Below are 57,671 nucleotides of genomic sequence, written 5' to 3'. Positions count from 1 at the left end.
GACGCTCTAACGCATCATCTTTAATTTTTTGTAATTCCTCTACATGTGCAGTTGGATTATCAGCAATATATTTGTCTGCATCCGCTTTATCTTTGAAATAAATATATCCCCAATTCATCGGAGATTTTAGGTCCGTTTTGACGATCGTTGCATCATCAACCTTTACCCAATCTTTCGTGATATAATCACGTACAAATTTTTCGTTCTTTTCATTATTTGCAACCTCGGCATTTACTAAACAGCCTATGTCATCATAAAAGGCAATTGTTCCATCCTCTTTTATTGCTTGAGTAGAGAATTCCCCCATATCTTCGTCCTTCAAATACACTTTCATATTACACATTTCACACATTGTACCTTCTTTTGGTTCTTGTAAACGTGGATCCACTAAAGAAGCGACTTGTGTAGTTTTATCCTTTGCTTCTGCTTCACTTGTTGTAACATCTTCTTGCTTAGACTCTTCTTTCTTAACTTGATCTTTTTCTGTACCACACGCCGCGAGTAAAAGTAATGTTGCAAGTGCAGGTAACCATATTTTTTTCACAATTGCTTCCCCCAATATTTCGTTTTTTCTGTTTCTATTACATACTTTACAGGTAAATTGTGAAATAAGTTAAAAATCGCTGTGAAGTATTGGAAAAATTACCTTGAATATTCATTGAACATCTTGACTTCAAATATTTTGAATAAAAAATATATACTTTCTATTTTTTATAACGCTATTCGGCAAAACAAGGGGTTGATTTCCGTTCCGGCTGGGCGCTTTCCTGGGGGCGTCCGATGAGCCGCTGATCCCCAAGAGTCGCCCAGCCTCCACTCCAATCAACCGCTTCACCAAGCATGTATCTTCTAGCATGCCATTCTAATTTAAACCGAACCTCGCAATGTATCTGTGCGAAAGCATAGCGACAGAAACAAATGATTTCTTGGTCTACAGAAAAGTGAGTAGCCTGGAACAATTCAAGGTCCTTCACAGTTCTTAAGATTTTATTGACACCATTTGGGTTTTCAACACAAAAAACTCCCTACATCCTGAATGGAGTAGAGAGTTTGAGTATGTTATATAGACGAGCGGTAACTATTGAGAAGCTTCTTTTGCTTGCTGACAAGACTTAGCTTAACGGCAGTTTCATTTAATTCACTGCGTATTTGTAAATTGTACGCACTGTCCACATAACTAGCCGTTATTTTATTAGGACGTTGCTGCTGAATTTGTCTAGTCTTACTAATATGCTTTTTATCTTTATTCTTTTGCAGACTATTTTTAAACTGTTGTTTCGGGTTTTGTCCGAAATTATGACTTAAATCCCCAGCATGTAAATACTGTTGTTCGTTGCGAAATATACTACTAGTCGTCGAACTTACTCTAGAAGTCCTCATATATAATTACCCTCCTTTACTTTTTATCAACTTTGTAGGTATATATATCGACATTATATGCTCGAACTTAATAATACAGAACCAAATTAATCAATTATGCCTTGGCATAATTGCGTCCGGAATCGGCTTTGCGCTTGCACAAAGCACTCCATTTCGATTCCGTGACATCCGCCGGAGGCTTTAACTTCTTTCAGCATATGTTGGGACACCCATTGAAAAGTGACTTAAACTCTCATTCATATCAACACCTATAAAGGTTGGAGGCTTTTGCTGAAAGAAGTTAAAAAAGAGAGAAAAGAGCTATAAGAAAAAGTGTTTCTCACTATTTCTTATAACTCTTTTCCCAAATATTTATATATTAATAACCAAAAATTAGAAATTAAAACGTATTCCATTATATAGGTTGATTGGAGTGGAGGCTGGGCGACTCCTTGGGGATTAGCAATAAAGGAACGAAGGCTAAAAGCATCACGTCCTGTGATAACGCCTTCGTGACCAACATCGTGTTGGCCCGAGACCCTGGAGCGAGCAACGCGAGTGAAGCGGCTCATCGGACGTCCCCAGGAAGCTCTGCTCTGCGCGAAAGCGAAGCGTCAGCGGCAAAGCGCCCAGCCGGAACGGAAATCAACCCCACGCTATGTTGATAGCTATAAATTACTTCCAAAAATCATCAAATATAGTAATTGGCATATGGCGTTTGTGTTGTGAACGTAAATAATGCCCTTCCAATGTTTTACGAGCATCTTCAGGGATTTCCTTCCCCTCCAAATAATCATCAATTTGGTCATACGTTAAACCAAGAGCTACTTCATCTGGTAATGAAGGACGATCTTCCTCTAAATCTGCAGTTGGTACCTTTAAATATAAGTGCTCCGGGCAATCAAGCGTAGCTAGTAACTGCTTACCCTGACGCTTGTTGAGACGGAAAATTGGCATTAAATCCGCACCACCATCCCCAAATTTTGTGTAAAAACCTGTAATTGCCTCCGCAGCATGATCGGTACCTAACACAACAGCATTATTCATAGCAGCAATAGAATACTGCACCTTCATTCGCTCACGTGCCTTTTCGTTCCCTTTAGCGAAATCGCTTAGTTCAATACCCGCATTCGTTAATGTTCTAACACTTGCATCGACTGCATCTTTAATGTTGACCGTATAAGTCTTCGTAGGTTTTATATAGTCAAGCGCATCCTGACAATCCTTTTCATCCGCTTGCACACCATATGGTAAACGAACAGCCCAAAATGAGTACTTCGCTTCTCCCACCTCGGCATTTAATTCATCGACTGCAAGCTGCGTTAATTTTCCAGTTAACGTGGAGTCTTGACCACCTGATACCCCAAGAACAAATCCCTTTACAAAGCTATAGCGACGCGCATAGTCCTTTAAAAAATTAATGGATTTGCGAATCTCTTCCTGCGCATCAATAGTAGGTAACACACGTAATTTCTTAATGATTTCTTGCTGTAATGTCATTTCGTCCTTCACTCCTTACACTTTACAATCGATTGACCATTTCACTTACTTCTTCAATATTACGCATTTTATTATTCCAGCATTTTTGGCTTAAATCGACTGGGTATTCCTCAGGATTCATGGCACGTTTATATTCATCCCATAACAACTCTAAATTATTAGCTGCATAATCGCGCATTTCTTCCAAAGTAGGATTTTGATAATGTATTGCACCATTTTTAATCACATGTTGATGTAAATTCTTAGCTTCAAAGTTCGTTACAAATTTTGATACGAATGTATGAACAGGGTGGAACATTTTAATTCTTTCCTCTGATTGAGGACTTTCATCTTGCATAGTGATGTAATCTCCCTCTGCCTTGCCATTCTTTCGATCAATAATGCGATATACATGTTTAAGACCTGGCGTCGTTACCTTTTCAGCATTCGCAGAAATTTTAATCGTATCTTCTAATTGCCCATCGTTATTTTCAATAGCGACCATTTTATACACAGCCCCTAAAGCTGGTTGGTCATATGCAGTAATGAGCTTTGTACCAATTCCCCACACATCAACTTTTGCACCTTGAGCCTTTAAGTTTAAGATCGTGTATTCATCTAAGTCATTTGATACGATAATTTTAGCGTTTTGGAATCCTGCCTCATCTAACATACGACGTGCTTCTTTTGACAAGAAAGCTATATCCCCACTGTCTAGTCGAATTCCAATAAAATTAATTTTGTCTCCAAGTTCTTTAGCCACTTGGATCGCTGTTGGTACACCCGATTTTAACGTATTGTAAGTATCTACAAGGAATACGCAATCACGATGACGTTTTGCATAGGAGTGAAATGCATCATAATCATTTTTATAGGCTTGTACAAGTGCATGTGCATGTGTACCCGATACTGGAATATTAAAGAGTTTACCTGCTCGCACATTACTAGTTGAAGCAAAACCACCAATAAACGCCGCACGCGTTCCCCAAATTGCTGCGTCCATCTCCTGAGCGCGTCGTGTACCGAACTCCATCGCTACTTCATTTTTTATAATTTGTTTAATACGACTAGCCTTTGTTGCAATTAAGGTTTGGTAATTCACAATGTTAAGTAATGCAGTTTCAATTAGTTGCGCTTCCACTAAAGGTGCTTCAATGCGGATAATTGGTTCATTAGCGAAAACAGTTTCTCCTTCCACCATAGAGTACATATCCCCTGTAAAGCGGATATTTTTTAAATATTCGATAAAATCCTCTTTATAACCAACCTCTTCACGCAAATATGTTATGTCCGAATCAGTAAAACGAAAATCACGTAAATATTCAAGAATTCTCTCTAATCCCGCAAAAATTGCATAACCATTGCCAAAAGGTAATTTTCTAAAATATAGTTCGAAAACCGCTTTTTTATTATGTATACCATCAGCCCAATAAGATTCTGCCATATTGATTTGGTACAAATCAGTGTGTAGCGCTAAGCTATCATCTGCATAGTTTGATCTCACAAGAAACCCCTTCTTCCGGTTTGATAATTAGTCCTAGTATACACTATATATCCAAATTCTTGCGTATTACATCCTCCAACTATAATGTTAGGTTTCCTTACATTAATAATCAGAAAATTTAGAAACATTCACATTTTAGACACACTTTTTAATACCGCTTTCATTCCCCTTTTAAAAACATTTTCAGCAAACTATTACGAAAGTCGAAATATTACATGTAACAAAACATAACATGAATATTCAAATAATTATTGCGCCATTTTTCATAGCGCCTTAACATGTAAATTAAATTTATTCAAGGAGCTGATATTGATGAAAAAAATAGAAGCAATCATCCGTCCTGAAGTTTTCGGAGCGGTCAGGGACGAACTTGCACAGGAAGGAATTGCAGGGCTCAGTGTTTCAGAAATTGCTGGCTGCGGTCGTCAATTAGGGCGTACAGGATTATTTCGTGGAAATACTTACGAAATTGAGTTTTTGCCAAAGTTGAAATTAGAAATGATTGTTGATGATGAAAAAGTAGATCCCATTGTTGAAGTTTTATTACGTAAGGCAGCAACCGGTAAGGTCGGGGATGGTAAAATCTTCATTTATCCAATAGAACAAGCAATTCGTATCCGTACAAAAGAAGTCGGATCAATTGCAGTAGAATAAGGGGGCGATATATATAGATGAAATAACATTATCTATAAATTTAGTTTGGATGATGCTCGGTACAATTTTAGTATTCTTTATGCATGCAGGATTTGCGATGGTTGAAGCGGGCTTTACACGCTCAAAAAACGCAGTCAATATTATTATGAAAAACTTCCTAACGATATCACTTGGTGGCATTGTCTATTTTCTCTGTGGTTACGCTATTATGTTTGGTGATTCAGTTGGCGGTATCTTCGGTACAAGTGGCTTTGCCTTAAATGGTGTAGATGATCTTTCCTTCTTTATTTTCCAAACGATGTTTGCAGCAACGGGAGCAACGATTTTATCTGGAGCAGTAGCAGAACGTACTAATATTTTTGCTTATATTGGTGTCATTATTCTCATGTCGTCACTTGTTTATCCTGTTGTTGGTCACTGGGTTTGGAGTGGTCATGGATGGTTAACAAATCTCGGTTTTATCGACTTCGCTGGATCTACCGTTGTACATTTAACAGGTGCAGTGGCGGCATTTGTAGCTGCGGTAATGGTCGGTCCACGTCTCGGTAAATATGAAAATGGTCGTGTTAACATTATTACAGGACATAGTATTCCATTAGGAGCTTTAGGCGTATTTTTACTTTGGTTTGGCTGGTTTGGCTTCAATGGTGCCTCCACATTAGCTGCTGATCCTAAACTTGTTCCGAGCGTAATAGCAAATACATTTTTCGCTGCTGCTGCTGGAGTTGTGGTTACTGCCCTTTATACGAAATTTCGATATGGTCATATCGATGGCTCACTCACATTAAACGGTGCTTTAGCAGGACTTGTGAGTATTACCGCTGGTACAGCTAATGTTAGTATTTTTGGTTCACTCATTATCGGATTAATGGCTGCTCCATTATTGGTCGAGAGCGTTCGCTTCATTGAATGGAAGTTAAAAGTCGATGATCCTGTTGGTGCAATCGCTGTCCATGGTATCTGTGGTATTTGGGGTACTCTAGCAGTTGGCTTGTTTGATATTGGTGGTCAAGGATTATTTTATGGAGGAGGTTTCGGCCAATTAGGAGTGCAAGCCATTGGGATTTTTGCTACCCTCGCTTGGGTTAGCGTTTCAGTAGCAGCTGGTTTACTTATTATAAAAGCATTTGTGCCATTACGAGTTTCTGCCGAAGAAGAAGTCACTGGCCTAGATGTCATTGAACACGGTGCTCCTGCTTATGAGTTTCAGGATATTTTCAAAGGCTCTGCAGTGCGGGGAGAAACATTTGCTCATCGTTTAACTCATTTCGGTAAAGCAAATAACAATGTCCAAGAAGACCATGTATAGTATTTAATGAACTTCATCTTCTTAAATACTAAAAAACAAGAATCTGCAATCTCTTCGGCAAACTGTTTCCCAAAAGATTATGCAGATTCTTGTTTTATGCTCTCTCTAGCTCCAATAAAAATTCTTTCATAGCTAGTCCACTACGAAAACCTGTTAGCTTGCCATCTTTTCCAATTACACGATGACAAGGAATAATTGCTAATACCGGGTTGGCACCAATTGCACTGCCTACAGCTCTTACTGCTTTCGGATTTCCGATACGGTGTGCAATATCTGAGTACGTTGTCGTTGTACCATATGGTAGCTCCTTCAAAGCATCCCAAACCGCTAGTTGAAATGGTGTCCCCTTGACATGTACTGGTACATCAAATTCAATGAGCTCTTTATTAAAATAAGCCGTTAATTGCTTAGCATATGGCTGTAACTTTTCTTTATTCTCTTCAAAGCGGTAGCCTTTAAATGGTTTTTTTGCCCAAACTTCTACCTCTTCAAATGGTGCATTCGGAGTTGCTATATATACAAGACCTTCATCTGAAGCAACGATATACATATTACCTTGTGCATATGTTAATGTATCTACATATAATACATCCATTCTCTAACCCCCTTAACTTAATTATTATCCACTGCCTGTAAATAACTTTAGAATCCCTTTGTTTCATGCTACAGTTATTTTACCTATTAGTATAAAGGAGTTTTAACTTTATGAATACTTCATATGAGCCTGCCATTCACTTTCAACAGGTCACCTTTTCATCGAATGACAAGATGATAATAAAATCGATTACTGGTTCATTCCCAAAAGGAAAAATCACTACATTAGTCGGCCCTTCAGGTGCCGGCAAAACAACCCTACTTAAATTGTGCAATGGACTATCATCTCCTACAGATGGTCAAATATTAATTGATAATCAAGACATTTCTACTTACGAGCCGACCGCTTTAAGAAGGTATGTGAGTATGGCTCTTCAAGCAGCCCCAATGATAGAAGGAACCGTATTTGACAATCTTGCACTCCCTCGTTCGTTGCAAGGAGAAAAGCTTACAGAGCAAGAAGCTATCCAATATTTACGAGACGTTGGACTCGATCAAAGCTTTTTACAACGCCCTACGAATAAATTATCAGGTGGACAACGACAAAAAGTCTCTATTGCAAGAACACTTATTAATCAGTCCTCCATTTTATTGCTAGATGAAATCACATCTGCACTAGACCGTCAATCCGTGCAAGAAATTGAGACACTTATTGCTACAATCCATAAAAAGTTTAATGTCACAATCATTTGGATCACTCATAATTTACAGCAAGCGCTGACAATCGGACACTATACTTGGGTCATGATGGACGGAGAACTAATTGAAACAGGAAAAAGTTCCTTACTTAACGCACCTAAAAATCCACGTGTCGCTGAATTTGTACAGGGGGTGAATGTATGACGTATACTTCGCTTTCCTTAACGTTAATTTTTGTTTTAATTCCTCTTCTACTGTCAAAAACCTTAAAGCTAGGACTTGAAAAGGATACACTCATAGCTACTATTCGTTCTATTGTTCAACTACTTGCCGTAGGTTACATTTTAAAATTTGTCTTTGATGCTCAAAGCTATATTTATATTTTCCTTATGGTTACTTTAATGGTTATAGTAGCAACATTAAATGCTCGTAAAAAAGGGAAAGGTATTAAAGGTATTACATGGAAAATAGCACTAACTCTTATTGTAGTAGAATTTGTTACGCAAGGAGTATTGCTAGGTTTTGATATTGTACCTGCAACAGCGCAGTATATTATTCCAATTAGCGGCATGATGATTGGTAATTCAATGGTATTATCGGTTCTATTTTTAAATCGTTTTACATCGGAAATTGCAAGTCATCAGAACGAAATTGAGTTAATTTTGTCGTTAGGCGGCACACCAAAACAGGCAATTCATCAACAGCTAATGAATGCGATAAAAGCCAGTATGATTCCTACAATTGAAAGCCAAAAAACAATTGGTCTAGTTCAATTACCAGGTATGATGAGTGGCCAAATAATTGGCGGAGCAGACCCTATTCAAGCGGTGCAATTCCAACTATTAATCATTTTCGCCCTACTAACAGCAGCGACATTATCAAGTATAATGATAGGTTTTTTAAGCTATCCTGCACTTTTTAATGAGCGCATGCAACTACTTGAAGTGAAATAATTGTTATAGTAAAAACAATATTTATTTTCTAAATTGTGCTATAATATAGAAAAAAAAGAAATGCAGTGAGGAGAATGACCATGTTATTACGCGATTTTTTCATCCATTTATCTGAAAACCAACTATTAAATAGTGCTGCAAAAAAATACGGACTAAAATTAGGAGCACAAAGTGTAGTAGCTGGTACAAATATTGAAGAAACGATTGCGAGCATCAAAGAGCTTAACGCACATAAAATCTCTTGCACAGTAGATAATTTAGGGGAATTTGTTTCAACTGAAGAAGAAGCAACAAAAGCTAAAGAACAAATCCTTGCTGTTATTGAGGCTATTAATGAAAACAGCGTTGATGCACATATTTCGTTAAAGCCATCTCAATTAGGTTTAGATATTGATGTTGATTTTTGCTACGATAATTTATATGAAATTGTAGAAAAAGCAGCAGCATATGATATATTCGTTAACTTTGACATGGAAGACTACGGTCGTTTACAAACATCCTTTGATATGGTTGAAGAGCTATCCAAAACGTTTAATAATGTAGGTACTGTTATCCAATCTTACTTTTACCGCGCTAAGGACGATATCGAAAAATTCAATGATTATCGCCTTCGTATCGTAAAAGGAGCATATAAAGAGCCTGCAGAAGTTGCTTTCCAAGATAAATTAGATATTGATTTAAATTTCATCGAGTTAATCGAATATCATTTACTACACGGTAAATTTACGTCCATCGCAACACATGACCATAATGTTATTGCACACGTAAAACGTTTTGTAGCTGACAATAATATTCCACTTGATAAATTCGAATTCCAAATGCTTTACGGCTTCCGTACAGATATGCAAAAAGAGCTTGCTAAAGAAAGCTATAACTTCTGTGTATATGTACCATTCGGCGAAGATTGGTACGGCTACTTTATGCGCCGTTTAGCGGAGCGTCCTCAAAATCTTAATCTTGTTACTAAACAAGTATTTACGAAAAAAACGAATACAGTCCTTGCTGTAGCAGCAGGTGCATTCGTTCTTGGACGTTTAACAAAACGTAAAAAATAAGGTCCCACATAAAGAAGCCAGAAGCTTAATTGAATAAGCTTCTGGCTTTAGTCTTTCAAGAACGTACTTTCCACAGGCCAACACTTAACCGCTTCCCTCACTCACTGCTTATTTCAGATTGTCAGTTTATTTGTTGTTCCCATAAGAGTAATTTCATTTATTCGAATTCCATTAAAAACGTGTAATAAAAATAATCAGTGAGGGTAATGAAAAGCCCCACTGATTAAAGTTTTATATTATTCAACATGTAAAGCAATGGTTGAAACAATAGCTTCTGCTGCATACTCCCATTTACCATCAATAAGACTACCTAATTTTTGCCCAAGCTCTTGGATCATTTCTAGTGTAATCGGGATATCATTTTTTTGCGCTAATGTAGCGATAAATGGAGCAGATAAACTTGTCCATCCGCCTCGATCAATTTTGATCTCCACTTGTTTTACTTCTCCATTTTCTTTTTCAATGCGGTAGTATAACTGATCATCTGGACGCCAGCTTAAGTGATGGGAGATTTGCCCATTTACAACTGTTAGATGATCCTTTTTCGTAGTAGAAACAGGTTTTATATTAAATTCATGACCTAGTACATCTAGTTTTTTGATTTCAGGTCCAACTAATGCTGCCTGAACAGCTTTATCCATACTACTTTCTAATGGAATAGATGACTCTGTCTCAACTATATCGTTGCTTGCAGCAAAAACGGCTGAAGGATTTGCGCTTGTCACGACAAATGTTGTTGCTAAAAAAGCTATTGAAGTAATTTTCGTGATTTTTCCCATAATTATTTCCATCCTTCCCATTAAAACGTTTTACGTTTACTAAATATTATCATTAGTAGTCAAAATATACAATACCAATTATTCTTTTATAATGACAAAAGGCACTGAATTTAAATTATTCAATGCCTTTTGTCTATTTTTTTTTATTTTTTCTTAGGTCTAAGTGTATTATTACTTATTCCACCCTTTTTCCTTAAAACGGGCAATAGCTTCAATACGATTCCCAACATTTAATTTTTCTAAAATAGTGGAAATGTAGTTACGGACAGTCCCTGCCGATAAAAATAATTCTGCAGCAATTTCTTTTGTCGTCTTTCCCTCTGCAACAAGTGTCAGTACTTGGCTCTCTCGGTCAGTTAAAGGATTTTCACTATCATCCTCATAGACAAAATCAACGAGTTCTGGCGCATATATTCTTTTGCCGTCCATAATTGTACGAATGGCACTGACCAATTCTTCTATCGGACTATCCTTTAGTAAATAGCCACGAACGCTGGATTTTCTTGCACGTTCAAAATAACCTGGCCTTGCAAATGTCGTTAATATAATCACTTTACAATCAGAACCTGTGCTATGCAGTTCCTCGGCAGCATCCAATCCCGTTTTCACTGGCATTTCAATATCCATAATACAAATATCAGGCTGATGCTCTTCAACAAGCGCCAGTGCTTCTTCACCATTTTTTGCTAATCCAACGACCTCCATATCATCCTCCATACTAAGTAATGAACGCAGTGCGCCTAATAGCATACCCTGATCTTCAGCAATTACAATTCGTATCATGTCGCAATCCTCTTTTCTATATGTTCTTCAGATTTTCTTTGACCTTCTGATGCGTAATCGCCACTGGAATCGACACTGTTAATGTAGTGCCTTCTTCACTTTCGATTTTAAAAGAACCGTTTATAAACTCTAACCGTTCTCGCATTCCCTTTAAACCGTTACCCGTTTTCCAAGCTTGCTTTTTAGTGATTCCTTGCCCGTTATCACGAACAACTAAATATACTTCCTTAAAATTTTGATGGAAGGCAATTTCACATTTTGTAGCACCACTATGCTTAACGACATTAGTCACTGCCTCTTTTAAGCACATGGATAATACATTTTCCACAAGTGGTTGAACTTGTAAATTATCTTTATCACCTTCAAATACAAACTCCATTTCAGCAGCCTTTAATATTTGAGAAATACGCATAAGCTCATCCTCAAACCTAGCTGTTCGCATATCCGATACTAATTCACGTACCTCTTTTAATGCGATACTTGCCGTTTGACGAATATCCTTAATCTCTATTAAAGCTTGCTGTGGATCACGTTCAATTAATCTTGAAGCTAAGTCACTTTTTAAACCTATCATCGATAACTTTTGGCCGAGCGTATCATGTAAATCCCGTGCAATACGTTGGCGTTCCTCAAAAACAATTAACTCAGCTATTCGTTCATTAGCAGTCTCAAGCTGTCCCTCTAAATTTTCGCGTTTATTTTTTGCATAAATCGTTAGTGGAAGTAGCACAACCGCTAGAATCGTTAAAACAACAAATGGTAGTTGTGATAAAAATAAGTGTAGCTCAACGAAAAAGCCAACACCTGTAGAGATAACCGTAAAGCCAATATGTAGTCCATACATAATATAGAAGCCAACAGGTTTACGAATATTTCCAATGAAGAATGCTGTGAAAATCGATAAATACACATAGCCATATAATATGGTCATAACGATATTAATGACCATTTCAAAGCTAATCCACATATAAACAAGACCGTTTTTCGAATTCATGGAAAACCGATAGAAAATAAAATATAGCATTAAAAATGTAATACCTACTGATATTTCTATATAAGATGATTTCCTAAAAATGAAGAAAAACGGTAGGAAACAGAAAATAATCCATAAATATACACTGAGCATTGGACTATTCGGAATAATACTGGGCCATTTCCTCATTATAATCTCACGCTCTTTCCTACTTTTCCCTTATTATAACAAGAAAATTAATTTTATGCCTGTACATGGTTATTAATGCATTATCCACATAATAACATTCCCCGTAGTAATGGACTCATTTGCATAACGTGGAGTAATCGCAGATCCCCAAGGAGTCGCCCAGCAGAAACGAAGATCAACTTATATATAAGCTATGTCTTAAAAATGTCATCCTCAACTTTTGGTGATGAGCACAGTAATTGCTTCATCTGCAATAGACAACTCATTTACGTAAAACAGCCATCCCTTAGAAGAGATGGCTGAAAAATTCTACTAAGCAGCAATACTGCCCCTTGCTTTTCGTTTAATTATCTCATTAACTTCTTTAAAGCTTACAAACTTACCTTGGTCTTCATCGTATAGTTTATAGCGTAATGATTCTAAACTTGTACGCAATGTTATTGTTGTCGCCGTGTGTAATGGCGGTGTTTCATTATGCGCTTTTTCAAGGTTATAGTTTGGAACACGAGGGGCTAAATGATGTACATGGTGGAAGCCAATATTTCCTGTAACCCATTGTAATAGCTTTGGTAATTTATAATACGAGCTACCTTCGACAGCAGCCTTTACATAATCCCATTCTTTATCATGCTCAAAATAAGAATCCTCGTACGTATGCTGGATATAGAATAACCAAATACCAAGAGAACCAGCTACAAATAATGTTATACCCTGTACTAATAAAAATGCTTGCCAGCCCATAAAGTAAATTAGTGTTATACAAACTCCAACAATAACGACATTTGTTAAATGTGTGTTAAAGCGTTCCTTCTGTTTAGCGTCTTTACGATTAAAGCGATTTAATATTAACACCATAAATAGTGGACCTAAGCCGAACATAACGAATGGATTGCGGTAAAAACGATACCATAAACGTTGTCCTTTAGATGCTTGTAAAAACTCTTCCACTGTCATCATATCTATATCACCGATACCACGCTTGTCTAAGTTCGAGCTAGTTGCGTGGTGAATTGTATGTTCACGCTTCCATTTTTCATATGGGAATGATGTTAACACCCCAGATACAAAACCAACCCAGTCGTTTGCTTTTTTACTTTTGAAAAATGAACCGTGTGTACAATCATGGAAAATAATAAATGTTCGTACGACAAAGCCAGCAGAAATTACACTTAATCCAACAGTTAGCCATGGTGAAATATCCATTAACATATAGCCAGCTACCCATAGAGCGATTAAAGGCACAATTGTATTTACCATTTGAAAAATACTTTTAGCTGTATCAGACTTCGCAAATGGTGCTACATCCTGGCGCAGTTTTTTTGTTTTTTCTCGATCTGTTGCCATTGTTTTTACTCCCTCATTTCCTTTTTTCCTTATGACCTCATCATAAAGCAAGAGTATAATCATACAACAGAAGCAAACATCATAAAAAGGATATGACATTTGTCATACCCTTTTATCATGTGTACAAAGGAATAAAAATAAATTAATATGGCTCCTCACCATAAAGTGGAGTTGATTTCCGTTCCAGCTGGGCGCTTTGTTGCTGACGCTTCGCTTTCGCGCAGAGCAGAGCTTCCTGGGGGCGTCCGATGAGTCGCTTCGCTTCGCTGCAGGGTCTCGGGCCAACAGATGTTTTTTGCGCGAAAGCGTGAGTGCAACGTAGCGACAGCAGCACGAGGTTGGTCACGAAGGCTGTTATCACAGGATGTGATGGTTTTAGCCTTCGTTCCTCTATCGCTGATCCCCAAGGAGTCGCCCAGCCTCCACTCCAATCAACCTATTATACAAATGCATATTTCATCTCCAACTTTTGGTGATAAACTTTTAAATGTAGCATTAGTATGAGTAGGCAAGCTGAACAAAAAAAGTATAGCTAGGATTCACATATTATAAAGAAAGAATATGAATGTCATACCCTTTCTATCCTTTTGGTCCAGTTAACTGTAGCTGATAAAATACAAGATCTAGCCACTGTCCAAATTTATAGCCTGCATTTTTAATTGTACCTGCATATTCAAAACCTAGTTTTTCATGTACTTTAATACTTCCGATGTTTTCACCATCAATGCCCGCTACGAGTGTCTTCACACCTTGCTCTTTGGCAGTTCGAATTAGCTCTTGCATTAATTGTGACGCTATCCCTTTTTGGTAATGATCCTTATGCACATATACAGAGTGCTCCATTGTGTGCTTGTAGCCTGGATATGGACGGAACTGACTATATGTTGCAAAGCCGGCTACTGTGCCATTCTCGTCAAAGACTAGCAATGGATTATCGAGCGTTTGCTGCTCCTTGAACCATTGTTTTTTTTCTTCTAACGATTGTGTTTCATATCGATAAACAGCTTTGCTCGTTAAAATAATGTCATTGTAAATATCTAAAATCTCAGGTAAATCTTTCTCTTCCATGAATCGAATCATCATGCTCACGTCCTAACCATCAATTACGCCTCGGCAAATTGCTACTATTACATAAGATTTTACTACTTTTCCTAGCATCACACATTAAAATATCGAGCATCTGGATGTGCAAAGACCATTGCTGAAACAGACGCTTCTGGCTCCATCATAAAGCCTTCCGTTAAATGTACACCAATGTCCTCCGGGTTTAATAAGCCAAACAATTTCTCTTGATCCTCTAGGTTCGGACATGCTGGATAACCGAATGAGAAGCGCTGTCCTTGATATTTTGCCGCGAAACGATCACGCATTGTAAAATCTGTCGCATCTGGGAAGCCCCACTGATCGCGAATTTCTTGGTGCATACGTTCCGCGAAACCTTCTGCAAGCTCAAGGGCAGTAGATTGTAATGCATGACTTTCGAGGAATTTCCCTTCCTCTTTTAGTTGACGAGCCTGCGCCATAACTCCTTGTCCTGCTGTTACCACCATTAAGGCAATATAGTCCATTTCACCGCTTTCTACTGTTTTAAGGAAGTCTGCAAGACATAAAAACGGTTCAACTTGCTGACGAGGGAAGGTAAATCGTTCAATTTCTGTTTTGCTATCTGTTGGATCATAAACGACTACATCATCCCCATCGGCTTGAGCAGGGAAAAACTGATACACACCCGACGGCCTCAATAGGTCACTTTGTAAATAGTCGTCGACTAAATCTTTTAACGCTGTTGCTCTTTCATCACCCACATCAAGCAACTGCTGTACTTGACCCTTTAAACCTAGGTGATGTCCAAGTAATGTCCGCATATTAACATATGGATATAAATGCGAAACAGCATATTCTCTCTTTACATGGCGTCGTAAATCAGCTGGAAGAAAGACAGATGCTTCCTTTACTGTACGCACAGGCTTTATAATTATTTCTTTTGCAGGGCGAGCCGCTCTTTTTTCGTCTGCCTCTAAGCGTTTTTCACGAGATTCCTTAATTTCAGCTAAGAAATCGGCACGTGTATCTGTCCCCATTAACCGATTTGCCTGCTCTAATCCTTGCATCGCATCCTTTGAATAAATGACAGGTCCATTATATTCGCCGGCAATTTTTGTTTCAGTAAAGCGACGAGATAATGCCGCTCCCCCTACTAAAATAGGTACGTCAATACCCGCTTCTTTGAAATCCTGAGCAGTAATAACCATTTGCTGTGCTGATTTTACAAGTAAGCCTGAAAGCCCGATGAAATCCGGCTTCTCCTTGCGAATCGCTTCTATTAACTGAGAAGGTGTTACTTTAATACCCAGATCAATGACCTTATAGCCATTATTACTTAAAATAATATCGACAAGGTTTTTCCCAATATCATGCACATCGCCCTTTACAGTAGCAAGTACCATTTTCCCCTTACCTGCACTCTCTTCATTTTTCTCCATAAATTGCTCTAAATGCGCTACTGCTGCCTTCATAACCCCTGCTGATTGTAATACCTCTGCTACGATTAGTTGATTATCGTTAAATAAACGTCCAACTTCTGCCATTCCATCCATTAAAGGACCATTAATAATCTCAAGCGATGTTTCGAAAATTTCACGAGCCGCATCTAAATCGTCAATAAGCCCTTCCTTTGTACCCTCTAAAATATAGTAGGCTAAGCGACCTTCTACTGTTTTCGGAATATCCGCCTCTGTTTTTTCTTTCTTTTTATCACGATAGAAATCTGTGAAGACAGCTAAAGTTTCATCATTTGTATTAAAGAGTAAATCATTTGCTAGCTTAATTTCCTCCTCTGGAATGGATGCATAACGTTCTAGCTTCTCCGTATTAACAATTGCATAATCTAAACCAGCCTGTGTACAGTGATATAAATATACGGCATTCAGTACTTCACGACCTACTGGTGGCAATCCGAACGAAATATTACTTACACCAAGCACCGTTAATGTACGTGGCATTTTCTCCTTTATAAGGCGAATACCTTCCACCGTTTCAAGTGCCGAGCCAATATATTGCTCATCTCCTGTACCTACTGGGAACATTAATGGGTCAAAAATAATATCTTCAGGAGCAATACCCCATTTTTCTGTTAACAATTTATATGAACGTTCAGCAATTTCTAGCTTGCGATGTCGATCAACCGCCATGCCTTGCTCATCAATTGTACCTACAACTAAAGAAGCTCCATATTTTTTTACTAGCGGTAAAACAGCGTCAAAACGCTCCTCGCCATCCTCTAGGTTAATAGAATTAATGATAGCCTTCCCTTGAGAAAACTTAAGTGCTTCCTCAATTACTTTTTCATCTGTCGAGTCAATCACAAGAGGTACTTTTACTTTTTTTACAACCTCCTGCATAAAGCCACGCATATCCGCCAGTTCATCGCGGTCAGGATTTGCTAAACAAATATCGATCACATGTGCTCCATTTTTCACCTGAGCACGCGCGATTTCTGCCGCTTCCTCAAACTTCCCATCAATAATTAAATTTTTAAACTTACGAGAGCCGATGACATTTGTCCGTTCTCCAATAAATAATGGACGCATAGAGTCGTCATACACCAATGGCTCGATCCCTGATACTACATGACCATGCGTAACATCTGGTAATTGGCGCGGCTTTTTGTCCTTTAGCACCTCTCGGATAGCTGCAATATGTGCTGGCGTTGTACCGCAGCAACCTCCGACAATATTTAGCCAGCCCTTTTCCGCAAAGCCTTTTAGCTTTTGTGACAATGATTCAGGTGACTCATGATAGCAGCCTTCCTCATCCGGTAAGCCCGCATTCGGGTAACAGCTAATATAGCCTGTTGAAAGCTCTGCTAGTGAACGGATATGATCAGTCATAAACTCTGGTCCAGTCGCACAGTTTAAGCCAACTGACAATGGCTTAATATGCTCGATGGAAATGTAAAAAGCATCAATTGTTTGACCGGCAAGTGTCGTTCCCATCGGTTCAATTGTTCCAGATATCATCACAGGAAGCTCTTTTTCAGTTGCCTTAAAAGCACGAGATATCCCCAATGTTCCCGCCTTAACATTCAACATATCCTGACTAGTTTCTAACAACAGAACGTCCGCCCCGGCTTCGATTAATGACTTTGCTTGAACATAAAAGTTTTCCTCTAGCTCATCAAATGTAATTCCACCTGTAACCGACAGGGTTTTTGTAGTTGGTCCCATCGCTCCCGCTACAAAACGTGGCCAATCGGATGTTGACAACTCCTCTACTACTTTGCGTGCAATTTCTACAGCACGTTTGTTGATTTCTTCTGCCTTCGCACCTAGATCATATTCATTTAATACAAGTGGTGTACCCCCAAATGTATTTGTACAAATAATATCTGCTCCAGCCTCTAAATATTTTCTATGTACCTTTTCAAGCACATCTGGTCTAGTTAGCACAAGATTTTCATTACAGCCATCATATTCCTCTCCGCCAAAATCCTCTGCCGATAAATTTTCATTTTGTAGCATTGTTCCCATTGCGCCATCAAGAATTAATATTCGTTTCTCTAGTTGCTCTTCAATCATGTGCTTAGCCATTTATACTTACCCCTTTTTTCTGTTCATCCAATTGCTCAATAACTTTCATTAATTCTAGCGTCATATCATAGCGTAAAAATGGTGTGATGAGGTAAATACCATTGAAATATTCCGCTGCTACTTCTACTAATTCTTTAGCAATTGCAATTCCTTCTAGTGTTGCGCGTTCCTTATCATCACCACAAGCCTTCATACGTGCTAACGCATCATCAGAAAGTTTGATGCCTGGTACTTCATGATGTAAGAACTCCGCACTTTTATAGCTCGTTACTGGCATAATACCTATATAAATTGGAGTTTCTAAATGCTTTGTCGCCTCGTGAATTTCCACGATTTTTTCCTTTGTATAAACAGGCTGTGAAATAAAATAATCTGCTCCATGTTCAATTTTCTTTTCTAATCGAGAGACAGCGCGATCCAGTACACGTACATTAGGATTAAATGCAGCCGCTACAGAGAAATTTGCCTTTTTACGAAGCGGTTTCCCTGAGAACGAAACACCTTCATTTAACTGTTTTATTAATTGGATTAGCTCCATTGACGATACGTCATAAACGCTAGTTGCTCCTGGGAAATCGCCTACCTTTGTCGGATCTCCAGTAACCGCTAAAACATCATGAATCCCTAGTGCATTTAATCCCATTAAATGTGATTGAAGTCCAATTAAATTACGATCTCGGCATGTTATATGGGTTAAAGGGCGTATCCCGTGCGTTTCTTTCAGTAAGGCACCCATTGCGACATTGCTAATCCTTGGAGAAGCGAGTGAATTATCTGCCATCATGACTACATCCGCGCCCGCCTCATATATTTTTTTTGCGCCTTTAATAAAGCCTTCTATTTCTAAATGTCTTGGTGTATCTAACTCCACAATAACCGAGCGTTCACGTTTTACTTTTTCATGTAATGGCTCATAATTTGCTGGCTCTGCCTCACGAACAATCTCTATTTTTTCTGGCTTTGTATACTTTTCCTCAACCGGGGATAGCTCCTCTAAGTACTTTTTCGCTGCAGCAATATGCTTTGGTGTCGTACCACAACAGCCACCAATTAAACGAACCCCTTGATCACGAAGCTCTACAGCTGCTCGACCAAAATAATCAGCCTCCGACTCATAAACGACACGCCCATCCTCTAAATCAAGAAGAGAGGCGTTCGGATACGCTGACATAAATGCCTGCTTAGGAAGCTCTACCCCTTCAAATGCTTGGATAGTATGGTGAGGACCTAAGCGACAGTTAACACCTACGATATCAGCACCTAACGCTTCAAGTTCATGTAAGGCGTTATTTAAGCTCATTCCATTTTGTAATATTCCGGGTTCATGCATAGAAACTTGAGCAATAATCGGTAATTTCGTTTTAGCTCGTAGCATTGATAAAGTCGCTGTTAGCTCTTCAAAATCATAATAGGTTTCAAGTAAAAGGCCATCTGGATTTCCTGCAAGTAAAACCGTTGCCTGCTCATCAATGGTTGCTAAAATTTCCTCTAACGTTGCATCACTTTTTCGAATACCACGGATTCCCCCAATAGTACCCAAAACAAATTGCCCACCATCTGTTGCTGCACGTTTTGCAATCGTTATAGCGGCTTCATTATACTGCTGTACACGAGATTCTAATCCATAGCGGGCTAATTTTATGGCATTAGCTCCGTAAGTATTCGTCTGAATAATATCGGCACCAGCAGCTATATATTCTCTATGAATCTTTTCAATTAATTCAGGTCTCTGTACATTCATTTCCTCATGACAGTACTCCAAACCATAGCCGTATAAAACTGTACCAATTGCACCATCTGCTGTAAGAACATGTGTTTTTAACCTTTCAAGCAATCCCATAAAACTAACCTCTCTTTCTTTTTCTATCAATTATGCCTCGGCATAATTCGTCCTGAATTGGGCTTTGTGCTTTGGCCTGCACGCTGCAGGTCAGTTAGCCGTTATCGCATGGATGCGATAATATTAACCTACTATCCTCTAAGAACTCCTTGCCGATTCCGTGACATCCGCCGAAGGCTTTAGGTCAACATGAAGTTGGTCACTCAGTCGTTGCCACAGGACGTGGCGTTCTTAGACTGAGTTCCTCTATTTCGGCGGATGTTTGGACACCCGCCGAAAATAGTTAAAATAAAAAAGCCTTCTTTCACAAAAAAAGAAGGCTTTTACGTTTCGTAATTGTTTTCCTTCTCATCTTCGACACACGGTCTTCTGGATTTAGCACCTGACAATAAGTTGGTTGCTGAAGCTTCATAGGGCCAGTCCCTCTGCTTCTCTTGATAAGAATTTAGTATGAATTTTTTAAATAATTAAAAGAATCATATCGTTTACGAACGATTGAGTCAAGACTATTTCACTGAACAAAGGATAATTTTTACGAAATTTATAAAATTTTGATTTATATTAAACAATTACGATAGTTTTTCTACAAGTTCCTCACCAATTTTTTTACCATTTTGAATACACGCACCTATGCCTACTCCGAAATAAGAGCACCCCGCTATTGATAAGTTCGGATAGTTTTTCTCAAGCTCTTGTAAGAGACCTTGCAACGCTTCACGATGTGCCAAGTCGTACTTCGGCATCTGGTCGATCCATTTTGTCACGTCAACAATAGTTGGTTTTTCCTCAATCCCCAAACTTTTTCTTACATCCTCTAGAGCAACAGCTGCTAACTCTTCATCTGACATCAAACGCAATTTCTCATACTCAGGGTTAATGCTCTTATAAAAAAGCCGTACAAGTAATTTTCCTTCTGCTGAAGTGTGTTTCCACTTGCGGCTTGTCCACGTTGCTGCATTACAGATAACATCCGAATTATGTGACACAATATAGCCTGTTCCATCTGCAGGTAATCTATTATCGGGAACATCAAATCCTAAATAAATCGTAATGGCGGATGCAGTATTAAATCGTTCAAAATAGCCGTTCAAAGATTCATCCTGTAATAAGCTTTGTACCGCTTCATTTGGCAGTGCCAATACAACATGATTCGCTTCAATCATTTTACCGTTTGCTAACGTAACAGCATATAGATTCTCCTGCTTTTTAACACTAGTAGTAGCAATCCCTTTTATAATTTCTACATCCGTTAATGTTTCTTCAAGTCGATCAATTAGTGACGATAAACCATTTTTAAATGAAATAAATTTTTTATTGGCAGCTTTCACAAATTGCTCCCTGTTTGCATCGAAACCTTTAATAATACTACCGTAATCGTTTTTGTAATCGATTAAATACGGTAAAGTAGAAGCAATTGAAAGTTGATTTAAATCTCCAGAATATACACCTGCAAGTACCGGTGCTATTTGGTTTTGAACAAGCTCTTCACCTAAATAATACGTTAAAAATTCACCAATCGTGCTTTCCTTTGTAAACCTTTCATTCGGCATTGTTAAATCCTTTAACGCTTCTTTTTTACCTTCCTCTGATACAAGCGTACTTTCCTCGAGAGATTGTAAGCTCATAGGAATACCGAACGTTGAGTCTGCTGGGATGGCATGTAGCTCATTATTTGTGTAAATATACGAAATACCTGTTTCGTTATATACAAGATTTTGTTCAAAATTTAGTTCCTCTACTAACTCCATGACACCTTTATGACGCGCTACAATAGAATCTGCTCCAGTTTCCATGATGAATCCTTGTTCATATGCAGAGTGAAGCTTGCCACCAAGGTATGTATTTTTTTCAACAAGCACAAGTTTTACATTTAAGTTTTTCTCCTGAACTTGGCGTTGTAAATAATGCATCGTACACAATCCCGTAATTCCGCCACCTAATACAACAACTGTTTTCATATTAACCGCCCCTATTTTTAGTTCTTTATTTAGTATAAACTTTTTTTATCGAAAATTACGTTAAACCCTTTACAAATTTAGCAAAAATGGAGCCATCCAACACATTGGACAGCTCCATTTTTTTTATATTCAAATAACATATATTCGCTAGAGGCTTTTACCTCCATTTCGGAAATTATCTATTAACAGTTGATATAGTGTTATTTGTGCCCTAAAGTATGTATCGCCTTAATAGGAAACAACAATTTTCTTTCCTTTTCTCTTCATTAATTTAAATTTTGTGCAAAGCTAGCTAATTTTCCAGCTGAATTTTTCACTTCGTTAAAGGCAATACCTAATTCACTTAGTACTTCTGCTATTGCTTGTACTTCTTTTTCCATCCGACCATTTTGGTCTTTCGCCTCGGTCATAGCTTCTAATATGTTAGTAAATTGCCCTTCCGTTTGAACCATATTTTCCTCACCAGAGGCTACCTCTTCTTGAATATTACTAAGCGAATGGACAAGTTTATCTGTCCGCTCATTCGTTTTATGTAGTAACGTTGCTACCGATGTGACAGATTCCTTTGTTTGGATCGATAGTTTTCTCACTTCATCTGCAACAACACTAAAGCCTTTACCCGCTTCTCCAGCACGAGCCGCTTCTATTTCCGCATTTAAAGCCAACAAGTTCGTTTGATTAGCAATGTTTGTCACAACATTCATAATCGATTCCATTTCCTTTGACATATCTGCCAACTGTGCAATATTTTCCTCTATATCATCAAGTGAGCAAATAATAGTATTCATATTTTGCGATTGACTCTTTAAGCGTTCACGACCTTCTAATGCCTGACTCTCAGCCATAGTCGACACTTGAAGTGATTTTTTCGCTAGTTGTTTAATTTCCTCTGATTGTCCACTTAAGCGGTGAAATGAATTGTTCGTTTCCTGAGATATTGTGGCAAGACCTTCCGAAGACTTTACGATTTCTTGCTCTATCGCTTCTTTTCTATGTTCCATTTTTTCATGAAGTTGCTCAATTGTGTGCTCAAACGCCTCTAAAACCAATTGTTGCTCAAAATTGGAAATTTTCGAGATGGCTCGAATTGTATTAAGCTGATCTATTGGATGAATAACATGTTCTTCAACCAAGTCAATAAATGACGCTGTTAAATCTTGAAACGCACAAATATACCATTGTGTTTTAAGCCCAATATGGACATGTACTTTAGCAATCTTTATTCGTCTTTGATAAAATTCATTATCAATCTTACCATTAAACATTTCAATAATATGACGTCGTAATGTAATTTTCAGCTTCTCCACAGAACTATGTCTATTAATAATATCTACTAAACTATGTTCAGTTCCAATCATTTCATAAAATCGATTAACAATATTATCAATATTGCCTTCTACAAAAGGTTGAAAGGCTTTTAAATATTGTAAATCCTTCTTTGTCAATTTGAGCAAATCAATTTGCTTTTTTATTGAATGGCAATTCACTATATCCATTTTCACAGTGTATTGCTTTAAATCTAACGCCGTTGTCTTTCTCTGTTTTTGAAAAATCACACATTTACCCTCTTTCATGCCGTGTACTTTTGAAAAGCTGAGAAAAATCTAATTTCGTCTACCAAAAATATAAAAGATCAGGAAGATTCATCTCCAACTTTTGGTGATAAGCCATCACATTACTTATGACGCTGATTTCTGCTACGGGCTACCATCAGCTAAAAATAGCAATCTTATTACTAGCTATTACTACTAACTACTCTTTCAAAATCACTCATATACATTATACATTTTATAAATAGCTGTCAATTTTCGGATATACATTTTTTTCCTTAAATTATATAAAAAGTCCCTGTTATCTAACCTATTATCTAAAGCAATAAAAAAGCTACCACAATACTTTTGGGTAGCCAATCTACATCATCTCTATTTTTTATCCTTATTTTTTTCCGAGTTTTAGTTTGAAGTAATTACCTCTTTGTTATATTAATATTTTTACAATCATTCATTCGTAGTGATATAAACCTACAAAATACCCTCAATAAGCACTTAAGACCTGTATACAAAACGTTAATAATCGAATCTAAATACCTATTATTTTTTAATAAAAAATACTTATATTCCTTTCAACTCTTGCAGTAAAATTGCAGCCTCCTCACTTCCTGCTTCTGCTGCAAGTCCATACCACTTTATTGCCTCTTTAATATTTCTAGCTATTCCTTCTCCTTTATTGTAAATGTGCCCTAATTGTAATTTAGCTTCCGAATCCCCTTGCAGAGCAGCCTGTTTAAACCAATGAATACCCTTTTCAATATTACGTATACCTGTTAACCCTTGGCTCCAAATAAAGCCCAAATCATAAAAGGTATCGACGTGATATTGCTCTGCAGCTTTTTCATACCAAAATAATCCACGGTTCGCATCTTTAGGTTGCCCTAACCGTCCCTCTAAATAGATTCCTCCAAGCCTGTATTGCGCTTCGACATAGCCTGCTTCGGCGGATCTTCTATAGTAGCTACATGCTTGCTCCTCATTTTTGTCGATTCCTAATCCCTGCTCGTAAATAATTCCAAGGGTAAACATTGCCTCTGCCACACCTTGTTGTGCAGCAAAGTCGAACCACTTCTTCGCAAGTACCAAATTTTCTAGTACTCCCTCACCGTTTAAATACATATCTGCTAAATTATTCGCAGCATCTGGATGCCCTTGCTTTGCTGCAGCCTCATACAATATAAAAGCTCTATTATAGTTTTCTTGAACACCTAGACCTTCAAAATAAAAATTACCAAGTGCATATTGTGCATCGGCATTTCCTTGTGACGCTGCTAACTCAAACCACTTTATTGATTTTTCTGGTCGGAAATATTCGCCGTCAATTACGCTATAATATTCGCCAAGCTGAAATTGTGCATCTGTATCCTGTTCCTCAATGGCATCTTTGTATAAGTCAATAATTTCCTCATGATCTAGATCTTCTTCATCAAACGCCTCAACCTGTTCATTTTGGTGAATAAAATACCATTCCAATATATCAAGTACATCATCAACAACTTCATTGCAATTGGATAACCTCTCCAGAGAAGAAATTTGCCAAATAAATATATAGATAGGGAGTGGAATTGCATCACGCAGTAAATCATCATATTCAGCTAAAAGCGTTAGCACATTCTCCTGTACTGACTTCGTCTGTTCTGGATGTATAATTTGTAAATGTCGTTGTTGATTCTTTTTCAACAGTCCTTGCACAACTTGATATAGTATTTTGTGCAAGGTTGCTAATTGTACTTGTTCAACTGTTATTAAATTAATGTTTTGCGCAAACCATGTATCTTCTGTTTGCGTGAGCTTTTGCAGAGATACAATTCGCTCTTTATTTTTTTTTGCTAAAAATTGCCCATACATTCATTTCCCCCCTTGCACTCTATCTTGCCACTATTATATGGAAAACAGCTCTAAATTGGTTACACATATGCTCTCAAGATTAATCCAATAAACAATGTAATGAACAAAAAGACAGTGACATTCATCCATTTATACATTTCTAATAATCCGATAAATTCACGAGTAAATGCATTAGGTACATAGTAAAAGGCAGTCTTCGAACCAACACCTTGTGCATCAAGCTTCGCCTTTTTTGCATAAATACTTGCACGAAAAACATGAAAATTATTCGTTACGAATATGGATCGATATTTCTTTCCTTGAGCATGCTTATCCATAATTTTTTTAGAGAATGCCATATTTTGTTCCGTATTTGTCGATTGATCTTCCATTAAGACTTTTTGAGCTGGTATTTGATGTTCGTCAACTATATATTTTTTCATGGCATATGCTTCTGATACTTTTTCATCATGCCCCTGTCCACCTGAGACGATAATGTAAGGTCGTTCACCATATTTTTGAAATTGCTTTACTGCCTCGTCTAAACGGCTAGCTAAAAGTGGTGGCACCTTATCTCCAATTAGTCCTGATCCTAATGCAATAATATAGTTTGGCTCATACAGGATCGGCGTAAAATGATAGAGAGTCGCATAGGCCATTATGCTTGTGTATAAAAACATTGTATAGCCAAAAACCAAAAACGCATAGAAGAAAAGAATGTGCCAAATTTCATGTTCGATTTTCATAAAAATTACAAATACATACCAAATCATCATAATAAAAAAGCACAAGCCAAAAACAGCTAACAATAGATTACGGACTTTACGGCCCTCTTTTTCAAGTAAAACTTTACTATTAAAAAACGTAGCTATCGATAAAATAAACATCATACTGGGGAAACTTCCCAGTATAATGACTATACCCATCTTCGACACAATCCCCTGCTCATTTGGGAGAATTACAGGATGACTAATTATTATTGTGCTTAAAATAAACAACCCTAAAAGGCCAAGAACTACTGCATTGAGAAGACGTCTTTTTTCTGATATATATAACAGTAAAAAAATTGAAATTAATAGTAATAATGTTGAAATCATCGTCTCACTCCTTTCTTTTTATCTACAATTTTTAAGGTTCTCCTTATAACGCTGGATTGTTTTCCGTTCCGACTGAGCGCGGCGTCCAACCTCCACTGCAATCAACAATATACAGCATACATTATAAGTAGTGCATGCATAAAATTGGTGATAACACAGACACTTCTTGTTCAAATTTGATGCTATCTCTAAATTGATCGAAGCGTTTATTTTATTTTTCGAGAAGATTCATGTAAAATTACTACTAAGAACTAGTTTAGACAAAACTAAAAATTATATTGGAGGAATACAAGTAATGAAAAAAATCCTTGCTGCTATTTTTGCAGCGACACTTATGTTTGCGTCTGTTGGAGCAACATTATTCATCTCAGATACACCAACTGCAGAAGCTAAATCCTATAAGTCAGGTAAAAAAGGTTTCTCAAACAACAATAATAACAACAACTCAAATATCCAAAAATCTCAGGATAAAACTAAAGACCAAAATAATGCAACAACAAATAAAAATAATACAACTTCTACAAACAAAACGGATTCAACAGCTAAGAAAGGTGGGTTCTTCTCAGGCGGCCTTATGAAAGGCTTAATGCTTGGTGGCTTAGCTGGTTTATTATTCGGAAGTCTTTTCAGTGGTATGGGTATGCTTGGTAATATTTTAGGCTTATTAATTAACGTTGCAGCCATCATGATTATCGTAACGCTAGTTATAAAAATTGTTAATATGTTTAAAGATAAAAAACGTAAAGAGGAAGCACAATGGCACAAATAATTAATGAGCAAGATATTATAAATGCAATTTGTTTATCACAGTCCTACTATAAAAACATTCGCCCTGAAGATGTACTTGTAGAACTAACATACGACGATGACACAGGCTTTGGTGCAGAAATTGAAGTTAATGGTCAAATCGAAATGTTCGATACAGCCGCAATGATCGGTGCACTACGTGTATGGATTAAAGATGTCCTACATGGTGACCCTTTTTCAACAGGCATCGAACTCGTTCTGGACGACGAAGAAGGTATTATTGCTAAACTATCGTAAATAAGTAAAAAACAGCGGTTCAATAAATCTTAAAGATTTATTGAACTGCTTTGTTATTTTTAAAGACGTTTTTTTTGCTTGTTATTCACCTTATCCACATGGTATATATTTCAATAATTGTCATCCCCGACTTTTGATATGAGCTCCTAAATTGTGCTAGATATTCATCGCAATAAAAATAACAAATGTAAACGTCTAAAGGTAGAGGTTTCTATTCACAACCTCTACCTTAAATTATTTTACTTTTTTAATAGACTGTTAAAATTCACAAATATTTTCGCAGCATGGCTACGTTTTGTAGGAGCTTCAGGTATAAATTCCCCTTCGTTCCCTCTAACCATATCAAGCTCATACAACATCGTTATTGCATGTTTTGTTTCTTCATTGTAGGAAGCAATATCAGTGAATGGTGCTTTTCCTTTTACAGCATAATGTTGCTTTTGTTTAGATTCATAGGCTCTATTTATCATTAATGCTAATTGCGCGCGAGTAACCGGCTGTCCTGGATTAAACTTCCCATTCGTTCCCTTAATTAACCCATACGCATAAGCTGCTGCAATTTCTGACTGAGTTCCAACGTCATAGTTTGCGATGTCTTTAAATGGTGCTTGTTCCTTCGTCGTTAAACCTAGGCTTCTAACAAGCATCGTAGCAGCCTGTGCACGAGTAACATTTTGCTCAGGTCTAAACGTACCATCTGCGTAACCTTTCATAATGCCTTCTTTAGTGGCCTTTAGAATATACTCCTTTGCCCAATGTTTTTCTATATCGGTAAAGGTTAAATTTCTCCCTGTAGTAAAAGTAACTGATGGACTTTGAACACTTTCATTACCAGCTGCATCAACCGCTTTAACAGCTATCGTGTATGCTGTATTCTCTGTTAAATTATCCAAGGTTATCGTCGTTGTCTCAGCATTTTGTGTAAATGTTAGCTTACTATTTACATATACGTTGTAACTAGTGACACCTACATTATCTCTCGCTTCCTGCCAGCTTATTTTTACAGTTGTACTATCTTTCATATTTACTTGAATAAATTTTGATACATCCCATAAATAACTTGCTTTAATCGCTGGTAGAAATGCCTCGTTCGCTACTGCGAAATAGCCTGCTTCACTTAAGTGAATATTTTCAGGATTTGGCAAATAGCTCGGAATATCTTTTGCTACAATATCGTATGTCGGTACAAAAACGGCACCCGATTTTTCAGCAGTTGTTTTTATCGTCGCGTTCATAACCTTTAATAGCATTTTAAATTGTGTCTGTAAATCCTCGCTATAGTACGGAAAAGAATTATAATAGCCCATGACATAAACTTGAGCATTCGGATTAAGCTTCTTCACTTCTTCTAAAATAGCCGCAATATTTTTTATTGCCTCTTGTGAAGCTTTTAACATCATTGCTGCATTAATGCCAGTTATCTGCGACTCTTTTAAAATAGGTATTATATCATTGGCGCCAGCGGTTAGCGTAATAATCTCAGCTTCTTTAATAGATGTACGAAGCTTTACCTCCTCACTTCGATAACCAAATCCTACCACTGGCTTTTCCACATTATTTTGTATATCTTCTAATATATTTTTCGTTGTATAGCCCGAATATGCAAACCCTTTATTATAAGAAGTAATGAAACCATCTTGCTGTAAAGCTTGTGCAACAAAATCTGTGTAACCTAACCCGATGATACCACCGTCATTCATACCGTGTGCTAAGGAATCGCCCAGTGCTACATAATCAGCTTGAACTACCCAACTTGGCGCTATGTAGTCTCTTTGTTCCTCAGCATTCACACCTATTGGTGGTACTACTAATTGGCATGCCAAAACGCTAGCCGTTAAAAAACGAAATTTCTTTGATAATTGCATACACCCACTCCTCCAATTTTCACTAATTACTATTTTAATATAAATAGGGTAAAAATGGGTTAAACGAGAGGCGATATTTCACGATAACGTGTGGTTGATTTCTGTTCCGACTGGGCGCTTTCCTCGTAGCGTCCAGTCTTCAACTTATATAAACTACATACGTTTTAACAAATGTCATCCACAACTTTTGATGATGAGCTAAAAATCATTTTTTACTCCAGTTGAACCTTCCCATAAATACCGCCACCACCAACTTCAATAGCCAATTGCCCTGTTCTTGCTAAATCGATCATCTTGGCAATTTTGTACGGCACGATTTGTTCGAGTTGTTCTAGCGTAACCCGATGCAAGATGTTCATCTCTGTACCAAATGCTTGTACTAATCGTTCCATCATTTTTGGCCCTAATCCTGGAATAAAATCTAGTGGTACTTGGTGAATATATGGCGGTCGTGCACGTTTATCTGTAACTTGCTCTGAAAGCTCCTTAATCCGTGTTGCAACACCTTTTATAATTTGCGTGCTTTCACAGTTTGTACAGATTGTTGCAGAATTGCTAAGCTGCTCACCACATTTCGCGCAGACAGTCTCATGGTATTTACCAAGCAAAGGATTTAAGCCATAATTGGCTGTTACTGCTCGACCTTGCTGTTCATGAAGCGCCATCTTTAATTCTGTAAAATTTGCATTAGATAGTCTTAATTTTTGATACTCACGTGCAATTTTTCCAAGTGAATGAGCATCAGAGTTGCTGACAAATGTATATGCTTGCAGTTCTTTAATGTTACTCACCATTTCGGTATCGGAGCTCAAACCAAGCTCTATCGCATCTATAAGTTGAGGGTCAAGTACTTCTGTTAAACTACGATGTACGCCTTTACCGAACAAACTTTTAAATGGTGTAAAAACATGAGCAGGGATAAAAAGCCCGCCTAATTCATGAACCTTTTGTTGTAATGTTCGACCATCACAATAAATGCGCTGAGAGCTTAAATGAATATTTTTCATATGATTAGACATCCATTTTGAAAATTCCCTCATAAGCACAAGTGTTGGAAAATAGGCAAGTACATGGATTGGTCCAAGGCAATGATGATCATAAATCTCTATTTCAGTACCTGGAATAAGTGTTGTTTCTTGAAAACGAAGCCCTCCTTGTTCTAGCTCCTTCAGTTCTCCTTGTTCGATCATCTCTGACATTTCATCCATTACTTCTGGTGAATGGCAATCAATAATCCCAATAATATCTAGTCCCTTTCTTGCACTTGAAGACTCTAAAATTCTTGCTAACGTTAACGTTTTACTGCCAGTAATTTTAACAGCACGACCACTTGAAGTACGCCCAATATGAACGTGTAAATCTGCATAAAAATCTTGCATCATTGTCTCCCTCCCCCTACTTTTAGATGACATAAAAAAGCCTCACATTGCTGCAAGGCATTTTATTCTTAATTATGATGGATGATTGCTGTTAGTACTATTGTTTGACTCGAAAGCACCCGAGCCCTGCGATGGTATTGTCGAAGAATCATAGGCCACTAATGTCACTCCAATGTTCTTTTCAAGCTCATTAAGTTTTTCAAGCTGTTGTTGATCTAATTGCGCAATCTTTATCTCTTCCATTTTCATCAAATCCTTTCATGAATAAAGTTCCCCAAATAAAAAACATATATACTAAAAAAAAATGACTGATTGTCAGTCATTATTCTTTGACTTTATTTCAGCTATTTTGTAACATATTAAATAAGCAGGACAAAAGCGAGGGATTTCATGTCAAAAGAAGAGAAAATTATCCAAGCCGCAATTGAAGTTTTCCGTGAAAAAGGAATTGAAAAAACAAAGGTTTCAGATATCGTAAAAGCTGCAGGTATCGCGCAAGGGACATTTTATCTTTATTTTCCATCACGCCTTTCAGTTATGCCAGCCATTGCAAAGGTTATGGTTGAGAAAATTATTGCTGCTATTAACGATGGGATTTCAAAACAGGAGCCTTTCGCAAAGCAGCTAGAAAAAGTAGTAGATATTGTTTTTTCTCTAACAGAGGAATATCGAGATGTATTTGCACTTATCTATGCCGGTATTACACAAACTGAGCATATGAAAGAATGGGAAAATATATATGCTCCCTATTACGAATGGATGAATCATTTCTTGGTTGAAGCTCAACAGCAAGGAACGATACGCGCTTCCCTAAATACTACTCGTTCTTCTAAACTTATAATCGGTCTAGTAGAGTCTGCCGCTGAACAAATTTATTTGTATGATGATAGTGAAGAAGAAACAATTAGACTTCAAAAGCTTGAGCTCCTCGACTTTTTACATCATGCACTCGATTTACGTCACGCATAAGTGACGTTCTCTTTTACGCTAAAAATGACTGAATGTCAGTCATGATGATAGAAAGGAATTTAACTATGCAAAAAGATTGGATTTATGTTGGATTAACTAGTTTGTTTGAATTGTTTTGGATATTTGGTTTTAATGTTGCCGATTCTTGGTGGCATTGGGCTATTATTGTGTCCCTAATTGCATTGGATTTTCACTTCTTATCGAAGGCTTGTGAAAACCTACCTACAGGAACGGTTTACGCGACTTTTGCTGGGGTCGGTACAATTGGTACTACATTAATGGACATTTTTATTTTTGAAGGTGAGTTTAATGCTATTAAAGGAATTTTCATGTTTATTTTAGTACTGGGTGTTATTGGTCTTAATTTAGCTGATAACCCTTCAAAAGATCATGTTAAAGAGAAAGGAGCTAATGCATAATGGGTTGGATACTTGTTTTATTAGCTGCAATTTCGGAAATTGTCGGTGTTGTAGGTTTACGCTTTTATAGTCAGGAAAAAAATATACGAAATTTATCGATATATCTAGGCGGCTTTGGGATGTCCTTTATGCTATTATATGCATCCTTTAACTATTTACAGTTAAGCATTGCCTATGTAATTTGGGTCGGCATTGGTACAGTTGGTGCTGTTCTCGTGAATATTATATTCTTCGGAGAATCTAAAAACCTGACTCGAATTATTAGTATCATCGCCATTATCATTGGTGTGGCAGGATTAAAAGCAGTATCTTAATTTATTCATTTTAATTCAAAGTATTGTGAGTGAGTAAGTGCTAAAGCCTAGTAGGGCTTTTTGGCAAATTGATAGGTTGATCTCCGTTCCGACTGAGCGCTTTGCCGCTGACGCTTCGCTTTCGCACAGAGCAAAGCTTCCTGGGGGCGTCCGATGAGCCACTTGGGGCAACAGATGTTTTTTGTGCGAAAGCGTAGTGTAACGTAGCGGCAGCAGCACGAGGTTGGTCACGAAGGCATTATCACAGGATGTGATGGTTTTAGCCTTCGTTCATCTATATTGCTGATCCCCAAGGAGTCGCCCAGTCTCCACTCCAATCAGCAGCTTATGTCGTGGCATTACATTCTTATTAATCATTATAAAACGGATTAGCAAAAATGAGTTTTTGTGCGTAAGCGAAATATTAACGTAGAGGATTCTCATTTAACTAAAAAGGGCGCAGTGAGAATGGGCATGAAAATACCTCGATTAAACAAAGTTTGATATTGTTCGTAATTGCATTCATCCTCGTGTATATTACAGGAATCACTAAATAGCAGGTCTCCTGGCTTCAAACCCTTGCCTCCCCATTCTAGAACAATGGCTAAATCATCATAGAACTCCTCGTTACACTTCGAGACAGCGTCCGTTTTTTAATTATGACGTTTCCAGCATATACTTTAAACGTTAGTCTATAGCTAACAATTAAGCAAAATAAACATTTTGTGTTAACTATTTATTTTTATTGAGTTGACACAAAACGCTTATTTTTTTACACTACTATTAGTAGCATTACTTTTTAGGGGTGAAATAATGACAACAGTTGCGGAACATACACATCACAAATTAAGAACTGTCGATCTTGCATACATTGGACTATTTTCAACATTGATGATGATAGGAGCTAATATCACGTCTATTGTACCTTTCATGATGATTGGTGGCGTACCTATCACATTGCAAACATTTTTTGCTATTTTAGCAGGACTTATTCTTGGTAGTAGAAAAGGGGCATTCGCTTGTACTGTTTATATGTGCATAGGGTTAGCAGGTGCACCTGTATTTGCTCGTTTCAACGGAGGCTTTGGTCAAATGATTAGCCCTACTTTTGGTTTCATTGTTTCTTTCATATTAGCTGCATTTGTCGCGGGGCTTATTGTAGAACGTAGTGGAACGAAAAAAAGCTATGTAGTTGCTGCATTAGTTGCTACAGCTATTAATTACTTACTAGGAACAAATTGGATGTACTTTGCCTACAAGCTATGGGCTAATGCTCCTGATGCTTTCACTTATAAAGTGGCATGGCTTTGGATGATGCCTCCTCTGCCAAAGGATATTATTTTAGCTATATTTGCAGGTATTTTTGCATACCGCCTTCAAAAAGTGTTAAAAATAATCCCGATTAGATAAAAGCTTATCACCATAACGAGGGGTTGATTTCCGTTCCGGCTGGGGGCGCTTTGTTGCTGCCGCTTCGCTTTCGCACAGAAAAAACATTTGTAGCTGACGCTTCGCTTTCGCTACAGAAAACATTTGTAGCTGACGCTTCGCTTTCGCACAGAGCAAAGCTTTCTGGGGGCGTCCGATGAGCCGCTTCACTCGCGCTGCTCGCACCAGGGTCTCGGGCCAACACGATGTTGGTCACGAAAGCGTTATCACAGGACGTGATGCTTTTAGCCTTCGTTCCTTTATTGCTGATCCCCAAGGAGTCGCCCAGCCTCCACTCCAACCAACTTATATAAATAGCATACATTTTATTCACAACTTTTTTGTTAAAGAATAAATAAACAATTTATCTCCTAAAAATGCCCCACTTTAGTGTAATGCTAGAAAGGGCGTTTTTCTAATTGTCCTATTTGTCGCTTGGCTCTTCTATCTGTCGCTCTATTTTAAATCCAACAAACAAAAAAATGTCCCATAAGTTTATTGCATACTTATGGGACATTCTTTTTTATTTTTAAACGTATTTTTTCATCCAGTTTAAAAAGTTATCAATAACTACATCAAGGAATTTAATAGTACCTTCATCTGTTAAATTGCCTTCTGTATCAAATTTAGTGTGTACTGCTCCAATATAAACGTCATTACCACTAAGTAATGGTGAATTTACTCCAGGTGAGAATAAAATATCTCGTAAATGTAATTGTGCTTTAACAGTACCTAAGTTACCCATTGATGCCCCCATCATGAATGATGGCTTGCCAATCATTACTTTATCAACGCGAGATAACCAATCGATGGCGTTAACCATAACACCTGGCACTGTACCATTATATTCTGGTGTCAACCAAAGAACTGCATCTGCCGCTTTTACTTGTACTTTAAAATCAAGTACAGGCTGTGGTGCTTCATTTTCGATATCTTGATTATACATTGGTAAATCGTTCAAACTTAATATTTCAAGATCAAATTTCTCAGTATAACGCTTTTGAATAAATTTTGCTAATTGCATATTATAAGATTCTTTACGGATACTACCTACGATTGCTACTACTTTCACAATATTCCTCCTAAATGTGCATTAATTTTATTATTTGTAGACAGTTTTATTTTATACTGTCCTAATAATAGGTTGCAAATTCCTCAACTGGTTTACGGTAACCACGCAAGCGGCGACTACTTTCTTTTTCTTTACCTATAGTAATCATTAGTGCAATCTCATGTGTTTCTGGAATATTAAAAAGAGCTCTCATTTGTTGCTGATCAAAGCCGATCATTGGACATGTGTCCCATCCACGATTTTTGGCTGCCAGCATAAATAACATAGCTGAAAGTGAAGCGTTACGAATTGCTTCCTCCTTCATAAATTCCTTGCCACGTTCTTCATAAAATTTAGCGTTTTCATTGACGATATTTTCTAATTCACAAGCATTAATAATGCCTAAGTCTACCATCCCTTGATTAAGGTTAGCAGTATTTTTATAGGCTTCTTTATCTCCTAATACAAGTATAACCGCTGAGGCTGAATGTACTTTATATTGCCCGTATGCAGCTTCTCGTACTTTTTCTTTTTTTTCTTCATCTAATACAACGATATAATCAGCATGTTGTAAATTAAAGGCGGAAGGAGCAAGCTTAACATCCTCCAAAATGGGACGTATATCTTCTTCGCTCATCTTGATGTCCTCTATAAAATTATTCGCAGAGCGACGCTTATCTATTAGCTTTGAAAATTCCATCTAACTGACCTCCAATCATTTTTCTTTTTAGAGTATGTAATTTTCATTCAGCAGAGGCTTGAGTCTCTCTGCTGAATGGGATAAAAAGTTTTACTCATATTCTTTATCGAACGTAATCGTACTTCTTACAGTGTCAATTGGACGGACAAGTTCTTCTATTTGTGCACGCTTTGGCTCTAAAAATGGTGGCAACGACAATTTTTCACCTAAAGTTTCATAAGGCTCATCACTCATAAATCCTGGGCCATCAGTAGCTAGCTCAAATAAAATTTGAGGTGCTACCCGTGCATAAAGTGATTCAAAGAAATGACGATTTACGTAACCTGAAGTATGGAAGCCAAAGCTTTCAAATCGTTCAGTCCATTCATTTAGTACAGTTCGATCCTCTACGCGGAATGCAGCATGATGTACTGTACCAAAGCCTTGACGAGCTACTGGTAGAACTGTGTTAAGTTCTACAACAAGTTGTGCACCGTTTCCACCTTCACCAACCTCAAACAGATGGAAATCCCCTTCTTCACCGATTTCTGTAAAGAGCATCACTTTTTCTAGCATCTCTTTGAAATATTTAAAATTAGCAACTCTCACAAAAACCGGACCTAAGCCTGTAATTGCATATTCAAGAGGAATCGGTCCATCTTGCCATGGAGTGCCTGATGAAACACCTGTATTGTTTTCATCAGAAATAAGTTGATATTGCTGATCGTCAAAATCGACGAATGATAAAGTTTTCTTGCCAAATTGCTCTTTAATACCTGAATGTTTAACATTTAATCGATCGAAACGTTTTACCCAATAGTCCAATGCCGCATCTGTTGGCACGCGGAATGAAGTTTTAGAAATTTCATCTGTTCCATGCACACCTTTTGGAATGTTTGGAAAATCAAAAAATGTCATATCAGTGCCAGCGCTACCTTTATCATCTGCAAAAAATAAATGATATGTTTGGATATCATCCTGATTAACCGTTTTTTTCACTAATCGCATCCCTAATACATAAGTAAAAAATTTATAATTCTCTTCCGCACTACTTGTAATAGCGGTAACGTGGTGAATTCCTTTTAAATGATTCATTTTATGCCCCTCCTATTTATCTCGATTTCGAGATATTAAGTAAAGTATTTATTTATTAACTGCGTTCAAACCAACCTTTTTCAAAGACAGGGTCATTGTGTCCATCTCCTGTTGATCTAATACTTCAAAAATCTCGTTAATTTTTTGTTCATGCTTCGGAAATATTTCTTCCATCAACGCTTGACCCTCGCATGTTAATAAAACATATGTGACACGACGATCCCTCGGACAAGCACGTCGATACACAAAACCTTTTTGTTCGAGCTTATCAATAACATACGTAATACTACTACTTGCGATTAAAATTTTCTTTCCAATTACTTGGATTGGTTGCTCACCATGATGATATAAAAACTCAAGTACCGAAAATTCAGTTTGATTTAAATCGTATTGAAGTAAATCTCTCTTTGTTGCATCTTGAATCGTTTGATATGCTCGGAACAAGACCGTAAAAGCTTTTAAATTACGATTGTCTTCCTTCATACGACTCCCTCTTTCCATTTACTTCGAATTCAATTATCTTTAATTCGAGGTAATAATAACATATATGCTGCTGATCAGCAATCCTTTTTACTGTAATCACAAAAAAGGCATCCCCAAAAATCAGGGGATGCCCTTTCATGTATAAATTATCGACTATTAATAGTAATGACGACCGTTGCCGTTCTGTTCAAAGGCAGCCTTTGCTAGACGAACTGTAGATACAGCCAAATCTGCATACGTCACTTTCTCAGTAGCATTGAATTTATTTTGCTGTCCATCAATTAGTCCCATTGCACTCGCTAAAGCAACATAACCTGCGTACGCTGGATCAATTGAGCTTGCATCAGTAAAGTTTAATTTGTAAATGTCACTATGCTTAGCAGCACTCTCTAAATTTAGTACACGAACTAACCATTCGGCAAGCTCTTGACGAGTCAATGCTGTATCTACTGCAAATTGATCCGCCGGTTGTAAAATGCCCATTCTTACAGCTTGTTCAACGATTCCGTATAATGGATGCTTTTTGTCAATATTTTTGAAGGATTGCTTAACGTTGTCTCCTCCATACGGATTGAAATCATATCCGTATGATAATGATTTAACTAAAATTTTCAAAGCTTCTCCTCTTGTTACGGCTGTATCAGCATTAAAGTTTGCTGGGTCTTTAACCTCTAACACATTTTGGTGTAATAAATAAGTTAATTCTCCTCCAGCTGTTGGATGCGAAATGGCAGGTTTTTCTTTCGTATCACCAACTTTTTGAAGCCATTCACCCGTTGTTGCATCAATACTATTGAACAAAATTCCATTATAAACCGGCGTGTATACTAAATCATAGTGGTGATTATCCTCGCCATCCTGTTTTGCATACTGTAGCTCCAATTTCAGCCCCTCATTGAATGTTGCTTTTGCTTTATCAGCAGGAATAGCTTTGTTTACAGACGGCCAATTATCAATCTTGCGATAATTAACATTTAAAGAACTTAATTTCCCATCAGCACTGATACCTACGGAAATTTCATCCCCTGCTACGGCAATGCCATTGACAATACGTGGGAAAGAGAAGTAATACTGTTTGTTGTCTTTATCATATATTGCATCTTCTAGTGGTTTTGAATAATTATGAATATATGACGGAGACCACTCTTTTAAGTAGTCTATCGCTTTTGCTAACGCAGCATCTTTTGAAATTGGTTCTACTTTAACATCTGTCTGCATGAATTCTCTACTTGTATTCCAGTAGTTTGTAATTTCACCTGTTGCTTTGTTGACTTCAAGTGAACTACCTGTGCCGTAATTACCGAGATCATACATATAATTCACATCATAAATTGTTTCGCCATTTTCATTTTCTCTTTCATTAACCGAATGAATTTGTAGCTTGGCTTTGTCTGTATCAACTTTTAAGATAGACTTAGCTAACTCTTCAACTTCTGCTAATGTAATACCATTTTTCTTAGGTGCAAGTGGTTGCGCTGCAAGTTTTTCTACACCTTTTGTCTTCGGTACTTGAGAAGTGAAACCATTTATTGTTTGCCATTGCCCATTTATTGCATGTACACCATTAAAGCTAGTTGGTGGCATATACACAAGCTTAGCAATCGCTTCGCCTGTTTGGTAGTTATAGTCAACTATATAACGTAAGTCAACTGACAGTTTTTCACGAACCTGTGCTAGGATGTCTGACTCATTCTTTTTCTGATCTAAGTTATCAAATGTTGCCTTGCTAGTTGGCTCAGTATTACGATACATACTTGTAACTTCACCATTTGCTAGAACTGTAATATGGATAAAATCATTACTAAGTGACACACCATTGTGTGTAGGCGAGTACATGAATGAATACGAAGTTGGTTCGGATAAAGGTCTACTAAAACTAAAACCAAAGTCACCAAATCTATTGTCCTCACGAAGCTTGTAATTCGCAGTGCTCGGCAATTTCTTTAGGAAGTCTTGAGCAACTTTCTTTGCTTCACCCTCTGAATATTTCACCGGGTACAATGCTTCCGCTATATCGACAGGCTGATAGGAGAAATTTTCCAATTCCAAATCTTCGCCTTTAAAAGTAAAATCACCATAAACGTCTTTGCCATTGATTGTTTTATTAAAGTTCAATTCATAGCGTATCGTTTTGTCATCATTAAAGTAATGCGCTTCCCCCATTGAGAAATCTTTCTCTGTTACAAAATTGAATTTGTCTGGGAATATTGTATTCAATTGCTTAATAAGCATACTTTTTGTTACTTTTGTTTCTGTTGAAGAAACTTGAATTGCAACTCTCTCTTGTGGTTCTTTTACATTTGCCGAAGCTTGTGCCATTGGCGAAAGTACACTAACAGAAAATGCAGTAGACGTTAGTATAATACCTAACTTTTTAAATTTACCCAAAATATCCCTCCTGGATTATCATTTACCATAATTATAGTATAGATTACCATAAATAGATATAACATTTTCAGATTATTCATTTTTATCGGAAAATAGAATAGACATAGAGCTATTTTATCTTCATTCAGCATATCTTTTCTGTACGAAAGCGCAGCGCCAGCCGCAATGTTTGTCTGCGCGAAAGCGATGCGTCAGCCGCAAATGTTTTCTGTAGCGAAAGCGCAAAGCGACAGCTACAATTAAGCCAAGGCGAAATTGCTTGGTTGCTCCCTAAAAATTCTCATTTCTTTACTACATCAAAATTGGACCCAATTAATAACCAATTTTGAGGGAATGGTAGACCCAACTTCCAATAGCCTACTCCTCGGAGTCTGTACCGTTTGATTAAATCGAACTTCGCTTGAATGGATCTGGCATCTTCGAACCATACCACATGTGCTTTACCTTGCTCATCGTAGTATTCAAAGAACGGTGCTTGAGATCTCAAATCAAACTGAATAGCAGCATTATATTTCTTAGCAATCTCGATTGCTCTTTGTGGGCTAACTGCTTCTGCATTAGGCCCCCCCTGCACAAAAGGCAATGTCCAGTTATACCCATATAAATTCTGTCCAAGTATAATTTTGTTCCGAGGTATCTCACTTACTGCATATTTAACAACCGCTTCTACCTCTGGAAGTGGCGATACTGCCATAGGGGGCCCTGCAGAATAGCCCCATTCATAGGTCATTAACATAACAAAATCCACTATTTCTCCATGTGCTTTATAATCATGCCCCTCCGTCCACGGACCCCGCTCACTAGCACTTGTTTTCGGAGCTAGCGCTGTCGATACGGTATATCCCTGAGGATGGAATCGACTCACCGCTCTCCTTAAAAAATTGTTATACGCCTGTCGTTGATCGCCCGGCAAATTCTCAAAATCAAAATGAATATCTTTAACGGTTCCTAAACGCTTTGCCTCTTCAAGAATATTATTAAAGAGCAAATCCTGTACGGCTGTACTTTGAAAAATATCTCTCGCTAAGTCACCGCTAAAACTAAAATTCTCCAAATTCGAGACAACCATTGCTAGAGAAGCACCTGTATCATTTGCAATTTGCGCCACACCTTGACTCGGTGGCACCTTAAGCGTTCCATCTCTTCTTGCCTCATAGCTAAATAAAGCTAGATAAGTTAAAAATGGACCCGCTTCTCTTGCTTGACTTAGTAATGCCTCACTAACGAATGTCCCTCTCGGCTCTAAATATGCCAATGTTTCAGCTCTTGTTTTTGGTTGAGGTGGAATATAAAGTCGCATACCAATCGATAACGGTTGACTCGGACTAATATTGTTCACCTGAGCAAGTGTTAAATAATTAATGCCAAAGCGTTGGCCGATTGAATATAGACTGTCTCCTGCCTGCACATAATAGAAATTTCCGACAATCGGTACCACAAGAGCTTGCCCTATAACTAATCGATTTGGTTCAGGAACTTGATTGGCATCTACAATATTTTGAACTGTTGTCCCATATGCCTTCGCAATACCCCATAAGGACTCCCCTGCCCGTACAACATGTATTTGAATGTCAATGCCTCCTTCTTGCTTGATAAAATCACACCTGTAAAGCTTATGAATTAGGAAATGAAAAGATGTCATTACTAAGTAAGAATAGCTTCCCTAAAACGAAAAAAGAGCCATCGCTTATTCTAACGAAAGGACCTTTTTTAGTGAGCAAGCGTCTAACCGCTTCCTCTATATTTGTCGTTGCTGACGCTTCATTTTTCACTACTGATTAACTCTCACTTTATTGTATATCCGATTTAATCATTTCAAATAATAACGGTACATTTGTTCCGCGTTGTAACGAATTACAGCCCTCCATTAAAAATGACCAACTCATTTTCATTTTTTCTTTATACGGAAGCTCTGGGTTAACTGGGAGATATTCTTTTAAAAATTCTTCTATGGAGCTCGATAAACTTTCCATAAATTCATCAGCCTTTTGCACCTTTTCCGTCGCTACTTCATTACGCTCATTCCATAGTACATGCTCTAAGTTTGTAGAAAAATAGAATAGCTGATACGGTATTCTTAATCGATGAATGCTAAAATGATCATTTGCCATAAGGATTTTAGCATTATTCGCCTTCATGTCATTTCGTTGTTCGATTTGTTCCTTACGCTTCTCTGATTTCACTAATATTGCATCTTCTGTATAGAATAAATTTTGCTCAATATCTCCCTTCACCTTGACAAATTCAGGGGCTATGAAACAACCGTCTGCATCAGTAATATGAACGACAGCGGTTAAATCCTTCGCTAAAAACTTATACTTCTCCAAATAGTTCTGAATCACTCGTGTAACACTATTTTTAATATTAGGTATCCGTTTATTAGCATCCCATTTCGTTAAAATATCTTCCCGTTGTACATCGAAGCGAATCGTTGAATTTGCAAAATGTTCATCTAGAAAATCCTCTAAAACAATTTGCTCCGTATGCCCTTCTACAATAATTAAAAGAACTTTTTTAGTCACGCTGGACACCCGCTTTTCTAAAGGCACGCTTAATTTTAAATGTCTTCGTTTCTTTATAAACATCTTCATCCTGTCCGCCCAACTGAATTGCACGTAAATAAACATCTCGAGCATTATTTACCTCTTTAATACCCTTTAGCTGTATATAACGACGATCCTCATTCGTTGTCGTAAACCATAAGTTTTTAATAGCTAGCACCTCTAACACACGTAAATTATGAGACGTAAAAATAAGTTGACCTTTTCCGCCCTCATCAATCACTGTTAACAACTCGCCTAACAAATATTCAAAAACACCAGAATCTAATTCATCTATTACTACACAAGCATTTGGGTTATTATAAACCGCAATGAGCACACTGAGTACAGATATAATTTTCAAAATCCCTTCTGACTCTGTCCTTAACGGTAATTCGCGCTCCCCTCGTTGCGATAAAAATTCAAAACGAATTCCTTTTTCTCCATTATCCATAGTTTGTTTTGTAAGTACATTAATCTTTATAGAGAGACCTGGAATAATCGCTGATAATACTTGATTACTTTGCTCTATTACTTCACATAACACGTAAAATGCGTCCTCTGGCAATAATGCTGGCCCCTTCAAATTGTAAGGGATAGAACCACGAGTTTTTTCGAGATGGATGCTAAAAGGCATACTGCGCTCTTCAAATAATGGTGCGATATTTTGATTGTTAACAACATGTAAATCACGATTAAAATCTATTGCTAAATTATGAAGCAATTGCATTTCTAACTCTGACAACCTATCCTGTAATAACGGCTTTAAATCTTTGTGAAAGACAAAGGACATATATTGTTTTTTAGACAATTGGTGAATGACTAGTAATTGGATACGCATTTTTTCATTCATATCAGAAAGATTTGCTTTACGTAGTTGTATGTCTTCCTCTGTAACATTAATTAAAATCTTTGAACGCTTCCCTTTCTCGTTTTCTCTGTAAGCTACACGTTCAACCGTTGTGTACAGTCTGTTATCATCTTCTTGTAACTCTACATAATAATTGAGAAAAAATGTGCCAAATTGATTTTCTACTAGAAACTCGAACTCAATACTTGCCGTATCCTCCCCTGCCATAATTAATTTCTTTTCCTCAGATGGTAATTTAATTTCAGCTATCCAACCGGAGATAAGTGCCTTTAACAAGCCGAATGCATCAACAATAGTTGTTTTTCCAGAACCGTTCTGTCCGTATAAACCTACAACATTTGGCTTAAGGAATGTCTCGAAATTTACCGCTAACACAATTTCACCATGACGTACATTTCGTAAATTTTGAACTTTTATTTTCTTGATTTTTATAATAGTCATTTATTTAAATCATCCTTTAATGATATTTTCTTCTATTATAATTAAATTTGATATATTTTATAACATTTTTTACTTTAATTAAATATACGCTTATCGATCATTCTTCTAGTTTAATGCCTATGACAATCCTAATAGTAGGCATATGTTAGAAAAGAAAAAACGAAGAAAGGTGTGTTTCATTGGTCAATCCTGGATTTAATCCCGAAGATCTTGATGTTAACATTCCGTTTCACCCTACTATGCCTTCTGGTAGCCCATATCCATCTTTAAACCCATCACCGTATCCGACACGACCTCCGCAACCACGTCCGCCACAACCATATCCACCACGTCCTCCGCAACCATATCCGCCACAACCATATCCACCACGGCCTCCGCAACCATATCCGCCACAACCATATCCACCACGGCCTCCGCAACCATATCCGCCACAACCATATCCACCACGTCCTCCGCAGCCATATCCGCCACAACCATATCCACCACGGCCTCCGCAGCCATATCCGCCACAACCATATCCACCACGGCCTCCGCAGCCATATCCGCCACAACCATATCCACCACGTCCGATGCCATTCCCAGGCGGACAATATCCTGGCTTACCAGGTTTACCAGGCTTTAACCTACCAGGCATGTAGATTGGTCACCTAACATATTGGAAGTCCAAGAAAAATGACTATAGCAAAAAAGGCTATCCAGAAGTTCAAATACGAACTAATGGATTGCCTTTTTATTGTTTAGTAGGACAGGAAGTGAAAACATGTCTAGAAAGTTTTTTAGCCATTCTACATATTCGCTCATTTAATGAGCACAGTATAGGAGAGGTGCATCTATGTGTAACGTAAAAAAAATAACTTTATGTATGATTAGCTTAATATTAATTAATTTGAGCATTGTATCTTCTTTTGATGCAAAAGAATTGAGTAGATTAAATGGACTTAAAGCACAAATAAAAGGTCTAGAAAATCGTTTAAAAAGCCTTGAGCCGATAAAACCCCAAACAATTGCTGATCCTCCTTTTCCAGAATTATCTCCCCCATCAAAATTTGTTACACTTTCACAGGTAATAGAGAATGGCAATACCATTCCTTATGAAGTGATCGTCAATAATCCTGGCTACATGAGACCCGCTTATGAAGAATATTGGCATAGCTCAATCGGTCGGTGGAGCTATGTTCCAACTAGAATTCATTATGCACTGCATCGACTATTTACGAATTACGATGTTGCTCTTTCTGAATGGTACGACTTTGAACAAAATATGGGATTCACGATTCCAATGTTTCACAATATAACGGATTTAGATTTATATATTGTCGCGTTCCAAACTGATATTACAGCAGTTTATACATTGGGGAATCAGGTGGTCGTTGTTGGAAACCCAAGAAGAACCGGTGTTCAAGTGGTTACTATAAAAACAAGCGCTATACATCCCTCAAACACTGAAGAATCTTTACTTGTGCAATTATCAACTCAAGCAGGAGAAGAAATGGATTATACTCTAATCTCTTATATTTCCCCTGATTTTAGGTTGAAGCAAAAAGAATAACTCTAAGCTACTTTTCGGAGTTTTTTATTAGCAGGTTTGTATCTTTATCAGCGATTGTTTGGGGTTTATCAGCGATTGTCGGAAGTTTATCAGCGATTGTGCTGTTTTTATAGTCAAGCCCTTAATATTGTGTAAAATTCTATACAAAGTTTTTCAACCCTGATTTTAGTTTTCCTAAATTTTACGGCTTATGTTGGAATTCGCCGCTAAAACTTTGAGTTTCGCCGCCAACCACGCAAAGAACGCCGCTAAACCATAAAGTTTCGCTGCTAACAAGCTTATTATCAGCAATTGTCGGTGGTTTATCAGCGATTGTTGGGAGTTTATCAGCGATTTTGCTGTTTTTATCAGCGATTTTACTGCTTTTATCAGCGATTGTCGGTGGTTTATCAGCGATTATCCATATTCTATCAGCGATTCACTAATAAATATTCGCTAAACATAAAAAATCACTTCTCAAATGGAGAAGTGATTTTTATTTGGCTGGAGCCGTAGATTACATCATTCCTGGCATGCCGCCCATACCAGACATATCTGGCATTGCTGGAGCTGCTTCTGGGATGTCTGCTACAACTGCTTCTGTTGTTAAGAATAGAGCTGCTACAGATGCTGCGTTTTGTAGAGCGGAGCGAGTTACTTTCGCTGGGTCTACTACGCCCGCTTCAATCATGTTTACCCATTCGCCTGTTGCAGCGTTGAAGCCTACACCGATTTCTTCGCGTTTTAGGCGATCCACGATAATTGAGCCTTCAAGACCAGCGTTGTTTGCGATTTGACGGACTGGCTCTTCTAAAGCACGTAGAACAATTTTCACACCAGTTGCTACGTCGCCTTCTTCTGCATCTGCAACTTTTTCAACTGCTGCATATACGTTAAGAAGTGCCGTACCACCACCTGAAACGATACCTTCTTCAACTGCTGCGCGAGTTGAGTTCAGAGCATCTTCAATGCGTAGTTTGCGTTCTTTTAGTTCTGTTTCTGTTGCAGCACCAACTTTGATTACTGCTACACCACCTGCTAATTTTGCAAGGCGTTCTTGTAATTTTTCTTTATCGAATTCTGAAGTTGTTTCAGCAAGCTGAGCACGGATTTGACCAATACGGCCTTCGATTGCATCTGCACCGCCAACACCTTCTACAATTGTTGTATTGTCTTTTGTAACAACAACTTTCGCAGCGCGACCAAGTGATGTAATATCAGCTGATTTAAGGTCTAAGCCTAATTCTTCTGTAATTACTTGACCACCTGTTAAAATTGCGATATCTTCAAGCATTGCTTTACGACGGTCACCAAACCCTGGCGCTTTAACCGCTACAGCATTGAATGTACCACGAAGTTTGTTCACTACAAGTGTTGCAAGAGCTTCACCTTCAACATCTTCAGCGATGATTAATAGTGGACGACCTTGTTGTACCACTTGTTCTAATAATGGTAATACTTCTTGAATGTTTGTAATTTTTTTATCAGTAATTAAAATGTATGGGTTATCTAATACCGCTTCCATTTTATCTGTATCTGTTACCATGTAGTGTGATGCATAACCACGGTCGAATTGCATACCTTCAACTACATCAAGCTCAGTTGTGAAGCCTTTAGATTCTTCAATTGTGATAACACCATCGTTACCCACACGTTCCATTGCTTCTGCGATTAATTGCCCTACTTCATCATCAGCAGCAGAGATAGCCGCAACTTGTGCGATTTCGTCTTTGTTGCTAACTGGACGAGAAATAGCGTGTAATTCTGTAAGGGCTGCTGCAACTGCTTTATCGATCCCTTTACGAATGCCTACAGGGTTTGCACCAGCTGTAACGTTTTTCAAACCTTCACGAATAATTGCTTGTGCTAATACTGTTGCAGTTGTTGTACCGTCACCAGCGATTTCGTTTGTTTTAGAAGCAACTTCTGCTACTAATTTTGCCCCCATGTTTTCGAATGGGTTTTCTAGCTCGATTTCTTTTGCAATTGTTACACCATCATTTGTAATAAGTGGTGAACCGAATTTTTTTTCTAAAACTACGTTACGACCTTTAGGCCCTAATGTAATTTTTACTGCGTTTGCTAATTTATCTACACCTTGTAGCATTAATGAACGAGCGTCTTCTGAGAATTTAATATCTTTTGCCATTTGAATTTACCCTCCTGAAATGGAATATTCGTTAAGCTTCATCAATATATTTATAGAAATTTCGCCATACAGTCATTGCCATCTATTTGTGACAATTACTAGGCATTTACTTTAAAAGGAATTATCACCAAAATGTGCGTGGTTGATTTCCGTTCCTACTGGGCGCTTTAAGGAGTCGCCCAGCCTTCACTCCAATCAACTTATTTACATAGTAGACGTTTTTAAAAATGCCATCCACAACTTTTGGTAATGAATCTTTAAAAGTATTAATTTATTCAATAATTGCAAGAATATCACTTTCGCGTAAAATTAGGTATTCATTACCTTCATATTTAACTTCTGTACCAGAGTATTTAGAGAAAATAATGCGGTCGTCAACTTTTACGTCAAGCTCTACACGTTGCCCGTTCTCTAAAATGCGACCCGTCCCAACTGCTACAACTTTACCTTCTTGCGGTTTTTCTTTTGCAGAGTCTGGCAGTACAATACCGAATGCAGATTTTTCTTCTACCTCGATTAGTTCGATTACAATACGATCTCCTAGTGGTCTTAACAAGTGAAACAACCTCCTATTAATTAAATATATACTTGAAAGTTTATTAGCACTCTATCTAGTCGAGTGCTAATACAATTATTATGATAATCAATCACACTTTTTTTTGCAAGTCAGAACTTCGAAAAATTTTGTTTTCTTTCCATATTCCTCTACAATAGAAAGGTAGCATAATGAATGGAAAGGATTTTGACTGTGAACAATTCTCAAAAAATAAATAAACATAAAAAAACAGCCCTTTATGTTTTACTGATTTATATCCTCATGCAAATATCGGGGATATTACTGGCAAAACCGTTTCATAAGCTTGTTATGAGTACAACTGGTTTACCTAGTGGGCAAGCTGCTCCGCTTACTCAAGGCTGGTATATCGCACTTAGCTTTGCCATTGCGTTAATTTTAAGCTTACTCCTAACATCCCGCGATAAAGCGTTTTGGGATATTTATAAAGGAAAGAAAGAAACTATACCACTGTCAATTATGTGGGGAATTATCGGTTTCTTCTTAGTTTTCATCGGCCAAATGATTGGCGCAGCTATCGAAATGGCTGTATTCGGTATCCAAGGTGGATCGCAAAACACAGCTGATATTGTAGCTATTGCAAAAGGCGCTCCTATTGCGATATTAGCGATTGTCGTGTTTGGGCCAATACTAGAAGAATTCGTCTTCCGCCGTGTTATTTTCGGATCGCTTGTCCAAACGACCAATTTCTGGATAGCCGGTATAGTAAGTGCCATTTTCTTTGCACTTATTCATTTCGACTTCAGACATATCTTGCTTTATACAATTTGCGGATTGATTTTTGCCTTCTTATATCACAAAACAAAACGCATTTGGACGTCTATTATCGCCCACGTCATGCTGAATGGTTTTGTGACGCTTGTACAATTGTATGCCGAACCACTGCAAAAGTTTCTTGAACAACTAGAAAAAATGCAATAAAAATCAGTGAAATTTTTGCATACCGCCGATTTCTAGTTGAACCTAGCTATTTATAACGACGAAAAAGCTCGATGCTATTAATAGGCATCGAGCTTCTATTATTATTGATTTAATTCTTCGATTTGACGTCGTTGCTGTTCAAGTGCCTCTTCGACCTGGCGTTTTTGCTCAGCTTCTTGCTCTTCCTTCAATCGCATTTCTTCTGATTTTAAGTATTTCTTATAGCCAACACGAGAAATCATAATACTAATTTCATAAAGAATAAATAACGGTACTGAAACCATTAAGTGTGAAGCTAATTCAGGTGGTGCGATTAGAGCAGCACATACAAATAAACCAAAGTATGAATACTTACGAATACGAATTAGTAACTCAGGAGATAGAATCCCAATGCGTGAAAAGAACAAGACTACTATCGGCAATTGGAAAAGGAAACCAAAGGGTATTGTAAGCTTAAATAAAAACGAAAAATATTCATGTATGCCAATCGTTTGTTGAATCTCCAATTCGTTTGATAAATTCATCATAAACTTTATGACATAAGGGAATAGTAAAAAATATGAAAAGGATAACCCTGCTAAAAATAATAAAAATGAATACGGTATATAGCTTAAGGTTGCTTTTCGTTCTACGTCCCTAAGTCCCGGGCTAATAAAAGCCCATAATTGGTACATCAATACCGGCGAAGATAGGATAAATGATACTAAAAAAATAACTTGGATATAAATTGCCAGTGGTGTTACTACATCAAACGCATGAAGTTCTATATTGTAAGACTCTCCAGTAATTTGAAGATATTTAACAAGCGGCTTCGCAACAAAAAAGCCAGCAATCATAGCGAGAACAAAGAAAACGGCAACAATGAAAAGCCGTTTTCTTAATTCTTCTATATGTTCAATGACAGTTAGATCTTTTGGATTCATTCCTCAAACATCCTAACTTTACTTATCTAGTTCTTTCTTCTTCTTGTCATCATCATCTTCGTCGGCTAATCCTTTTGTAGCATTTTTAAATTCACGTAATGTTGAACCAAATGCTTTACCTAGCTCTGGTAACTTCTTAGGACCAAAAATTAGTAATGCGACAATTCCGATAATAATGAGGCTCATTGGACCTATTGGACCCATTACAGCCACCTCCTCTTTATATCCATCATTTTAACGCATATTTCGCCATTTTGCTAACTAATAATATGTGAAAGTTTTTCGTCATTCTCTCATTTTATCTCATATTCGGTACAAAAAACATTCACTGAAAGAAGTTAAATTATGTACAATTATCACTCTTCCTGATTACGAATTAAATAAATGAGTGCCTGCAATTCTACCGACAAATCGATTGTTAAAAGTTGCATTTTATCTGGTACAGTAATACGCTCTGGCGTAAAGTTTAAAATTCCTTTTGCGTTCATCACCGCTAATCTATCAGCCATTTTCTGTGCAGAGCGTGGTGAAACTGTTAAAATTGCAAGCTCCGCTCCATATTCTGCATACTTTTCTTCCAATAAATCAGGATGAAAAACAGGAATATTGCTAATCATCTTCCCTTCCTTCGGGGCCTTTGAGTCAAATGCCACAACGATATGGGTATTATGATTTTTTTGGAAATTGTATTTTAATAAAGCACTACCTAAGTTCCCTACACCAATTAACGCTACTTTTGTGGCTTCATGTTGATCGAGCGTTTGACTAAAGAATTTCAAGAGATGCTGCACATCATAGCCATATCCCTTTTTCCCAAGAGCACCAAAATAAGAAAAATCACGGCGAATAGTTGCAGAATCAATTTTCATTGCTTCACTCAGTTCCTTCGACGAAATACGTTCCATGCCTTCTTGTGCAAAGTTTTGGATAAATCGATAGTAAAGAGGAAGTCTTTTCGTAGTGGCTTGTGGAATTTTTAATTCTTGTTTCAAACTTTTTCCTCCTTATAATGTATCAAATTCTATTTATAAGGATCATCACCAAAACGTGTGGTTGATTTCCGTTCCGACTGGGCGCTTTGTAGCTGACGCTTCGCTTTCGCACAGAAAACATTTGTAGCTGACGCTTCGCTTTCGCACAGAAAACATTTGTAGCTGACACTTCGCTTTCGCTACAGAGCAAAGCTTCCTAGGGGCGTCCGATGAGCCGCTTCACTGCGTTGCAGGGGTCTCATCTGTGACGCTGATCCCCGAGGAGTCGCCCAGTCTCCACTCCAATCAACTATTTACATAGTAGACATTTTAACAAACGTCATCCACAACTTTTGGTGATGAACCATTTATGATACATGCTTAATATTTCTAAGTTTATTATATTCACTGGAGGATTTCCCTTTAGTTAATGGCGCTTTTACGCCACTAACTAAAGAGAAATCGTTTCAATCTTACATGACAGCTTGGAATAAGTAAAGCATCGACATTGCAAGGCAATCGCACATCCATTACACTAAGGTAGAATTGAGGTGTCAAGAATGATTGTTTTACAGGTCAATCAACTATATAAATCCTTTATTGCAGATGAAATTTTAAGTGGCGTAAAATTAGAGGTTCAACATCGTGACCGCGTTGCATTAGTAGGTCGTAACGGTGCTGGTAAGTCCACTTTACTTAAAATAATTGCTGGTCAAATGTCATATGACTCTGGCGATATTATTATCCCTAAAGGTATACAAATTGGGTATTTAGAGCAGCATGCTGGATTAAACTCAACATTGTCGATTTGGGATGAAATGATGACAATTTTTGAGCCGCTTATTACCCAAGAACAGGCAATCCGATCATTAGAGCAACAAATGGCCGACCCTGCTGTTTATGAAAACCCTACTTTATATGCAAAAATAATGTCTGAATACGATCATTTGCAGCATAATTTTAAAGATGCAGGTGGCTATCAATATGAATCTGATACACGTTCTGTGCTTCATGGCATGCAGTTCTATCCTAATGATTACGAAAAGCCAATTAGCTCACTCTCAGGGGGACAACGGACTCGGTTAGCGCTTGCTAAGCTTCTGTTAAGTAAACCTGATCTATTAATACTCGATGAACCTACTAACCATTTAGATATTGATACCCTCTCTTGGTTGGAATCATATTTAAAAGGCTATGAAGGGGCTATTCTAATTGTTTCCCATGACCGCTACTTCTTAGACCAGGTTGTTTCCATTGTCTACGAAGTCTCTCGTCATCGCGTCACAAAATATACAGGCAATTATAGTGCCTATTTAGATGAAAAAGCGGAAAATTATGAGCGTGATTTGAAGCTTTATGAACGTCAGCAAGATGAAAAGGCCAAGCTTGAGGAATTTATTCAAAAAAACATTGCTCGTGCTTCTACTACTAAAATGGCACAAAGTCGTCGTAAAATGCTTGAACGAACAGAATGGATGGAATCCCCTAATGGTGATGAAAAATCAGCAAGCTTCGGCTTTACAATTGAGCGCCAAAGTGGAAACGATGTATTATCTATTGATGACTTAGCTATAGGTTATCGTGATAAGAAAATATCAAGCGGCATCACATTGCGCACTTTCCGAGAAGACCGTATTGCACTTGTTGGACCCAATGGTGTTGGTAAATCAACTTTATTAAAAACCATCGTCAAAGATTTACTACCACTCTCTGGAGAGATTCGCTATGGTACAAATGTTCAAATTGGTTATTACGATCAAGAGCAGGCCAAGCTATCGAGCAATAAAAGTGTGCTAAAAGAGCTATGGGATGAATGGCCTTTAATGAATGAAAAAGATATTCGCACGGTGCTAGGCCGTTTCTTATTCAGTGGCGATGATGTAGATAAAATCGTGTCATCTTTATCTGGTGGAGAAAAGGCTAGACTTGCACTAGCTAAGTTGATGATGCAAAAGGCAAATTTCTTAATTCTCGATGAGCCTACCAATCACTTAGACTTAGATAGTAAAGAGATACTGGAAAACGCACTGATCGATTATCCTGGAACGCTCTTATTTGTATCGCATGACCGATATTTCATCAATCGAATCACTACTAAAGTAATCGAACTATCCGGCGATGGTTCCTTTGAGTACTTAGGTGACTATGATTATTATCTTGAAAAGAAACAAGAACTATTGGAAATTGCACAAATGAAGGCTGCCGCTCAACCGCAAGTACAAGCTGTTGTATCTGAGAAGATCTCTACCTCTAAAATTGATAAAGAGGCTAAAAAACGGGAGCGCCAAATTAGACGCACGCTTGAGGAACTAGAGGGGAAAATGCAGCAAGTAAATCTTGAAATAGCTCGCTTAGAAGAAGCTCTTTGCGATCCTGAGATATTCACAGACCACGAAAAAATTACACAACTTCAAGAGGAATTATCAACTGCTAAGGAACAGTATGAGTTATTCGAAATGGAATGGCTCGAGCTAAGTGAAGAACTTGAAAATATTATTTTATAACATCTCTCTTGAGGTGGGATAAAACTTATAAAGCCATGTGCCTAGTCACATGGCTTTTTACTTTACTCGCGTTGATTTTTCATATATATTGGTCAAGTGCTATTTTTCGACAAAAAATGCCCACAACTTTATACACACTATAAATCTAGTAATACCAACATATCAACAGACTTTTCCACATTGTCCACAACTCAAAAATATTTTATTCACATTATTTTGTGCAAAATAGGCTACTATATATTGAATAATCACAAGTTATGCACAAGTTATCAACGTTTTGTGCATAAGTACGGATGTTCGCTGTTTTATTTCTACCTTACCTGTGGATAATTTTCTGAAAAATTTGTCAACTGATCGGATTCAAATTTTCTTATAGATACTATTTTCTCAACAATTTTTTCACAAAAGCAAAAAGAGGTATTTTAGAATCAAATCTAAAACGCCTCTTTTTCTATAATCAATTATGCCTCAGTCCGAAATCGGCTTTGTGCTTTGGCCTGCAGATATTTTTTTGCGCGAAAGCGTAGTGCTAACGCAGCGGCAGCAGCAGATGTTTTTTGCGCGAAAGCGCAGCGTCAGCGACATAATACAGGTCAGTTAGCGTTACGCAAGGATGCGATGAATTTAGGCTAATATCCTTTATTAACTCCTTTCCGATTTCATGACACCCAGAAAAAGTTATACCCAGGATTTTAACTCCATTCCAGGGCGACCGTTCATTAATAAATTGCCTCGAATACCGGCTTCAAACATAGGTGTTGCTGCAGCCCCTATCATAGCGGCATTATCTGTACACAGCTTTAATGGTGGCACGAAAAATGGTATGTTTTCTTCAGCAAATACCATCTCAAGTGATGTACGCAAACCCTTATTTGCCGCTACACCACCCGCTGCAATAACCTGCTTCACGTTATATTCGCGAGCTGCCCGTAATGTTTTCGCCGTTAATACTTCAACTACGCTATCCTGAAACCCTTTGGCAACGGCAGTCGGACAAATTTCTTCACCGCGTTGGTCCATATTATGCTTATAATTAATAACCGCTGATTTCAAGCCACTAAAACTAAAATCATAAGAATCTTCCTCTAACCACACTCTTGGGAAGGATACAGCCTCATCTCCCTCATGTGCTAATTTATCAATTCGCGGACCACCTGGATATGGTAAGTCTAAAACACGCGCAACCTTATCATAAGCTTCACCAGCTGCATCATCTCTCGTCTCACCGATGACTTCAAAAGAGCCATGTTCTTTCATATAAACTAGCTCTGTATGGCCACCTGATACAACAAGTGCTAACAATGGGAAATCCATTGGTTGCACGAGTGCATTAGCATATATATGTCCAGCTATATGATGCACACCTACAATCGGTAAATTATTAGCAAACGCAAAGGCCTTCGCGGCATTAATCCCAATTAACAGTGCACCTACAAGACCAGGGCCCTCTGTAACTGCCACAGCATCTAAATCAGCTGGCTTCATATTTGCCTGTGCTAATGCTTCTTCTATAACTACTGTAATTTGCTCAACATGATGACGAGATGCAATTTCAGGCACAACCCCACCAAATCGTTTATGACTTTCTATTTGAGATGCAACTACATTTGAAACAATTTCAGAACCATTTCGAATAATCGCCGCTGCTGTTTCATCACAGCTCGATTCTATTGCTAATATCATTCGATCTTCCATCATAAATTCACCCACATGACAAGGGCATCCTCCCCGTTATCTGTATAATAGCCTTTACGTATACCGCCATCTTGGAAATCAAGCTTTCGATAAAGATTTTGAGCAACTGTATTTGTTACTCGTACCTCTAAACTCATGACTTCCATAGTATGCTCTCTAGCAATACGCATAGCCTCTCGCATTAATCCTTCACCAATGCCGCGACCTCGAGCAGCCTCTATAACGGCAACGTTTGTAATTTGCGCTGCGTCTATAACCATCCACATTCCGCAAAAACCGATAATACGATCATCTTCATCCACAGCTAGCAAGTAATATGCATACTGGTTTTCGTGCACTTCATAGTAAAAGGAATCTAACGTCCATGGTGTAGGAAATGTAGCAAGCTCAATTTCATATACTGCTGGTACATCATCAGATCCCATTTTACGATACGTTACATCACTACTCATGAGCCTTCTCCTTTTGTTCCTTTAGCCAGTTTGCCTCCGCCTCTGCAATGCGTTTATATTGCGGAATAAAATGATGAACTGCATCCACACTTGGTAGCTCCATTTTAGTAGCTAGTCTAATCGTTTCACTTGCTCGTGGTAAATCATTGCTAAATTGCGTACGCTGAGCTCGCTCACCCATTACCTCTACGATTTTATGCCAAAAAACATCTACATCGGCTCCAACAAATAAAACCGGCGCCTCTAAAGCCTGTAAACGCTCTAACAAGCCATCTATATGATCGTGATAATCTTCTATAATTGTTTCAAGCCCACAACCTTTATAAACGGCCGTATAGACATTGCCTCTTCGCGCATCAAAAATAGGACAAATAAACCCATCATATAGTGCTGCATTTGCGGCCAATGACTTTAAGCTAGATATTCCAACTAAAGGCTTTTTCAATGTCCATGCTAATGTTTTAGCAAGCGTCACACCTATTCGTACACCGGTATAAGAACCAGGTCCTTCTGATACAGCAATCGCATCCAACTCGCTTGGCTTTATGCCAGCCTTTGCTAGCACTTCTTCAATAGCTGGCATAGCACCTGCTGAATGCGTTAATTTAATATTTTGTACAATCTCCGCGATCACTTTCCCATCTTTTATTACAGCAATAGAAAGTGGTGCATTCGCTGTTTCAATCCCTAACCAAATCATTTCATTAGCTCCTCACATAATGCCTCATATCGCTTTCCAAGTGGTGTTAATACAAATCGTCGTTGATTTTCTCCGATCCGGTAAATTTCTATTCCAAGACGCTCCTGTGGTAAATCCTGTGCAATCAAATGAGCCCACTCGATAACTGACACCGCATCACCATAAAATAGTTCGTCCCATCCAAGATCCTCATCGCTTTCTGCTAAACGATAAACATCTAAATGATTAAATGGTAAACGCCCCTCATATTGCTTAACAATCGTAAATGTCGGGCTATTGACCGTTCTCATCACACCAAGTCCCTTCGCTAATGCTTTCGTAAATGTCGTCTTACCAGCGCCCAAATCACCCTCTAATGTAATTGTATCTTGGGCTTCTAGTAAGCTTGCTAGTTTCAACGCAAAATTCTCAGTATCACCAAGTGAATTCATTATTTTTTCATACATCATCTCTTTTTCCTCTCCTAGCTCCATTACTTCTAGTTTACCGAAACAAGCGTAAATGTTCAAAACATCCAATGGATTTCAAAAAAACAATTACACCTTGGCGTAATTGTTGCAGCTTGTCGACAAAAAATTATAAATTTTGTATCAAATAAACAAAGGAGATTTTCACTCCAAGCTGATGCTCATCATGAGGTGAGTCCTAAAACTTATGCAAATTAGCCTTCGTCATTAGCCTGAAACAATTATGCCTAGGCTTAATTATCGCTGACGATACTAATTTATGTGCTAAATAAAAATAAAACACGCTTATAAAAAACGTGCTTATTTTTTATGCTCCTTTACCTCACTAACCTTTTTATCAACCAATTTATCATCTTTAAATCGTACTATATAGGTTTTTGTCATAAGTATTTCATCATTCCAGCGGTATTGATCATTTTTTATCATGTCCCCTGCTCCCCCTGCAATTTTTACTACTTCCATATATGACATGCCTTCTTTTAATTTTTCAAATTCGGCTTCATTCATATTTTTCTGCCAGTGGTACGCATTGGACTCCTCTATGTCTAAAATAGGATCTCCACAGCCTGCTAGTATTACAATAGCACCTATGAGTAAGCTTATATTCAAACGTTTTATGTAAAAATAATTTCGCATGCTAAACACCTCCAAATTCCATCACGAGAGGAATCGATAAAAAATAGTCACCCTATAATAGCGTTCAGTTTGTTGACACATACAACGACCTTTGCTAACGAGTTTTTCGATATGAGTGTTGGGGCTTCACGGAATCGGAAAGGGGTTCTTTGTGCAAGCACAAAGCCATTTCTAAACGCAATTATGCCGAGGCATAATTATTCTAAAAATCTATGGATACCCCAACAAATATTATTGAACCAATTTTATCGATATCCACTAATTCCCTTATATTAACAATAAAAAAAGTTCTTATGATTTAAAAGCATCATAAGAACTATATTATCGTTTATAATGGCGGTCCCGACCGGGATCGAACCGGCGATCTCCTGCGTGACAGGCAGGCATGTTAACCGCTACACCACGGGACCTCTTTAAGACATTTATTAATATATCATAGAAAAATAACATATGCAATACTTTTTATATTTTTTTTATTTTTATATTCTAATAGTCTTTGCTAATGCTTCAATCCGTAAGAAGTGGCAAAGATTAAAAGCAAATATTTGTATTTTGTAGTTGCTGTCATCAGCTTTAGCTTCATTTCAATAATAATTTCTTTAATAAAAAACAGCCAGCACTCAGCTGACTGTCTTCATTGCCTAGCGACGTCCTACTCTCACAGGGGGAAGCCCCCAACTACCATCGGCGCTAAAGAGCTTAACTTCCGTGTTCGGTATGGGAACGGGTGT

Annotated in this window: 53 protein-coding genes, 1 tRNA gene, 1 rRNA gene and 1 riboswitch (1 of these 56 running past the window's edge); of the genes, 15 read left to right on the top strand and 40 right to left on the bottom strand. The window is 37.7% G+C overall.

Features of this window, described 5'->3' with window-relative positions; translation table 11 throughout:
* The 3 genes from ACIPKN_RS23860 to nadE form a co-directional block, all read right to left on the bottom strand.
* On the bottom strand, window positions 1-544 hold the 5' portion of the coding sequence (locus tag ACIPKN_RS23860) for a nitrous oxide reductase accessory protein NosL (RefSeq protein WP_400940943.1). The gene continues 98 nt to the left of window position 1, outside the view; the window shows 544 of its 642 coding nt (coding positions 1-544); the start codon lies at window positions 542-544; its stop codon lies off the left edge, out of view.
* 515 nt (window positions 545-1,059) lie between these two features.
* Complete coding sequence (locus ACIPKN_RS23855) at window positions 1,060-1,380, bottom strand: NAD synthetase (RefSeq protein WP_400940941.1); 321 nt, start codon at window positions 1,378-1,380, stop codon at window positions 1,060-1,062.
* A 654-nt stretch (window positions 1,381-2,034) separates the two neighbouring features.
* The gene (nadE, locus tag ACIPKN_RS23850; protein ID WP_400940939.1) at window positions 2,035-2,859 is read right to left on the bottom strand and encodes an ammonia-dependent NAD(+) synthetase; all 825 of its coding nucleotides are present in this window, start codon (window positions 2,857-2,859) and stop codon (window positions 2,035-2,037) included.
* Here nadE and ACIPKN_RS23845 point away from each other — a divergent pair.
* Window positions 2,780-2,953, top strand: a complete 174-nt coding sequence (locus tag ACIPKN_RS23845; RefSeq protein WP_400940937.1) for a hypothetical protein — start codon at window positions 2,780-2,782, stop codon at window positions 2,951-2,953. The two genes, nadE and ACIPKN_RS23845, sit on opposite strands and share 80 nt — an antisense overlap.
* Here the strand turns inward: ACIPKN_RS23845 and ACIPKN_RS23840 are convergent.
* Window positions 2,882-4,342 carry a nicotinate phosphoribosyltransferase gene (locus ACIPKN_RS23840; protein ID WP_142510332.1) on the bottom strand — a complete coding sequence of 487 codons (1,461 nt, stop codon included), beginning with the start codon at window positions 4,340-4,342 and terminating at the stop codon, window positions 2,882-2,884. The genes ACIPKN_RS23845 and ACIPKN_RS23840 overlap by 72 nt on opposite strands.
* 312 nt (window positions 4,343-4,654) lie before the next feature.
* Here ACIPKN_RS23840 and ACIPKN_RS23835 point away from each other — a divergent pair, with 312 nt between their 5' ends.
* Window positions 4,655-4,996: a P-II family nitrogen regulator gene (locus tag ACIPKN_RS23835; RefSeq protein ID WP_142510350.1), complete on the top strand. Its 342-nt coding sequence runs from the start codon at window positions 4,655-4,657 to the stop codon at window positions 4,994-4,996.
* A gap of 13 nt (window positions 4,997-5,009) precedes the next feature.
* Window positions 5,010-6,305, top strand: a complete 1,296-nt coding sequence (locus tag ACIPKN_RS23830; RefSeq protein WP_400940987.1) for an ammonium transporter — start codon at window positions 5,010-5,012, stop codon at window positions 6,303-6,305.
* 94 nt (window positions 6,306-6,399) lie between these two features.
* Here ACIPKN_RS23830 and ACIPKN_RS23825 read toward each other — a convergent pair whose 3' ends face one another.
* The gene (locus ACIPKN_RS23825) at window positions 6,400-6,900 is read right to left on the bottom strand and encodes a methylated-DNA--[protein]-cysteine S-methyltransferase (protein WP_400940934.1); all 501 of its coding nucleotides are present in this window, start codon (window positions 6,898-6,900) and stop codon (window positions 6,400-6,402) included.
* A gap of 110 nt (window positions 6,901-7,010) precedes the next feature.
* Here ACIPKN_RS23825 and ACIPKN_RS23820 point away from each other — a divergent pair, with 110 nt between their 5' ends.
* The 3 genes from ACIPKN_RS23820 (at window position 7,011) to ACIPKN_RS23810 (ending at window position 9,546) form a co-directional block, all read left to right on the top strand.
* Window positions 7,011-7,742, top strand: coding sequence for an ABC transporter ATP-binding protein (locus tag ACIPKN_RS23820; protein WP_400940933.1), 732 nt, complete (start codon window positions 7,011-7,013; stop codon window positions 7,740-7,742).
* Window positions 7,739-8,491, top strand: a complete 753-nt coding sequence (locus tag ACIPKN_RS23815) for an ABC transporter permease (protein WP_400940930.1) — start codon at window positions 7,739-7,741, stop codon at window positions 8,489-8,491. The genes ACIPKN_RS23820 and ACIPKN_RS23815 overlap by 4 nt, the downstream gene beginning before the upstream one ends.
* Window positions 8,492-8,571: 80 nt before the next feature.
* Window positions 8,572-9,546 (top strand): proline dehydrogenase family protein, encoded by a 975-nt coding sequence (locus ACIPKN_RS23810; RefSeq protein WP_400940928.1) that lies wholly within the window; start codon window positions 8,572-8,574, stop codon window positions 9,544-9,546.
* Between the two features lie 236 nt (window positions 9,547-9,782).
* On the opposite strand, the gene ACIPKN_RS23805 is transcribed toward ACIPKN_RS23810, so the two are convergent.
* From ACIPKN_RS23805 to ACIPKN_RS23755, 11 genes are all read right to left on the bottom strand, one after another.
* The gene (locus ACIPKN_RS23805; protein ID WP_400940925.1) at window positions 9,783-10,325 is read right to left on the bottom strand and encodes a methyltransferase; all 543 of its coding nucleotides are present in this window, start codon (window positions 10,323-10,325) and stop codon (window positions 9,783-9,785) included.
* A 171-nt stretch (window positions 10,326-10,496) separates the two neighbouring features.
* A complete protein-coding gene (locus ACIPKN_RS23800) occupies window positions 10,497-11,108 on the bottom strand; it encodes a response regulator (protein ID WP_400940923.1) in 612 nt (203 codons plus the stop codon).
* Between the two features lie 16 nt (window positions 11,109-11,124).
* Window positions 11,125-12,270, bottom strand: coding sequence for a sensor histidine kinase (locus ACIPKN_RS23795; protein WP_427495703.1), 1,146 nt, complete (start codon window positions 12,268-12,270; stop codon window positions 11,125-11,127).
* A 312-nt stretch (window positions 12,271-12,582) separates the two neighbouring features.
* Window positions 12,583-13,614, bottom strand: a complete 1,032-nt coding sequence (gene desA, locus ACIPKN_RS23790; RefSeq protein ID WP_400940920.1) for a Delta(5) desaturase DesA — start codon at window positions 13,612-13,614, stop codon at window positions 12,583-12,585.
* 579 nt (window positions 13,615-14,193) lie between these two features.
* Window positions 14,194-14,694, bottom strand: coding sequence for a GNAT family N-acetyltransferase (locus ACIPKN_RS23785; protein ID WP_132364257.1), 501 nt, complete (start codon window positions 14,692-14,694; stop codon window positions 14,194-14,196).
* A 77-nt stretch (window positions 14,695-14,771) separates the two neighbouring features.
* Window positions 14,772-18,203: a methionine synthase gene (metH, locus tag ACIPKN_RS23780; protein ID WP_400940918.1), complete on the bottom strand. Its 3,432-nt coding sequence runs from the start codon at window positions 18,201-18,203 to the stop codon at window positions 14,772-14,774.
* Window positions 18,196-20,043 (bottom strand): bifunctional homocysteine S-methyltransferase/methylenetetrahydrofolate reductase, encoded by a 1,848-nt coding sequence (locus tag ACIPKN_RS23775; protein WP_400940916.1) that lies wholly within the window; start codon window positions 20,041-20,043, stop codon window positions 18,196-18,198. Before ACIPKN_RS23775 ends, metH begins: the two co-directional genes overlap by 8 nt.
* Before the next feature lie 345 nt (window positions 20,044-20,388).
* Window positions 20,389-20,487, bottom strand: a riboswitch (SAM riboswitch).
* Window positions 20,488-20,612: 125 nt separating this feature from the next.
* The gene (locus tag ACIPKN_RS23770) at window positions 20,613-22,001 is read right to left on the bottom strand and encodes a protoporphyrinogen oxidase (RefSeq protein WP_400940914.1); all 1,389 of its coding nucleotides are present in this window, start codon (window positions 21,999-22,001) and stop codon (window positions 20,613-20,615) included.
* A 266-nt stretch (window positions 22,002-22,267) separates the two neighbouring features.
* Complete coding sequence (locus ACIPKN_RS23765) at window positions 22,268-23,557, bottom strand: protoglobin domain-containing protein (RefSeq protein WP_400940911.1); 1,290 nt, start codon at window positions 23,555-23,557, stop codon at window positions 22,268-22,270.
* Between the two features lie 555 nt (window positions 23,558-24,112).
* Entirely contained in the window at window positions 24,113-25,399 is a 1,287-nt protein-coding gene (locus tag ACIPKN_RS23760) for an SEL1-like repeat protein (protein ID WP_400940909.1), read from the bottom strand.
* A gap of 59 nt (window positions 25,400-25,458) precedes the next feature.
* Window positions 25,459-26,475, bottom strand: coding sequence for a YdcF family protein (locus tag ACIPKN_RS23755; RefSeq protein ID WP_400940906.1), 1,017 nt, complete (start codon window positions 26,473-26,475; stop codon window positions 25,459-25,461).
* Between the two features lie 295 nt (window positions 26,476-26,770).
* On the opposite strand from ACIPKN_RS23755, the gene ACIPKN_RS23750 reads away from it, so the two are divergent.
* Both ACIPKN_RS23750 and ACIPKN_RS23745 read left to right on the top strand, forming a co-directional pair.
* Window positions 26,771-27,244 carry a hypothetical protein gene (locus ACIPKN_RS23750; protein ID WP_400940904.1) on the top strand — a complete coding sequence of 158 codons (474 nt, stop codon included), beginning with the start codon at window positions 26,771-26,773 and terminating at the stop codon, window positions 27,242-27,244.
* Window positions 27,232-27,519, top strand: a complete 288-nt coding sequence (locus tag ACIPKN_RS23745) for a DUF2653 family protein (protein WP_132364200.1) — start codon at window positions 27,232-27,234, stop codon at window positions 27,517-27,519. The genes ACIPKN_RS23750 and ACIPKN_RS23745 overlap by 13 nt, the downstream gene beginning before the upstream one ends.
* 239 nt (window positions 27,520-27,758) lie before the next feature.
* On the opposite strand, the gene ACIPKN_RS23740 is transcribed toward ACIPKN_RS23745, so the two are convergent.
* From ACIPKN_RS23740 to ACIPKN_RS23730, 3 genes are all read right to left on the bottom strand, one after another.
* Window positions 27,759-29,384 (bottom strand): S-layer homology domain-containing protein, encoded by a 1,626-nt coding sequence (locus tag ACIPKN_RS23740; RefSeq protein ID WP_400940901.1) that lies wholly within the window; start codon window positions 29,382-29,384, stop codon window positions 27,759-27,761.
* Window positions 29,385-29,596: 212 nt separating this feature from the next.
* A complete protein-coding gene (locus ACIPKN_RS23735) occupies window positions 29,597-30,763 on the bottom strand; it encodes an endonuclease Q family protein (RefSeq protein ID WP_400940979.1) in 1,167 nt (388 codons plus the stop codon).
* Between the two features lie 72 nt (window positions 30,764-30,835).
* A complete protein-coding gene (locus tag ACIPKN_RS23730) occupies window positions 30,836-31,006 on the bottom strand; it encodes a hypothetical protein (protein ID WP_400940899.1) in 171 nt (56 codons plus the stop codon).
* Between the two features lie 147 nt (window positions 31,007-31,153).
* Between ACIPKN_RS23730 and ACIPKN_RS23725 the strand changes: the two genes are divergently transcribed.
* The 4 genes from ACIPKN_RS23725 to ACIPKN_RS23710 all read left to right on the top strand — a co-directional run bounded on the left by ACIPKN_RS23725 (window position 31,154) and on the right by ACIPKN_RS23710 (window position 33,854).
* Complete coding sequence (locus ACIPKN_RS23725) at window positions 31,154-31,732, top strand: TetR/AcrR family transcriptional regulator (protein WP_400940897.1); 579 nt, start codon at window positions 31,154-31,156, stop codon at window positions 31,730-31,732.
* A gap of 65 nt (window positions 31,733-31,797) precedes the next feature.
* Window positions 31,798-32,151, top strand: coding sequence for a DMT family transporter (locus tag ACIPKN_RS23720; RefSeq protein WP_142510312.1), 354 nt, complete (start codon window positions 31,798-31,800; stop codon window positions 32,149-32,151).
* Window positions 32,151-32,465 carry a DMT family transporter gene (locus tag ACIPKN_RS23715; RefSeq protein ID WP_400940895.1) on the top strand — a complete coding sequence of 105 codons (315 nt, stop codon included), beginning with the start codon at window positions 32,151-32,153 and terminating at the stop codon, window positions 32,463-32,465. The genes ACIPKN_RS23720 and ACIPKN_RS23715 overlap by 1 nt, the downstream gene beginning before the upstream one ends.
* A gap of 792 nt (window positions 32,466-33,257) precedes the next feature.
* On the top strand, window positions 33,258-33,854 hold the full coding sequence (locus ACIPKN_RS23710) for a biotin transporter BioY (protein WP_400940892.1): 597 nt from the start codon (window positions 33,258-33,260) through the stop codon (window positions 33,852-33,854).
* A 547-nt stretch (window positions 33,855-34,401) separates the two neighbouring features.
* On the opposite strand, the gene ACIPKN_RS23705 is transcribed toward ACIPKN_RS23710, so the two are convergent.
* The 9 genes from ACIPKN_RS23705 to ACIPKN_RS23665 form a co-directional block, all read right to left on the bottom strand.
* The gene (locus ACIPKN_RS23705) at window positions 34,402-34,944 is read right to left on the bottom strand and encodes an NADPH-dependent FMN reductase (RefSeq protein WP_400940890.1); all 543 of its coding nucleotides are present in this window, start codon (window positions 34,942-34,944) and stop codon (window positions 34,402-34,404) included.
* A gap of 61 nt (window positions 34,945-35,005) precedes the next feature.
* Window positions 35,006-35,623 carry a nitroreductase family protein gene (locus ACIPKN_RS23700; protein WP_400940888.1) on the bottom strand — a complete coding sequence of 206 codons (618 nt, stop codon included), beginning with the start codon at window positions 35,621-35,623 and terminating at the stop codon, window positions 35,006-35,008.
* A 90-nt stretch (window positions 35,624-35,713) separates the two neighbouring features.
* Complete coding sequence (locus ACIPKN_RS23695) at window positions 35,714-36,697, bottom strand: ring-cleaving dioxygenase (protein WP_400940885.1); 984 nt, start codon at window positions 36,695-36,697, stop codon at window positions 35,714-35,716.
* 48 nt (window positions 36,698-36,745) lie between these two features.
* Window positions 36,746-37,180: a MarR family winged helix-turn-helix transcriptional regulator gene (locus ACIPKN_RS23690; RefSeq protein WP_400940883.1), complete on the bottom strand. Its 435-nt coding sequence runs from the start codon at window positions 37,178-37,180 to the stop codon at window positions 36,746-36,748.
* Window positions 37,181-37,336: 156 nt separating this feature from the next.
* Entirely contained in the window at window positions 37,337-39,568 is a 2,232-nt protein-coding gene (locus ACIPKN_RS23685; RefSeq protein ID WP_400940881.1) for an S-layer homology domain-containing protein, read from the bottom strand.
* Window positions 39,569-39,848: 280 nt separating this feature from the next.
* Window positions 39,849-41,021: a glycosyl hydrolase family 18 protein gene (locus ACIPKN_RS23680; RefSeq protein ID WP_427495712.1), complete on the bottom strand. Its 1,173-nt coding sequence runs from the start codon at window positions 41,019-41,021 to the stop codon at window positions 39,849-39,851.
* Window positions 41,022-41,358: 337 nt separating this feature from the next.
* The gene (locus ACIPKN_RS23675) at window positions 41,359-42,090 is read right to left on the bottom strand and encodes a hypothetical protein (protein WP_400940878.1); all 732 of its coding nucleotides are present in this window, start codon (window positions 42,088-42,090) and stop codon (window positions 41,359-41,361) included.
* Complete coding sequence (locus tag ACIPKN_RS23670; RefSeq protein ID WP_400940876.1) at window positions 42,083-43,420, bottom strand: AAA family ATPase; 1,338 nt, start codon at window positions 43,418-43,420, stop codon at window positions 42,083-42,085. Before ACIPKN_RS23670 ends, ACIPKN_RS23675 begins: the two co-directional genes overlap by 8 nt.
* A 229-nt stretch (window positions 43,421-43,649) precedes the next feature.
* Window positions 43,650-44,054, bottom strand: coding sequence for a hypothetical protein (locus tag ACIPKN_RS23665; RefSeq protein ID WP_400940874.1), 405 nt, complete (start codon window positions 44,052-44,054; stop codon window positions 43,650-43,652).
* Between the two features lie 198 nt (window positions 44,055-44,252).
* Between ACIPKN_RS23665 and ACIPKN_RS23660 the strand changes: the two genes are divergently transcribed.
* Window positions 44,253-44,969, top strand: coding sequence for a hypothetical protein (locus ACIPKN_RS23660; protein ID WP_400940871.1), 717 nt, complete (start codon window positions 44,253-44,255; stop codon window positions 44,967-44,969).
* 496 nt (window positions 44,970-45,465) lie between these two features.
* On the opposite strand, the gene groL is transcribed toward ACIPKN_RS23660, so the two are convergent.
* Entirely contained in the window at window positions 45,466-47,097 is a 1,632-nt protein-coding gene (gene groL, locus ACIPKN_RS23655) for a chaperonin GroEL (RefSeq protein WP_142510301.1), read from the bottom strand.
* A 271-nt stretch (window positions 47,098-47,368) separates the two neighbouring features.
* Window positions 47,369-47,653: a co-chaperone GroES gene (gene groES, locus ACIPKN_RS23650; protein WP_049667833.1), complete on the bottom strand. Its 285-nt coding sequence runs from the start codon at window positions 47,651-47,653 to the stop codon at window positions 47,369-47,371.
* 174 nt (window positions 47,654-47,827) lie between these two features.
* Here groES and ACIPKN_RS23645 point away from each other — a divergent pair, with 174 nt between their 5' ends.
* Entirely contained in the window at window positions 47,828-48,592 is a 765-nt protein-coding gene (locus ACIPKN_RS23645; RefSeq protein WP_400940868.1) for a CPBP family intramembrane glutamic endopeptidase, read from the top strand.
* Window positions 48,593-48,693: 101 nt separating this feature from the next.
* On the opposite strand, the gene tatC is transcribed toward ACIPKN_RS23645, so the two are convergent.
* The 3 genes from tatC to ACIPKN_RS23630 all read right to left on the bottom strand — a co-directional run bounded on the left by tatC (window position 48,694) and on the right by ACIPKN_RS23630 (window position 50,507).
* A complete protein-coding gene (gene tatC, locus ACIPKN_RS23640) occupies window positions 48,694-49,515 on the bottom strand; it encodes a twin-arginine translocase subunit TatC (protein WP_400940865.1) in 822 nt (273 codons plus the stop codon).
* A gap of 18 nt (window positions 49,516-49,533) precedes the next feature.
* A complete protein-coding gene (locus ACIPKN_RS23635) occupies window positions 49,534-49,719 on the bottom strand; it encodes a twin-arginine translocase TatA/TatE family subunit (RefSeq protein WP_132364233.1) in 186 nt (61 codons plus the stop codon).
* A gap of 152 nt (window positions 49,720-49,871) precedes the next feature.
* A complete protein-coding gene (locus tag ACIPKN_RS23630; protein WP_132364235.1) occupies window positions 49,872-50,507 on the bottom strand; it encodes a redox-sensing transcriptional repressor Rex in 636 nt (211 codons plus the stop codon).
* Between the two features lie 539 nt (window positions 50,508-51,046).
* Between ACIPKN_RS23630 and ACIPKN_RS23625 the strand changes: the two genes are divergently transcribed.
* Window positions 51,047-52,990: an ABC transporter ATP-binding protein gene (locus ACIPKN_RS23625; protein WP_400940861.1), complete on the top strand. Its 1,944-nt coding sequence runs from the start codon at window positions 51,047-51,049 to the stop codon at window positions 52,988-52,990.
* A gap of 678 nt (window positions 52,991-53,668) precedes the next feature.
* Here ACIPKN_RS23625 and tsaD read toward each other — a convergent pair.
* The 7 genes from tsaD to rrf all read right to left on the bottom strand — a co-directional run.
* Window positions 53,669-54,685 carry a tRNA (adenosine(37)-N6)-threonylcarbamoyltransferase complex transferase subunit TsaD gene (gene tsaD / locus ACIPKN_RS23620; protein ID WP_400940974.1) on the bottom strand — a complete coding sequence of 339 codons (1,017 nt, stop codon included), beginning with the start codon at window positions 54,683-54,685 and terminating at the stop codon, window positions 53,669-53,671.
* A complete protein-coding gene (gene rimI, locus ACIPKN_RS23615; protein ID WP_400940859.1) occupies window positions 54,685-55,137 on the bottom strand; it encodes a ribosomal protein S18-alanine N-acetyltransferase in 453 nt (150 codons plus the stop codon). Before rimI ends, tsaD begins: the two co-directional genes overlap by 1 nt.
* Window positions 55,130-55,837: a tRNA (adenosine(37)-N6)-threonylcarbamoyltransferase complex dimerization subunit type 1 TsaB gene (gene tsaB / locus ACIPKN_RS23610; RefSeq protein WP_142510295.1), complete on the bottom strand. Its 708-nt coding sequence runs from the start codon at window positions 55,835-55,837 to the stop codon at window positions 55,130-55,132. The genes rimI and tsaB overlap by 8 nt, the downstream gene beginning before the upstream one ends.
* Complete coding sequence (tsaE, locus tag ACIPKN_RS23605; RefSeq protein ID WP_400940971.1) at window positions 55,834-56,283, bottom strand: tRNA (adenosine(37)-N6)-threonylcarbamoyltransferase complex ATPase subunit type 1 TsaE; 450 nt, start codon at window positions 56,281-56,283, stop codon at window positions 55,834-55,836. The genes tsaB and tsaE overlap by 4 nt, the downstream gene beginning before the upstream one ends.
* A 321-nt stretch (window positions 56,284-56,604) precedes the next feature.
* Window positions 56,605-56,940: a hypothetical protein gene (locus tag ACIPKN_RS23600; protein WP_400940857.1), complete on the bottom strand. Its 336-nt coding sequence runs from the start codon at window positions 56,938-56,940 to the stop codon at window positions 56,605-56,607.
* Window positions 56,941-57,274: 334 nt separating this feature from the next.
* Window positions 57,275-57,350 (bottom strand) — tRNA-Asp (locus ACIPKN_RS23595).
* 229 nt (window positions 57,351-57,579) lie between these two features.
* Window positions 57,580-57,671, bottom strand: a 5S ribosomal RNA gene (gene rrf / locus ACIPKN_RS23590); the annotation flags it as partial.

The sequence above is a fragment of the Lysinibacillus sp. NPDC086135 genome, assembly GCF_044746345.1.
Taxonomy (GTDB): Bacteria; Bacillota; Bacilli; order Bacillales_A; family Planococcaceae; genus Lysinibacillus.
The sequence above is the reverse complement of the archived record's forward strand: the minus strand, read 5'-3'. Positions and strand labels throughout refer to the sequence as shown.

Excerpts from the sequence above, each read along its gene's own strand:
- ACIPKN_RS23750 (WP_400940904.1), top strand. The coding sequence starts at position 26,771 with ATGAAAAAAATCCTTGCTGCTATTTTTGCAGCGACACTTATGTTTGCG.
- tsaB (WP_142510295.1), bottom strand. The coding sequence starts at position 55,837 with ATGATTTGGTTAGGGATTGAAACAGCGAATGCACCACTTTCTATTGCT.
- ACIPKN_RS23715 (WP_400940895.1), top strand. The coding sequence starts at position 32,151 with ATGGGTTGGATACTTGTTTTATTAGCTGCAATTTCGGAAATTGTCGGT.
- groL (WP_142510301.1), bottom strand. The coding sequence starts at position 47,097 with ATGGCAAAAGATATTAAATTCTCAGAAGACGCTCGTTCATTAATGCTA.
- ACIPKN_RS23635 (WP_132364233.1), bottom strand. The coding sequence starts at position 49,719 with ATGGGTCCAATAGGTCCAATGAGCCTCATTATTATCGGAATTGTCGCA.
- ACIPKN_RS23745 (WP_132364200.1), top strand. The coding sequence starts at position 27,232 with ATGGCACAAATAATTAATGAGCAAGATATTATAAATGCAATTTGTTTA.
- ACIPKN_RS23600 (WP_400940857.1), bottom strand. The coding sequence starts at position 56,940 with ATGCGAAATTATTTTTACATAAAACGTTTGAATATAAGCTTACTCATA.
- ACIPKN_RS23735 (WP_400940979.1), bottom strand. The coding sequence starts at position 30,763 with ATGCAAGATTTTTATGCAGATTTACACGTTCATATTGGGCGTACTTCA.
- ACIPKN_RS23760 (WP_400940909.1), bottom strand. The coding sequence starts at position 25,399 with ATGTATGGGCAATTTTTAGCAAAAAAAAATAAAGAGCGAATTGTATCT.
- ACIPKN_RS23755 (WP_400940906.1), bottom strand. The coding sequence starts at position 26,475 with ATGATTTCAACATTATTACTATTAATTTCAATTTTTTTACTGTTATAT.
- desA (WP_400940920.1), bottom strand. The coding sequence starts at position 13,614 with ATGGCAACAGATCGAGAAAAAACAAAAAAACTGCGCCAGGATGTAGCA.
- ACIPKN_RS23810 (WP_400940928.1), top strand. The coding sequence starts at position 8,572 with ATGTTATTACGCGATTTTTTCATCCATTTATCTGAAAACCAACTATTA.
- ACIPKN_RS23835 (WP_142510350.1), top strand. The coding sequence starts at position 4,655 with ATGAAAAAAATAGAAGCAATCATCCGTCCTGAAGTTTTCGGAGCGGTC.
- ACIPKN_RS23710 (WP_400940892.1), top strand. The coding sequence starts at position 33,258 with ATGACAACAGTTGCGGAACATACACATCACAAATTAAGAACTGTCGAT.
- ACIPKN_RS23795 (WP_427495703.1), bottom strand. The coding sequence starts at position 12,270 with ATGAGGAAATGGCCCAGTATTATTCCGAATAGTCCAATGCTCAGTGTA.
- metH (WP_400940918.1), bottom strand. The coding sequence starts at position 18,203 with ATGGCTAAGCACATGATTGAAGAGCAACTAGAGAAACGAATATTAATT.
- nadE (WP_400940939.1), bottom strand. The coding sequence starts at position 2,859 with ATGACATTACAGCAAGAAATCATTAAGAAATTACGTGTGTTACCTACT.
- tatC (WP_400940865.1), bottom strand. The coding sequence starts at position 49,515 with ATGAATCCAAAAGATCTAACTGTCATTGAACATATAGAAGAATTAAGA.
- ACIPKN_RS23670 (WP_400940876.1), bottom strand. The coding sequence starts at position 43,420 with ATGACTATTATAAAAATCAAGAAAATAAAAGTTCAAAATTTACGAAAT.
- ACIPKN_RS23665 (WP_400940874.1), bottom strand. The coding sequence starts at position 44,054 with ATGCCTGGTAGGTTAAAGCCTGGTAAACCTGGTAAGCCAGGATATTGT.
- ACIPKN_RS23695 (WP_400940885.1), bottom strand. The coding sequence starts at position 36,697 with ATGAATCATTTAAAAGGAATTCACCACGTTACCGCTATTACAAGTAGT.
- ACIPKN_RS23725 (WP_400940897.1), top strand. The coding sequence starts at position 31,154 with ATGTCAAAAGAAGAGAAAATTATCCAAGCCGCAATTGAAGTTTTCCGT.
- ACIPKN_RS23700 (WP_400940888.1), bottom strand. The coding sequence starts at position 35,623 with ATGGAATTTTCAAAGCTAATAGATAAGCGTCGCTCTGCGAATAATTTT.
- ACIPKN_RS23845 (WP_400940937.1), top strand. The coding sequence starts at position 2,780 with ATGGATTTGCGAATCTCTTCCTGCGCATCAATAGTAGGTAACACACGT.
- ACIPKN_RS23720 (WP_142510312.1), top strand. The coding sequence starts at position 31,798 with ATGCAAAAAGATTGGATTTATGTTGGATTAACTAGTTTGTTTGAATTG.
- ACIPKN_RS23825 (WP_400940934.1), bottom strand. The coding sequence starts at position 6,900 with ATGGATGTATTATATGTAGATACATTAACATATGCACAAGGTAATATG.
- ACIPKN_RS23625 (WP_400940861.1), top strand. The coding sequence starts at position 51,047 with ATGATTGTTTTACAGGTCAATCAACTATATAAATCCTTTATTGCAGAT.
- ACIPKN_RS23775 (WP_400940916.1), bottom strand. The coding sequence starts at position 20,043 with ATGGGATTGCTTGAAAGGTTAAAAACACATGTTCTTACAGCAGATGGT.
- ACIPKN_RS23660 (WP_400940871.1), top strand. The coding sequence starts at position 44,253 with ATGTGTAACGTAAAAAAAATAACTTTATGTATGATTAGCTTAATATTA.
- rimI (WP_400940859.1), bottom strand. The coding sequence starts at position 55,137 with ATGAGTAGTGATGTAACGTATCGTAAAATGGGATCTGATGATGTACCA.
- ACIPKN_RS23815 (WP_400940930.1), top strand. The coding sequence starts at position 7,739 with ATGACGTATACTTCGCTTTCCTTAACGTTAATTTTTGTTTTAATTCCT.
- tsaD (WP_400940974.1), bottom strand. The coding sequence starts at position 54,685 with ATGGAAGATCGAATGATATTAGCAATAGAATCGAGCTGTGATGAAACA.
- ACIPKN_RS23740 (WP_400940901.1), bottom strand. The coding sequence starts at position 29,384 with ATGCAATTATCAAAGAAATTTCGTTTTTTAACGGCTAGCGTTTTGGCA.
- ACIPKN_RS23690 (WP_400940883.1), bottom strand. The coding sequence starts at position 37,180 with ATGAAGGAAGACAATCGTAATTTAAAAGCTTTTACGGTCTTGTTCCGA.
- ACIPKN_RS23855 (WP_400940941.1), bottom strand. The coding sequence starts at position 1,380 with ATGAGGACTTCTAGAGTAAGTTCGACGACTAGTAGTATATTTCGCAAC.
- ACIPKN_RS23785 (WP_132364257.1), bottom strand. The coding sequence starts at position 14,694 with ATGATTCGATTCATGGAAGAGAAAGATTTACCTGAGATTTTAGATATT.
- ACIPKN_RS23770 (WP_400940914.1), bottom strand. The coding sequence starts at position 22,001 with ATGAAAACAGTTGTTGTATTAGGTGGCGGAATTACGGGATTGTGTACG.
- ACIPKN_RS23645 (WP_400940868.1), top strand. The coding sequence starts at position 47,828 with ATGGAAAGGATTTTGACTGTGAACAATTCTCAAAAAATAAATAAACAT.
- ACIPKN_RS23730 (WP_400940899.1), bottom strand. The coding sequence starts at position 31,006 with ATGGAAGAGATAAAGATTGCGCAATTAGATCAACAACAGCTTGAAAAA.
- ACIPKN_RS23800 (WP_400940923.1), bottom strand. The coding sequence starts at position 11,108 with ATGATACGAATTGTAATTGCTGAAGATCAGGGTATGCTATTAGGCGCA.
- ACIPKN_RS23805 (WP_400940925.1), bottom strand. The coding sequence starts at position 10,325 with ATGGGAAAAATCACGAAAATTACTTCAATAGCTTTTTTAGCAACAACA.
- tsaE (WP_400940971.1), bottom strand. The coding sequence starts at position 56,283 with ATGTATGAAAAAATAATGAATTCACTTGGTGATACTGAGAATTTTGCG.
- ACIPKN_RS23820 (WP_400940933.1), top strand. The coding sequence starts at position 7,011 with ATGAATACTTCATATGAGCCTGCCATTCACTTTCAACAGGTCACCTTT.